A 56,181-nucleotide genomic window follows, 5' to 3' on the forward strand; every position below is an offset into this window, starting at 1 on the left:
GTCGGCACCGAGCTTGCGGCAGGCTTCGCACTTGTCGTCGCTGCCCGCGGTGACGATCACGGTGGCGCCGAGCGCCTTGCCGAGCTGGATCGCCGTCACGCCGATGCCGCTCGAGCCGCCCTGGATCAGCAGCGTCTCGCCCTTCTGCAGGCGGCCGCGTTCGAACACGTTGCTCCAGACGGTGAAGAAGGTCTCGGGCAGCGTGGCCGCATCGGCATCGCTCCATCCCTTGGGCACGGGCAGGCATTGCGCGACGGGCGCCGCGCACAGCTCGGCATAGCCGCCGCCGGCGACCAGCGCGCACACGTGGTCGCCGATCTTGAATCCCGCATCAGCCATTGCCTTCGCGTCGCCCGACACGATCTCGCCGGCCACCTCGAGGCCCGGCAGGTCGGAAGCGCCCGGCGGCACCGGATAGTTGCCGGTGCGCTGCAGCACGTCGGGCCGGTTCACGCCGCTCGCGGCCACGCGGATCAGCAATTCGCCCGCGCCCGCGACCGGCGCAGGACGTTCCACCACGCGCAGCACCTCGGGGGCACCGAACGATGTGATTTCAATGGCTTTCATGGTTTTTCCTGGCAGCGCCCGGCGGGCGGAAATCGCTGGTTCCACGACGCGCGGCGGCGTTGCAGCCGCCGCGCGCACCTCATCAGGATTGATGCTCGCCGCGATGGGCGTCCTGCGGCAACGGCTGTTGCTCGACCACCTGCTCGGCCTGTTCGCCGCCACGCTCGTTGTTGTTGTTCTCGAAGCGCGGTGCGCGCTCGGGACGCGGCGGACGATCGCCACGGTCGCCGCCGCGATCACCACGGTCGGAACGCTCGCGGCGCTCGCGGTCTTCGCGCGGCGGACGGTCGTTGAACTCCATGCCGGCCGGACGCTCGGTCAATGCCTTCATCGACAGCTTGACACGGCCCTTCTCGTCGGTCTCGAGCACCTTGACCTTGACGATCTGGCCTTCGCTCAGGTAGTCGGTCACCTTCTCGACACGTTCGTGCGCGATCTGGCTGATGTGCAGCAGACCGTCCTTGCCGGGCAGCAGGTTGATCAGGGCGCCGAAGTCGAGGATCTTGGTGACCGGGCCTTCGTAGACCTTGCCGATCTCGACTTCCGCCGTGATCTGCTCGATGCGCTTCTTGGCCATCTCGGCCTTCTCGGGATCGGTCGAGGCGATGGTGATGGTGCCGTCCTCGTCGATGTTGATCTGCGTGCCGGTTTCCTCGGTCAGCGCGCGGATCACCGAGCCGCCCTTGCCGATCACGTCGCGGATCTTCTCGGGGTTGATCTTCATCGTGAACAGGCGCGGCGCGAAGCTCGAGACCTCGGCCTTCGCCTCGCCCATCGCTTCCTGCATCTTGCCGAGGATGTGCATGCGCGCCTCCTTGGCCTGCGCCAGCGCGACCTGCATGATTTCCTTGGTGATGCCCTGGATCTTGATGTCCATCTGCAGCGCGGTGATACCGTTGGTCGTGCCGGCCACCTTGAAGTCCATGTCGCCCAGATGATCTTCGTCGCCCAGGATGTCGGTCAGCACCGCGAAGCGGTTGTCTTCCTTGATCAGACCCATCGCGATGCCGGCCACGTGCGCCTTCATCGGCACGCCGGCGTCCATCATCGAGAGACAGCCGCCGCAGACCGAGGCCATCGACGAGGAACCGTTCGACTCGGTGATCTCGGACACGACGCGGATGGTGTAGGGAAACTCGTCCTTGCTCGGCAGGCAGGCCACGAGCGCGCGCTTGGCCAGGCGGCCATGGCCGACTTCGCGGCGCTTGGTCGAGCCCATGCGGCCCACTTCGCCGGTGGCGAAGGGAGGCATGTTGTAGTGGAACAGGAAGCGGTCTTCGTATTCGCCCATCAGCGCGTCGATGCGCTGCGCGTCGCGTTCGGTGCCGAGCGTGGTCACGACCAGCGCCTGGGTTTCGCCGCGTGTGAAGAGCGCAGAGCCGTGGGTGCGCGGCAGCACGCTGTTGCGGATCTCGATCGGACGCACGGTGCGCGTGTCGCGGCCGTCGATGCGCGGCTCGCCGGCCAGGATCTGGCCGCGGACGATCTTCGACTCGATCGCGAACAGCAGGTCGTTGACCTTGCCGGCGTCGAAGGGCTCGCCGCTTTCCTTGAGCGCGGCCATCACGCCGGCGTTGGCTTCGCGCAGCGCTTGCGTGCGGGCCTGCTTGCTGCGGATCTGGTAGACCGCGCGCAGTTTCTCTTCGGCCAGGCCCTTGACCTTGGCGACGAAGGCTTCGTCTTCGGCCGGCGCCTTCCAGTCCCACACCGGCTTGCCGGCATCGCGCACGAGTTCGTGGATCGCATTGATCGCGATGTTGGCCTGCTCATGGCCGAACACCACGCCGCCGAGCATGATTTCTTCGCTCAGTTGCAGGGCTTCGGACTCGACCATCAGCACGGCGGCTTCGGTGCCGGCGACCACGAGATCCATCTGCGAATCCTTGCGCGCGGTCTGGCCGGGGTTGAGCACGTACTGGCCGTTGATGTAGCCCACGCGCGCGGCGCCGATCGGGCCGCTGAAGGGAATGCCGGAGACCGACAGCGCGGCGCTCACGCCGATCATGGCGGCGATGTCGGCATCGACCTCGGGGTTGAGCGACAGCGTGTGGATGACCACGTGCACTTCGTTCAGGAAGCCTTCGGGAAAGAGCGGGCGGATCGGGCGGTCGATCAAGCGCGAGGTCAGGGTCTCGTGCTCGCTGGGCTTGGCTTCGCGCTTGAAGAAGCTGCCGGGGATCTTGCCCGCGGCATAGGTCTTCTCGATGTAGTCGACGGTCAGCGGAAAGAAATCCTGGCCGGGCTTGGCGGTCTTGGAGGCGACCACGGTGGCCAGCACCACGGTTCCTTCGATGTCCACGACCACGGCGCCACTGGCCTGGCGGGCGATCTCGCCGGTTTCCAGCACGACGGTCTTGTCGCCCCATTGGAACGACTTGGTGACTTTGTTGAAGAGGCTCATGTTTAGCTCCTGTTTTGGATGGCGGCCAACCTGTGCGGATCACAGGCCCCGCGGGGGCTGGAGCGCTTTCCAGAACACGATGCCATTCCAGAGAAGCTCGGTTCGAACTTCGATGGAATGACACAGCTTCGCTCTGTCTGGCACTCCGGAAACGATTCGCGAAGTAAAAAACGCCTGAGCTAGCGGACTAACCCAGGCGTTCTTGCATGCGATTCGGCTTACTTGCGCAGACCCAGCTTGGCGATCAGCGCGGTGTAGCGGTCGGCGTCCTTGGACTTCAGGTAGTCCAGCAGCTTGCGACGGCGGCTCACCATGCGCAGCAGGCCGCGACGACCGTGGTGGTCCTTGGCGTGCGTCTTGAAATGCGGGGTGAGTTCGTTGATGCGGGCGGTCAGCAGCGCGACTTGCACTTCGGGACTGCCGGTATCGTTGGCGGCACGGGCGTTGTCCTTGACAACTTCGGCCTTGATGGAGGCTGCGATCATTGGTTTTTTCCTTGTTCCGGGATGTTTGACTTGCGGTGTGCGCTGGAACTGCACGCACCGTGCGCATTTGCGGATGCAAAGCTTTGGGATTATAGCCCGCCTCGGCTTCGCACACTGCGCTATGGCGCGGCCAGCCAGGTCCGGAGGCGTTCGAAGCCCTGCACGAGACGCTGCGGATCCTTGGACGCGAAGCACCAGCGCAGCCAGCCCTGGGCTTCGGGCGCGAAGGCGTTGCCGGGGGCGAGGCCGAGACCGGCCTCGGCGACCAGGCGCTTGGCAACGGCCAGCGAATCGCCGAAGCCTTCGAGTTCGAAGAACGCGTACATGCCGCCACGGGGCGGCTGCACGCGGATACGGGGCATGTCGGCCAGCAGCGGCACCAGAGTGTCGCGGCAGGCCTTGAGGTGCGCGACGACGCGCGGCGTGATGTCCTCGCTGTGGGCGAGCGCGGCGACGCCGGCGCGCTGGGTGAACACGCTTGCGCACGAGGTGTTGTATTCGATCAGCTTGCCCATGGCGTCGACCAGCGCCTGCGGCAGCACCAGCCAGCCGAGCCGCCAGCCGGTCATCAGGAAGCTCTTGGAGAAGCTGTGCGCGACGACGAGCCGGTCGTCGGCTGCGGCGACATCGAGGAAGCTCGGCGCGCATCCGTTGGCGGTCGACTCGAAGTACAACCGCTCGTAGACCTCGTCGGCCAGGATCCACGTGCCCGTGCGGCGGCAGTGCGCGAGGATCGCCTGCTGCTCGTCGCGCGTGAGCGTCCAGCCGGTCGGGTTGTTGGGCGCATTGACGATCAGCACCTTCGTCGCAGGGCCGATCGCGGAAAGCAGGGCCTCGAGATCGAGCATCCAGCGCCCCTCCCTCGGCACCAGCGGCACGCAGCGCACGCGCGCACCGAGGATCGCGGGCTGCGCGATCAGGTTCGGCCATACGGGCGTGACCGCCACCACCTCGTCGCCGGCGTCGATCAGCGCCTGCGCGGCGAGCATCAACGCGCTGACGCCCCCCGAGGTGACCGCGATGCGCGATGCATCGACCACCGGGTGATGCGCGCTCATGTACGTCGCGATCGCCTCGCGCAGTTCGGGCAGGCCGAGGTTGTGGGCATAGAAAGTCTCGCCGCGCTGCAGCGAATCGATTGCCGCCTGACGAATCACTTCGGGTGTCACTTCGTCGCTCTCGCCGAACCAGAAGGCCAGCACGTCGCTGCGCCCCAGGCCGGCATTGGCGACCTCGCGGATCTTGGAGGCTTCGAGGTTGTGAATCGCTTCACGCATCGGATCGGTTCCTTCCGGCCATCAAGGTCTTTGCATCTTGCAGGTGGTCGGCATCTCGGCCTGCCCGGCGGTGAGCGTCTTCACGACGCGAAAGCCGTACCCGGACCCTTCGACGTCGAACTTCACGCCGGGCGCGCCCTGCCTGTCCATCACGCCGACCACCAGCGGCTGCTGGAACTGATGGTCCACGGCCCGCATGCGGCCACGCTGTCCCGCGACGGTGACGTCGGCCTGTTCGAGCGCGCGCGCCACGGCCACGGTGTCGACGCTGCCCGCGCGCTCCATCGCCTGCACCAGCGCCTCGACCATCAGTCGCATGCGCATGTGGACATAGTCGTCGGCGGGCTTCGGGAAGCGTTCTCGGAACGCGCGATAGAACGCTTCGGATTCGGGTGTCGGCACGTTGGGCAACCAGTCGGCGACGGCCAGCACGCGGCCGATGCCGGCGTCGCCGATCGCCGCCGGCGCGCCGAGCGCATTGCCGTAGAAGGTATAGAAGGTGCCGTTGAAGCCGGCCTCGCGCGCCGCCTTGACGAGCAGCGTGAGGTCGTTGCCCCAGTTGCCAGTGATCACCGCCTGCGCGCCGCTCGCGAGGATCTTGCTCGCGTAGGGCGCGAAGTCCTTCACGCGGCCCATCGGATGCAGTTCGTCGCCGACGATCTGCACGTCGGGGCGCAGCACGCCGAGTTCGCGCCGCGCCTCGCGCAGCACGGCCTGGCCGAAGCTGTAGTCCTGGCCGATCAGGTAGACGCGCTTGAGCGCCGCATCGCCCTTCACCACGTCCATCAGCGCAGCCATGCGCATGTCGGCATGCGCGTCGAAGCGAAAGTGCCAGAAGCTGCAGCGCTCGTTGGTGAGTATCGGATCGACCGCCGCATAGTTGAGGAACAGCACGCGCCGCGACAGGTCGCGCTCGTTGTTCTTGTCGATGGCATCGAGCAGCGCGGCGGCGGTGGCCGACGAGTTGCCCTGCAGCACGACGCGCGCGCCGTCGTCCATCGCGGCGCGCAAGGCCGAGAGCGCTTCCTCGTTCTGCCCCTTGCTGTCGTAACGGTCCAGTTGCAGCGGCCGGGCGCCGCCGGGCAGCTTGACGCCGCCGCGCGCATTCACGCGTTCGACAGCCCACAGGATGTTGCGGAAGACGGCCTCCCCGGTGTTGGCGAAGGGCCCGCTCATGCTCTCGATCAGCGCCAGCCGGATGGGCGCCGCGGACTGGGCATGCACCTGCGCGATCGCCGGTGCGCATAGCGCCAGGGCGCCGATTTTCAAGGCCCTTCGGCGCCAAATAAAGCTGGAGTTCATTGTCTTGAAACGCGCGCCGCCATGCCTAGATGAAGTGGCAAGCGGCACTCAGGTTGAAACGCCGCGCAGTGTACGGGACACACATTCCTTGTCCCTCTCGTTGTGTTCATTCAGGAGTCTTCACCATGTTTTTCGCACCCGCCATTCGCACCTCCCGCTTCGTTCCGCGCACCTACGACCGCAGCTTCGAGCGCTTCGTGAACGATGCCTTCTCCACCGCCACCGCACGCCAGGCGCTCAATGTCGAGCAGGATGAAAAGACCTGGACCCTCACGCTCGACGTGCCGGGCCTCTCGCGCGAAGACCTGACGGTCGGCATCGAAGGCGCCGTCGTGCGCATCGAGAGCAAGGCCGACGCCAAGCGCCAGTTCAAGGCCGCCTACGAGTTGCCGCAGGACATCGACGTCGCCGCCAGCGAGGCCAAGCTCGAGAACGGCGTGCTGACGCTGAAACTGGGCAAACGGGTGCCGGTCAGCAACGCGGCGCAACTTGCGATCAACTGATCCGTCTGCGCCTTCAAATCAAAAAAACCACAATATCCGGGCCGGTAACTTTTTGTTGCCGGCCCGACTTCATTTGATCTGACAATAAGTGCGGATAACGTCACGTTTTGTGGCGGTTTTTTCAATGCTGTACTCAAAATCTGCGTTCGCTTACCAGGCCCCGAAAGCCGCGGGTGAGGAGCACAAGACGAAGCGCCATGAAAACGCACTTGAAATTCGCAAACGACGGTTCGCGCTCGGAAACCCTCCTGGTGTTCCTGCCGGGTGCATTCCTGAAGCCTGAAGAGTTCGAGCGCGAAGGATTCGTCAACGCCGTGCGGGAACGCGACCTGGCCGCCGACGCGCTGCTGGTCGACGCCGACGTGTCGTACTACTACGACCAGACCTTCATCGAGCGCCTGCAGCAGGACGTCATCCAGCCCCAGCGGGCGCTGGGCTACAAGGCGATCTGGCTGGTGGGCATTTCCATCGGCGGCTTCGGCGCATTGATCCATGAGCTCGCCAAGCCGGGCACCGTCGACGGCATCGTCGCGCTGGCGCCCTACCTGGGCCGGCGCCCGATCGGCGCCGAGATCCAGAAGGCCGGCGGCCTGCGCAGTTGGAAGGCGCCCGAGGGCCCGCCGCCGGACGAGGAAGTCGACCGCAAGCTCTGGCCGTGGCTGCAGCAATATGCCTCCCCCAAGCCCGCCAAGGGCCTGCCGCCGCTTTACCTGGGCTTCGGCCTGAGCGATCGCTTCGCGGCCAACCATCGCCTGCTGGCGGACGCATTGCCGGCCGGCCGCGTGTTCACCACCGAAGGCGGCCACGATTGGCCGCAGTGGTCGCGGCTCTGGCGCAAGATGCTGGACGTGCTGCCGTTGCCCGCGCACGGCAAGGACATCGCGCCGCAGCCTAGGCGGCCAGCGCTGGAGCGGCCAGCGACGCCAGCGGCCATCGCGGCTTGACGTCGAAGGCATAGCGCTCGGCTGCCGCCTCCACACCGGACTGCAGGCGCATGGCCGCGGCCATGGCGATCATGGCGCCGTTGTCGGTGCACAGGTGCAGCTCGGGGTAGTGCACACGCACGCCACGCGCCGCGCAGGCGCTGTTCAATTGCTCCCGCAGCGCGCGATTCGCACCCACGCCGCCGGCCACCACCAGCCGTCCCAGGCCGGTCTCTTCGAGCGCGGCCAGCGACTTCTTCAGTAACACCTCCACGATGGCGGCCTGCGTCGATGCGGCGAGATCGGCCTTGCGGGCTTCGAGCTCGCTGCCGAGCTTCTTCGCCTGCGTGAGCACGGCCGTCTTCAGGCCGGCGAAGGAAAAGTCGAGGTCGCCGCTGTGCAGCAGCGGCCGTGGCAGCTTGAACGCCGTGGCGTCGCCCTGCTCCGCCAGCTTGGCCAGCCACGGGCCGCCGGGATAAGGCAGGCCCATCAGCTTCGCGCTCTTGTCGAAGGCTTCGCCGGCCGCGTCGTCGATGCTTTCGCCGAGCAGCATGTAGCGGCCCACGCCATCGACGCGCATCAGTTGCGTGTGCCCGCCCGACACCAGCAGTGCGACGAAGGGAAATTCGGGCGGATCCGCGCTCAGGAACGGCGACAGCAGATGCCCTTCGAGGTGATGCACGCCGAGCACCGGCCGGCCCAGTGCAGCACCCAGCGCGCAGGCCACGCCGGCGCCCACCAGCAGCGCGCCCGCCAGGCCCGGCCCGCGCGTGTACGCGACCACGTCGACCTCGGCCAGCGTTCGGCCGGCTTCGTCGAACACCGCCTGCGCGAGCGGCAGCACGCGGCGGATGTGGTCGCGGCTGGCCAGTTCAGGCACCACGCCGCCATAGGCCTGGTGCATGGCGATCTGGCTGTGCAGCGCGTGCGCGGCCAGACGCGGCAGGCCGCTGGCACCGGCTTCCACCAGGGCCACGCCGGTTTCGTCGCACGACGATTCGATTCCCAGAACGAGCATGCGGCGAGTGTAGGGGGCGCCCGTTTTCGGGGCACGAATGTTGCTCCATGCCCCTATGCCCTCCTCCCGGACCCGCGATCCGCGCCCCTGCAGCGCCCGACGATGAAATCCGGCCCGAATTTCCTGATGGCCGCGCTGCGCTGCGAGATCGACGCGCTGGAGCAGCTCGCACGCACCAGCGAACTGGTCGGCGCCATCGGCCGGCTGGTCCATGCGCTGCAACGCGAGCGCGGGCTGTCGAACCTGCTGCTGGGTTCGCGCGGCCAGGGCTTCGCGGTCCAACGCAGTGCGCAAGTCGTCGAATGCGTGCGGATGGAGCGGGCGGTGCGCACCGGTTTCGATCGGCTCGAAACGGACGCCGGCCGCATCGGCAACGGCGCCCGCCTCTTCAGCCGCATCGCCTGGGTGCTGCCCGGCTTGGACGCCCTGCCCGCGCTGCGCGGCCGCATCGGTGCGACGGAGATCGATGCCGCGCAGGCCACCGCGGCTTTCGTCAAGCTGATCGCCGGGCTGCTCGCGGTCGTGTTCGAGGCGGCCGACGGCGCGACCTCGCCGGAGATCTCGCGCCTGCTGGTCGCGATGTTCAACTTCATGCAGGGCAAGGAATTCGCGGGCCAGGAACGCGCCTGCGGCGCCGCGGCCTTCGCCTCGGGCCACAACGACAGCGCGCGGCAGCAGCACTGGCTGCACCTGATCGAGTCGCAGGAACGCTGCTTCCAGGTTTTCGCCGAGTTCACGGCTTCGCACCCGGGCGAACTCCGGCCCACCGACCGGCCTGCCCTGCAGTTCGCCGAGCTGGAGCGCTTTCGCCGCATCGCCTGCGCGGCGCCCGCGGGCGTGGCGCTCGACACGGGCCTGAGCCAGGCCTGGTTCGACTGCTCGACGCACCGCATCGATGCGATGAAGGATGTCGAAGACCGCCTGGCCGCCGACCTGCGGCAGCTGTGCGCGCAGAAGACCGCGCAGGCGCGCGCGGACCTGCAGGTGCACGAGGCGCTGCTGGCCCGGCTGGTGGGCGACGCGGATGCGCCGGCCGACCTGTTCTTCGGCGATGCGGCCGCGTCGCCGCCGTCGGCGGGCACGACCGTCTACGGGCGGCAGCTCGAACGCTCGATCCTCGAGATCGTGCAGGAGCAATCGCATCGGCTGCAGGCGATGAGCGACGAGCTCGACACCGTGCGCGCCGCCCTCAACGAGCGCAAGCTGGTCGAGCGCGCCAAGGGACTGCTGATGGCGCACCGCCGCCTGAGCGAGGAAGAGGCGCACAAGATGCTGCGCCGGACCGCGATGAACCAGGGCCGTCGGCTGGTCGAAGTGGCGGAGTCCGTACTTTCAATGGCCGAATACCTGGAATGACTGAAATGGTGCACGAACGTGCGCTTCGGCTGGCACGCAGCTTGCAATCCCGAGAGCCATAGACCGACGAAGGTCTTCAGACAGGCGGCATCCAACGACGGGTGCGGCCCATCGACCGGACAAAGGCGTCCCCATCCCGCAAGGGCTCGTCATCGAGCGAGCCCCGGCGTGATGAGGACGCCTTTTCGTTTTGCGCTTTCGTGATGTGTCCCTTTCCTTTTCGGAGTTCGTCCCATGACCGATTCGTTGAAACCCGCACTGAGCCGCCGCCGCATCCTGCAAGCTGCGGCCGCGGGCGTCGCCGGCCTCGACCCCGCGCTGCGCGCAGCCGTCTGGGCCCAGGGCTCGGACAAGCCCGAGAAGGAAGAGGTGAAGATCGGCTTCATCCCGCTGACCGACTGCGCCAGCGTCGTGATGGCCTCCGTGCTGGGCTTCGACAGGAAGTACGGCGTCAAGATCGTGCCCAGCAAGGAAGCCAGCTGGGCCGGCGTGCGCGACAAGCTGGTCAATGGCGAGCTCGACATGTCGCATGTGCTCTACGGCCTCGTCTACGGCGTGCACGTGGGCGTGGGCGGGCCGAAGAAGGACATGGCCGTGCTGATGGGCCTGAACCGCAACGGCCAGGCGATCACGCTCTCGAAGGCGCTGGCCGACAAGGGCGCGGTCGATGCGCCGTCGCTGGCCAGGGTGATGGCGAAGGACAAGCGCGAATACACCTTCGCCGGCACCTTCCCGACCAGCACCCACACGATGTGGCTCAACTACTGGCTGGCCACGGCCGACATCAGCCCGGTGAAGGACGCCAAGGTGATCGTCGTGCCGCCGCCGCAGATGGTGGCCAACATGCGCGTCGGCAACATGGACGGCTTCTGCGTCGGCGAGCCCTGGGGCCAGCGCGCCATCATGGACAGGATCGGCGTCACCGCGATCACCACGCAGGACATCTGGAAGGACCATCCCGAGAAGGTGCTCGGCACGCGCGCCGAGTTCGTCAAGGCCAACCCGAACACCTGCCGAGCCGTGATGATGGCCGTGCTCGAAGCCGGCAGGTGGATCGACGCCAACCTGCAGAACAAGAACAGGATGGCCGACGTGGTGGCCGAGAAGTCGTACATCAACACCAGCGTCGATGCGATCAACCAGCGCATCCTCGGGCGCTACGACAACGGCATGGGCAAGACCTGGGACGACCCCAACCACATGAAGTTCTTCGACGACGGCGCGGTCAACTTTCCGTACCTGTCCGACGGCATGTGGTTCCTGACCCAGCACAAGCGCTGGGGCCTCCTGAAGGAGCACCCGGACTACCTCGCGGTGGCCAGGCAGATCAACCAGATCGACCTCTACAAGGAGGTCGCCGGCGCGATGAAGGTCGGCGTGCCGAAGGATCCGCTGCGCACCAGCAAGCTGTTCGACGGCGTGGTGTGGGACGGCAAGGATCCGAAGAAGTACGCCGATTCATTCAAGGTCCATGCCTGAGGAGCCCGCCATGGTCAGTGCCGTCTTCCATGCCCCGCCCCTCGATGCCGGCCAGCCCAGGCCGGTCGCGGCCAAGAGCGCCGTGCCGGTGCGCCCGATGATGTCCGCCGCGCCGCAGCAGGCCGCGAACGAAACCGTGGCGCGCACACCGCGCGACTTCAACCTGCTGTGGCAGCGCGTGCTGCCGCCGCTGCTCGGCTTCGCGCTGCTGGTCCTGGTCTGGGAACTGGTGGCGATGAAGAGCAGCAACGGCTTCCCGTCGCCGCTGCAGACCTGGAAGGAAGCGCTGGTCGTGTTCAGCGATCCGTTCTACAGCAACGGACCCAACGACCAGGGCGTGGGCTGGAACGTGCTCTCGTCATTGCGGCGTGTGGCGCTCGGCTTCGGCCTGGCGGCGGCGGTCGGCATCCCGGCCGGCTTCGCGATCGGGCGCTTCGACTTTCTCGGGCGCATGTTCAATCCGCTCATCAGCCTGCTGCGGCCGGTCTCGCCGCTGGCCTGGCTGCCGATCGGCCTGCTGGTCTTCAAGGGCGCGAATCCCGCGGCCATCTGGACCCTCTTCATCTGCTCGATCTGGCCGATGATCATCAACACGGCCGTCGGCGTGCAGCGCGTGCCCGGCGACTACATGAACGTCGCCCGCGTGCTGAATCTTTCCGAATGGAAGATCCTCACGCGCATCCTGTTTCCCGCCGTGCTGCCCTACATGCTGACCGGCGTGCGGCTGGCCGTCGGCACCGCGTGGCTGGTGATCGTCGCGGCCGAGATGCTGACCGGCGGCGTCGGCATCGGCTTCTGGGTCTGGGACGAGTGGAACAACCTCAACGTCGCCCACATCATCATCGCGATCTTCGTCATCGGCATCGTCGGGCTGGTGCTCGAGTTCGCGCTGATCAAGGTCGCCACCGCATTCACGTTCGAGGAGGTGAAGGCATGAACGACGACGGCAAGTACATCGCGATCCAGGGCGTCGAGCAGCGCTTCAGGACGCCCAAGGGCAGCTTCCTCGCGTTGCGCGACATCGACCTCGATGTCGCCAAGGGCGAGTTCGTCACGCTGATCGGCCACTCGGGTTGCGGCAAGTCGACGCTGCTGAACCTGATCGCCGGCCTCGGCACGCCGACCCGAGGCGTGCTGCTGTGCGCCAACCGGGAGATCAAGGGCCCCGGCCCCGAGCGCGCCGTGGTGTTCCAGAACCATTCGCTCTTGCCCTGGCTCAGCTGTTTCGAGAACGTGTACCTCGCGGTCGAGCGCGTGTTCGCGGCGACCGAGAGCAAGGCGCAGCTGCGCGCGCGCACCGACGCCGCGCTGGCGCTGGTCGGCCTCGCGCCGGCCGCGCAGAAACGCCCCGGCGAAATCTCCGGCGGCATGAAGCAACGCGTCGGCATCGCGCGCGCGCTGTCGATGGAGCCCCGGGTGCTGCTGATGGACGAGCCCTTCGGCGCCCTCGACGCGCTGACCCGCGCCCGGCTGCAGGACGAGCTGCTCGCGATCGTGCACAAGACGCGCAGCACGGTGGTGATGGTCACGCACGACGTCGACGAAGCGGTGCTGCTGTCGGACCGCATCGTGATGCTGACCAACGGCCCGGCGGCCACCATCGGCGAGGTGCTGAGCGTCGACCTTGCGCGCCCGCGCGATCGCGTCGAACTGGCCGAGGATGCAGCCTACCTTCGCGCCCGCAAGGCCGTGATCGATTTTCTCTACACGCGCCAGGCGCACGTGGAGCAGGCCGCGGCCTGAACGCCCGCACGCGCACCGCCCGACGCCGCGCGCACGACGGAGTCAGGACATGATGACCTGCAGGCTGTGCTCGTACGAAGCCGTGAGCTGCTCGAAGGTGGCGACCAGCGCATCGCTGGCGCGCACCAGCGCGGCGCGCCCTTCGGCGCTGTCGGCGCCGTGCACGCCGCGCACCAGCCGCAGCCATTCGTCGCGCGCCGCCGCCAGCTCGGCGCGGATCTCGGGCGAACTCAGCGGCGCGCGCTCGAGTTCGAGCAGCGCCGCCTCGAACGCATCCATGGTCGCCACGAGCCGATCGCGCGCGCCATGCGCGGGCGCCATCGATGCCAGCAGCGCATCCTTGGCCAGCCGTTGCACGCGCATGCGCTGGCGGCCGCAGATGTTGACGATGCGCAGCGCGCGCCGCCCGCCGGAGGCCTCCAGCACATCGGTCAAGGCCTCGGCAGCTGTCAGCAAGGCTTCGGCGCATGCGTCGATCCCGGCCAGCGCGGACGGCGCCATGCGGGCCGCGAGCGCCGTCGCCAGGGCTTGCCAGGCCTGCTGCGCATCGGCCAGCGCGCGTGTGCCGACCGCGTCGAGCGCGAGCGTTCCGAGATGATCGAGGTTGGCCTGCACCCGCTCGGCCGATTCGGTGCGCAGCGCCCTGCTGCGCCGCGCATCGATGCCGGCCATCGATTGCGCGGCCAGCCGCGCCAGGCGCTGCGAGAGCATGCGCAACTGGCCGGCGCGGTTGACCGCATCGGCCCATTGCGTCGCCTCGACCACCGAGCGCGAGACTTCGCCCAGGCGCAGATTGGCATGCATCGCGGCGCCGCGCAGCAAGCCGAAGGCCTCGTCCTCGCCGATGCCGCGCGCAGCCATCAGCAGACCTTTGGCGCGATCGATCCACTTGCGCTCGTCCAGACGGGTGCGCATCGCGCCGAGTTCGGTGCGCAGCGCGGCCTCGCGCTGCCACCGCGCCGCTGCCCGCGCGAGCAGCGCACGCAGCGCACCGGCATCGAGGGTGTCGATCGCTGTCCAGGCCTGCACGCCGAGTGTCACCAATGCCTCATGCAGCGCGCCATCGAGCGGCGCGCTGGCCAGGCTCAGCGCGCACGGCGGTGTACCGGACCAGGCCTGCAGTGCCTCGATCAGCGCGGGCATCGGCGCGGACCAATGGATCAGTACATGCTGCGGCGCCAACGCGCGGACCTGGCGCCCCATGTCGCCATGGCCGACGCAGCCGATCAGCACGAGCCCGGCCTGTGCAAGGATCGCGCGCAAGCCCTCGGGCAGTTGCGGGTCGACAGCTTCGTCCGGCAGGACAACAAGAAGGGAATTCATCGCGGGGCGTTGGACAGACACACGAGCATAGGACACGGGGGCCGGCGCAGGCAGGCATGCGTCTTGCGTGATGGGGACTGCGGTGTAACGAAGCACCGCTTTGGTGAAGACGCGGTCCCGCGTCCCTTCCGGCCGCACGCGCGCCGGACACCCTTCACGCCGACAGCGTCAGCAGCCGCCGGCACACCGCCCAACCCCGTCCGACGACACGGCCCGCCAACGGCCGCGCCGCGGCATTTCGCATCGAATGCCATGTCCAGATTCAAGACCTTCCTGCATGCCGGCCACGGGCCGACGCTGTTCTCGGCCTTCCTGTACTTCACGTTCTCGTGCTGCATCTGGGTGCTCAACGGCGCCATGGCGCCGTTCATCGGCGAGAGCTTCCATCTCTCGCCGGCGCAGAAGGGGCTGATGCTGTCGGTGCCGATCATCGCCGGCGCACTGATGCGCTTTCCGCTCGGCATCCTGTCGCAGTACATCGGCCGCAAGAACGCGACGCTGGTCGAGATGGGGATGATCGCCATCGCGATGCTGTACGGCTTCTTCATGGTGCACAGCTTCAACGACCTGCTCGCGATGGGCGTGCTGCTGGGCATCGCGGGCGCGAGTTTCGGCGTCGCGATGTCGCTCGGCTCGGGCTGGTTCCCCGCGCAGCACAAGGGCCTTGCGATGGGACTGGTGGGCGCGGGCAATGTCGGCACCGCGGTGTCGGTGCTGGTGGCGCCGCCGCTGGCGCAATGGCTGGGCTGGCAGAGCGTGTACGGCATCGCCGCGGCCGCGATCCTGATCCCGATGGTCGTCATGGTCGTGTTCGCCAAGGAGCCGCCCGATGTCGACAGCCACGCCAGCCTGCGCGCGCATGTGGCCTGCCTGTTCGAGAAGGACGGCTGGGCCTTCAGCCTGATCTACGGCATCACCTTCGGCGGCTTCATCGGCCTCACCACCTTCCTGCCTTCCTACTACTACGACCAGTTCGGCGTGAGCAAGGTGCAGGCCGGCGAGTTGACCATGCTGGCCGCGTTCATGGGCGCTGCGGTGCGGGTGGCCGGCGGATGGATTTCCGACCGCTGGGGCGGCGTCAACACGCTGACGCTGGTGCTGGTCGTCGTGGCCGCGGGCTTGGCGCTGGTCGGCGCCTCCTCGGCCTCGCTGGCGCTCACCACGCTGCTGCTGATCGTGTGCTTCGCGGCGCTCGGCGCGGGCAATGGTGCGCTGTTCCAACTGGTGCCGCTGCGCTGGCCCGCGAGCACCGCGGTGGCCGGCTCGATGATCGGCGAGATCGGCGCGCTGGGCGGCGGCCTGGTGCCCAACGCGATGGGTCTGTCGAAGCAGTACATGGGCAGCTACCTCTGGGGCTTCGCTTTCTTCGCCGCGCTGGCGCTGGTGATGCTGGGCGTCATGCGCGTGATGCAGGCGCGCTGGACCCGCACCTGGGCCGGCAAGGGCGGCCTGGCCCGGGTCGACGTGCATGCGGCACCGGCGCGCCATCGCAACGCCGGCGCATCGCTCAGTCCCGATCTCCGTCTGCTCGATTCCATGAAAGGTCCCACGCCATGAAGAAACTGAAACTCGTGATGGTCGGCAACGGCATGGCCGGCGTGCGCACGCTCGAAGAGCTGCTGAAGATCGAGCCCGATCTCTACGACATCACCGTCTTCGGCGCCGAGCCGCATCCCAACTACAACCGCATCCTGCTGTCGCCGGTGCTGGCCGGCGAGCAGACGGTCGACGAGATCGTGCTCAATACGCGCGAGTGGTATGCCGACCACCGCATCACGCTGCACACCGGCAAGAAGGTGGTCGAGGTCGACCGCGTGCGGCGCATCGTGCGCGCCGAGGACGGCACCGAGGCCGCCTACGACCGCCTCTTGCTGTGCACCGGCTCCAATCCCTTCATGCTGCCGGTGCCGGGCAAGGACTTGAAGGGCGTGATCGCCTACCGCGACATCGCCGACACTGACTACATGATCGAGACCGCGCGCACCCACAAGAACGCGGTGGTGATCGGCGGCGGCCTGCTGGGCCTGGAGGCGGCCAACGGCCTGATGCTGCGCGGCATGAAGGTGACGGTGGTGCACGTCATGCCCTGGCTGATGGAGCGCCAGCTCGACGACGTCGCCGGCAAGCTGCTGCAGAAGTCGCTGGAGGACCGTGGCCTGAACTTCCTGATCGGCGCACAGACGCAGGAACTGGTCGGCAACGAGGCCGGCCGCGTCACCGCCATCCGCTTCAAGGACGGCACCGAGGTCGCGGCCGACCTGGTGGTGATGGCCGTCGGCATCCGACCCAACACCGAGCTGGCCGAGAAGATGCGCCTGCACGTCAACCGCGGCATCGTCGTCACGGACACCATGCAGACGGTGACCGACGCGCGCATCTACTCGGTCGGCGAATGCGCGGCGCACCGCGGCATCGCCTATGGCCTGGTCGCGCCACTGTTCGAGCAGGCCAAGGTGGCGGCCAACCACCTGGCGCAGTTCGGCATCGGCCGCTACCTCGGCTCGCTGACCTCGACCAAACTCAAGGTCACCGGCATCGACCTGTTCTCGGCCGGCGAATTCATGGGCGGCGAAGGCACCGAGGAAATCGTCATGAGCGACCCGGTCGGCGGCGTCTACAAGAAGCTGGTGATCAAGGACGACAAGCTGGTCGGCGCCTGCCTCTACGGCGACACCGTCGACGGCAGCTGGTACTTCAAGCTGCTGCGCGACGGCCGCAGCGTGCAGGACATCCGCGACAAGCTGATGTTCGGCGAATCCAACATCGGCGACACCGGCCACGAGGGCCACAGCAAGGCCGCGTCGATGGCCGACGAGGCCGAGGTCTGCGGCTGCAACGGCGTGACCAAAGGCACCATCTGCAAGGCGATCAAGGACCGCGGCCTGTTCACGCTCGACGAGGTCAGGAAGCACACCAAGGCCAGCGCATCGTGCGGCTCGTGCACCGGGCTGGTCGAGCAGATCCTGATGTTCACCGCCGGTGGCGACTACTCGGCGACGCCGAAGAAGAAGGCCGTCTGCGCCTGCACCGACTTCAGCCACCAGGACGTGCGCGACGCGATCCGCAAGGCGCATTACCTCACGCACGAGGCGCTCTACCGCGGCCTCGGCTGGCGCACGCCCAACGGCTGCGCGACCTGCCGCCCGGCCGTCAACTACTACCTGATCAGCACCTGGCCGAAGGAGGCGAAGGACGATCCGCAGAGCCGCTTCGTCAACGAGCGCAGCCACGCCAACATCCAGAAAGACGGCACCTATTCGGTGATCCCGCGCATGTGGGGCGGCCATACCACGCCCGACGAGCTGCGACGCATCGCGGACGCGGCCGACAAGTACAAGATCCCGACCGTCAAGATCACCGGCGGCCAGCGCATCGACTTGCTGGGCGTGAAGAAGGAAGACCTGGAGAACGTCTGGAAGGACATCGGCATGCCCTCGGGCTTCGCCTACGCCAAGTCGCTGCGCACCGTGAAGACCTGCGTCGGCAGCGAGTGGTGCCGCTTCGGTACGCAGGACTCGACGCAGATGGGCAAGGACCTCGAACGCGCGCTGTGGGCGATGTACTCGCCGCACAAGGTCAAGCTCGCGGTCTCCGGCTGCCCGCGCAACTGCGCCGAGGCCGGCATCAAGGACGTCGGCGTGATCGGCGTCGACTCGGGCTGGGAGATCTATGTCGGCGGCAACGGCGGCATCAAGACCGAGGTCGCGCAGTTCCTGGTCAAGGTGAAGACTTCCGAGGAAGTGATGCAGTACGCGGGCGCCTTCCTGCAGCTCTACCGCGAAGAAGGCTGGTACCTCGAGCGCACGGTGCACTACATCGGCCGTGTCGGACTGGACTACGTGAAGAAGAAGATCCTCGAGGACGCCGAAGGCCGCCAGGCGCTGTGGGAGCGGCTGCAGTTCGCGCTCGACGGCGAGCCCGATCCGTGGTTCGCGTCGAGCCAGGCCTCGGTCGACGTGCGGCAGTTCACGCCCGTTGCCGTGGTGCCGGCCGCCGAACGCACCGCACAGCCGGCCTGAAAGGAAGACATCCATGAGCGAATGGAAAATGATCTGCCGCGTCGACGACATCCCGGTACTCGGCGCGCGGCGCGTGGCACGGCCCGTGGGCGTGGACGTGGCGGTGTTCCGCAATGCCGAGAACGAAGTGTTCGCGCTGCTCGACCGCTGCCCGCACAAGGGCGGCCCGCTGAGCCAGGGCATCGTGTTCGGCACCAGCGTGGCCTGCCCGCTGCACAACTGGGCCATCGGGCTCGACGACGGCTGCGCGAAGTCGCCGGACGAAGGCTGTACGCCGCGCTTCGCGGTGAAGGTGGTCGAGGGCGTGGTGCATCTCGACGCGGACGAGATCGCCACGCATGCGACCGATCTCGAACGCCCCGCGGCCGGACCGAAGCGCGTCCTGTCACCTCTCCCTCTGGGAGAGGGCTAGGGTGAGGGCAGCGATGTTCCCAGTGGCGACGCCGTCTGCCCTCACCCCGACCCTCTCCCAGGGGGAGAGGGAGAAGCATGAAACGCGTTCGACCTGTCCCTACTGCGGCGTGGGTTGCGGCGTGATCATCGAGGCCGAGGGGGCGCAGATCACCGGCGTGCGCGGCGACCCCGACCATCCGGCCAACTTCGGCCGCCTCTGCACCAAGGGGTCGACGCTGCACCTCACGGCGAGCGCGGCGATCACGCGCCAGACGCGGCTGCTGCAGCCCCTGCGCCGCAGCGCGCGCCGCGCCGCGCCCGAAGCCATCGGCTGGGACGCTGCGCTCGACCTCGCCGCCGACAAATTCACCCAGGTGATCCGCGACCATGGCCCCGGCGCGGTGGGCTTCTATGTCTCGGGCCAACTGCTCACCGAGGACTACTACGTCTTCAACAAACTGGCCAAGGGCCTGGTCGGCACCAACAACATCGACACCAACTCGCGCCTGTGCATGAGCAGCGCGGTGGCCGGCTACAAGAAGACGCTGGGCGCCGATGCACCGCCGGCCTGCTACGACGACCTGAAGCATGCCGAGTGCCTGTTCATCGTCGGCAGCAACACGGCCTGGGCACACCCGATCCTGTACCGGCGCATCGAGGACGCGAAGGCCGCCGACCCGGCCTTGAAGATCATCGTCGCCGACCCGCGCCGCACCGACACCTGCGAGATCGCCGACCTGCACCTCGCGCTGCAGCCGGGCACCGACGTGATGCTGTTCAACGGCATGCTGCACCTGATGCTGTGGGAAGGCTGGACCGACGCGCGCTACATCGCGGCGCACACCAGCGGCTTCGATGCGCTCAAGGCCACCGTGCGCGACTGCACGCCCGACCGCGTGGCCCAGGTCTGCGGCATCGCCAAGGAAGATCTGCTGCAGGCCGCGCGCCTGTTCGCCACCTCGGCCGCGACGCTGAGCCTCTATTGCCAGGGCCTGAATCAATCGTCCTCGGGCACGGCCAAGAATGCCGCGTTGATCAACCTGCACCTGGCCACCGCGCAGATCGGCAAGCCCGGCGCCGGCCCCTTCTCGCTGACCGGCCAGCCCAATGCGATGGGCGGGCGCGAAGTGGGCGGACTGGCCAACCTGCTGTCGGCGCACCGCGATCTCGCGAACCCGCAGCACCGCGCCGAGGTCGCGGCGCTGTGGGGTGTGCCCGAGGTGCCCTTCAAGCCCGGCAAGACCGCGGTCGAGATGTTCCAGGCCGCCGCCGACGGCGAGATCCGCGCGCTCTGGATCGCCTGCACCAACCCGGCGCAATCGATGCCCGACCAGGGCACCGTGCGGCGTGCACTCGAGCGCTGCGAGTTCGTCGTCGTGCAGGAAGCCTTCTCGACCACCGCCACCTGCGACTTCGCCGACCTGCTGCTGCCGGCCAGCACCTGGGGCGAAAAGCAAGGCACCGTCACCAACAGCGAGCGCCGCATCTCGCGCGTGCGTCCCGCAGTGCCGGCGCCGGGCGAAGCGCGCGACGACTGGGCGATCGGCGTGGCTTTCGCGCGCCGCCTCGAAAGCCGGCTCGGGCGCACGGCCACGCTGTTCCCGTATGCCAGCGCCGAATCGGTCTGGAACGAGCACCGCGAGTCGACGCGCGGGCGCGACCTCGACATCACCGGCATGAGCTACGCGATGCTCGAAGCCGCGCCGCAGCAATGGCCGCTGCGCGAAGGCGAAGCCACAGGCCGCGCGCGCCTCTACGAAGACGGCGTGTTCTCGACGCCCGATGGCCGCGCCCGCTTCGCCGACACGCCCTACGCACCGGTCGCGGAAGCCCGCGAGGCGCGCTATCCCTTCTCGCTCAACACCGGACGATTGCGCGACCAGTGGCACGGCATGAGCCGCACCGGCACGCTCGGCCGGCTGTTCGGCCATGCAGCCGAGCCGACGGTGCAGCTGCATCCGCAGGACATGGCGCGCCGCCAGCTGGCCGAAGGCGATCTGGTGCACGTGACCTCGCGCCGTGGCTCGATCGTGCTGCCCGTCGCGGCCAGCACCGAGCTCGGACTGAGCCAGGCCTTCATCGCGATGCACTGGGGCGGCGAGTACCTGAGCGGCTGCTCCAGCACCGGCGAGCGCCTCGCGGGCGTGAACGCGCTCACCACCTCGCGCTTCTGCCCCGATTCGAAACAGCCCGAGCTCAAGCATGCGGCCGTGAAGGTGCTCAAGGCCGAACTGCCCTGGTCGCTGCTTGCCGCGGCCTGGCTGCCGCAGGAGGCGTCGCTCGACGTCGCCGCCGCGCTGCGTGCGCTGATGCCCTCCTTTCCCTTCGCCAGCTGCGTGCCCTTCGGCGCCGGCGGCTCGCTGGCGGGCGGCGGGCCGGAGCGTGCGGGCATCCTCTTTCGCGCGGCGGCGTACGAGGTACCGCCGGACGCGGTCATGACGCAGATCGAGCGCCTGCTCGCGCTCGGCGGTCCCGACGCGCTGCGCTATGTCGATGCCCGGCGCGGGCAACGGCGCACGGTGCGGCTGGTGCGCGAGGGCGCGGAAGCGCGGCTCGACGGCTTCCTGCTCGGCGGCGACACCAGTGCCGAGGCCTGGATCAAGACGCTGCTGCAGGACCGCCTGCCCGCACAGGCCTATGGCCGCCAACTGCTGCGGCCCGGCGCCGCAGCGCCCGCCGGCGTGGCGACCCGCGGCAAGATCGTCTGCGGCTGCTTCGGCGTCACGCAGACCGCGATCACCGGCAAGCTCGCGGCCGTCGCGGGCTCGGCTGACGATCGCCTCGCCGCGCTGCAGGGTGCGCTGAAGTGCGGCACCAACTGCGGCTCCTGCCTGCCCGAACTCAAGCGCATGGTGCGCGCGGGGGCCGCGCCGGCACTCGCGCCAGTGTCATGACGACACGCGCCATGCGCTCCCTGCCGACAGCCCTTGCCGCGCGCAGGGGCATAAGGCGCCCCTCTTTGCGGCATAAGCCATGCAGGACAATTCGCGAACCCATGGGAATCAGCCAGTACATCAAGGAAATCGGCCGCGGCGCGCGCGGCGCCAGGCCGCTCGACCGCGCGCAGGCGGCCGACCTGTTCGGCCAGGTGCTCGACGGCACGGTGACCGATCTCGAGATCGGCGCCTTCTGCCTGGCGATGCGCATCAAGGGCGAGACGCCCGAGGAGCTGGCCGGCTTCCTGGATGCGACGCATGCGCGGCTCGCCCTCTTTCCCGCCACGGGCCAGCCGCTGGTCGTGCTGCCCAGCTACAACGGCGCGCGCAGGCTGCCGGTGCTCACGCCGCTGCTGGCGCTGCTGCTGGCGCGCGAAGGCCTGCCGGTGCTGGTGCACGGCGCGGCCACCGAATCGACCCGCGTGCTGGCCTCCGGCGTGCTGGCCGCGCTCGACCTGCCGCCGTTGACCGCCATTCGCGCCATTGCCGACGGCGAGGCCGTGTTCGCGCCGACCGAGCTGCTCAGCCCGGGGCTCAAGCGCCTGCTCGACGTGCGCCGCGTGGTCGGCCTGCGCAACCCGGGCCACAGCGTGGTCAAGCTGATGCAGCCGAGCCAGGGCCCCTGTGTGGTGATCGGCAGCTACACGCACCCCGAGTACGCGCAATCGATGGCCGCGACCTTCGAGCTGCTGGGCATGAACGCCCTGCTCTCGCGCGGTCTCGAAGGCGAGAGCGTGGCCGACCCGCGCCGCACCGCGCAGGTCGATGGTTTCGTGCGCGGACGGCGCATCGCGCTGCAGGCGCAACAACCCGGCACGCTGGCCGAGGTGCCCGGCCTTCCGATTGACATCGACATCCGGACCACGGCCGGCTACACACGGCGCGTGCTGGCCGGCGAAGCGGCCGTGCCGCAGGCGATCGCGCAGCAGGTGGCGCAGATCGTGCAACTGGCGCAGCTTGCGCAACAGGTGGAGCCTTCATGAACCTTCTTTCCCATCGCGGCAGCTGCACCCTCGTCGGCGCCGGACCCGGCGATCCGGAACTGCTCACGGTCAAGGCCGTCAAGGCCATCCAGGCGGCGACGGTGCTGCTGGTCGACGACCTCGTCGGCGACGGCGTCCTGGCCTATGCGCGCCCCGGCGCGCGCATCGTCCACGTCGGCAAGCGCGGCGGCTGCAAGAGCACGCCGCAGGCCTTCATCGAGCGGCTCATGATCACCGCGGTGCAGGAGGGCGAGACGGTCGTGCGCCTCAAGGGCGGCGACCCTTTCATCTTCGGCCGCGGCGGCGAGGAGGTCGAGCATCTGCGCGAGGCCGGCATCGACGTGCAGGTCGTCAACGGCATCACGGCCGGGCTGGCCGCCATCACCTCGCTGGGCGTGCCGCTCACGCACCGCGACCATGCGCAGGGCGTGGTGTTCGTCACCGGCCATGCCAAGACCGGCCATGCGGCCGCCGAGCATCCGACCGACTGGCGCCAGCTGGCCGCGACGGCGCGCGATGCACGGCTCACGCTGGTGATCTACATGGGCGTCTCGGGCGCGGCCCACATCCAGGACGAACTGCTGCACGGGCTGCCGGGCGAGACGCCGGTGGCGGTGATCCAGCATGCGAGCCTGCCGCAGCAGCGGCACATCGCGACCACGCTCGACCGGCTGCGCGAGGACATCGCCGCGGCCGGGCTGGCGAGCCCGGCCGTGATCGTGGTCGGCGACGTGCTGCGCGGTCTCGCCGCAGCCGGCCTTCCCGCCACGCGCTTCGGCACCTGAATCGGCCGTTCGGCCTGTCGGCGGATTCCGGCCGCCATCCTAGAATCGCCGAGCCCACGAACAACGGGCGGAGGACGGGATGCTGGAACTCGACAAACTCAACGAATTCACCGAAAGCCACGGCGAACTGCAGCGCGGCCGCGGCCTGGTCACAGGCACCATCGCGCTCGCGCTGGGCATCCTGTGCTTTCTGGGCGTGCTGGCCTTCCACTTCCCGCAGTACCTGACCACGCCCGAGCTGCGGCGCAGCTACAACGTCGACGTGATGCGCTATCTGCTGCTGGCCGCGATGGTGACCTCGGGCGGCCTGGCGCTGGTCAACATCGTCTTCGACCGTTCGCGCTGGCTGTCGTCCTTCGCCTTCCTGCTGGTGGCACTGTCGGCGCTGCTCGGCGGCCACAAGGTGCCGGTCAACGACTTCGCGGACAACACGCCCTACATCGGCCTGGACTGGTTCATCCTCGACCTGCTGGGCTCGTCGCTGATCTTCATCTTCATCGAGAAGCTGTTCGCGCACCGCAAGGACCAGCCGGTGTTCCGTGCCGAGTGGCAGACCGATTTCCATCACTTCGTCGTCAACCACATGATCGTCGGCTTCGTGCTGCTGGCGACCAACCTGCTGGTGCACAAGCTCTTCGGCTGGGCCGCCAACGACGGCATCCGCGGCTGGGTGGCGGGCCTGCCCTTCTGGGCCGGCGTGCTCTTGATCATCCTGGTGGCCGACTTCGTGCAGTACTGGACACACCGCGCCTACCACGAGGTGCCGCTGCTGTGGCGGCTGCATGCGGTGCACCACAGCGTGAAGAGCATGGACTGGATGGCCGGCTCGCGCCAGCACATCCTCGAGCTGCTGATCACGCGCACGCTGGTGCTGGCGCCGATCTACGTGCTGGGCTTCAGCAAGGAAGTGATCGATGCCTACATCGTGGTGGTCGGCTTCCAGGCGGTGTTCAACCACTGCAACGTGAGCGTGCGCCTCGGCCCGCTGCGCTACCTGATCGTGACGCCGAATTTCCACCACTGGCACCACAGCCAGGACGACGAGGCGATCGACCGCAACTACGCCGCGCACTATGCGTTTCTCGACTATCTCTTCGGCACCGCCGTCAAGAGCACGCGCCTGTGGCCCGAGCACTACGGCGTGGTCGGCGACTATGTGCCGAACGGCTTCTTCAAGCAGCTGAAGTTCCCGTTCGTGTGGAAGGGATGACGGCGCGGCGCATGCACATGGGCGAGCGGCGTTGAGTTCGTTCGATGCCGTCGTCGTCGGCGCGGGCGCCGCAGGCCTGTTCTGCGCCGCCGTGGCCGGCCAGCGCGGCCTGAAGGTGCTGCTGCTCGACCACGGCGAGCGTATCGCCGAGAAGATCCGCATCTCCGGCGGCGGCCGTGCCAACTTCACCAACCGCGACCTCGACGTGCGCGCGCCGCAGCGCCATTTCATCGGCGACAACCCGAACTTCTGCCGCTCGGCGCTGTCGCGCTACACGCCGCAGCAGTTCATCGCGCTGGTCGAGCGCCACGGCATCGCCTTCCACGAAAAGCACAAGGGCCAGCTGTTCTGCGACGGCCCTTCGCAGCAGATCATCGACATGCTGCTGGCCGAGTGCGCCGGCGGCAGCGTCACGCACTGGCAGCCCTGCGGCGTGCGCGACATCGCCTTCTCGGACGAAGGCGGCTACCGGATCGACACCGACCGTGGTGAAGTCCGTACGCCCAAGCTGGTGATCGCCACCGGCGGGCTGTCGATCCCGCAGATCGGCGCCAGCGATTTCGGCTACCGCATCGCGGCGCAATTCGGGCTGCGCGTGGTCGCGCCGCGCCCGGCCCTCGTGCCGCTGACCTTCGGCGGCGAAGGCTGGGTGCCCTACGCAGGCCTGGCCGGCCTCGCGCTGCCGGTGCAGATCGAGACCGGCAGCCGGAAGGAGCGCATGGCCTTCGTCGAAGACCTGCTCTTCACCCATCGCGGCCTGTCGGGCCCCGCGGTGCTGCAGATCTCGAGCTACTGGCGGCCGGGCATGCCGCTCACGATCGACTTCGCGCCCGGCGTGGAGGTCGCGTCCGCGCTGGCCGAGGCCAAGCGGCTGTCGCGCAAGCGCATTGCCAACGAGCTCGCCGCGCTGGTGCCGTCGCGGCTCGCCGACGCCTGGGTCGGCCAGGATGCCGCGCTCCAGCGCCCCATCAACGAGGCCGCCGACCGTGCCCTCCACGCGCTGGCCGAGCGCATCGCGCGCTGGCAGATCACGCCCAGCGGCACCGAGGGCTACCGCAAGGCCGAGGTCACGGCCGGCGGCGTCGATACCCGCGAGCTCTCGTCGCAGACCATGGAATCGAAGCAACCCGGCCTCTGCTTCATCGGCGAGGTGGTCGATGTCACCGGCTGGCTCGGCGGTTACAACTTCCAATGGGCCTGGGCCAGCGCGCATGCGTGCGCCTCCGCCCTTTGAAAGCCTCCAACTCCACCGTCTCCAAGACCTCTTTTCCAGGGATACCGCGGATCCGGCTCCGCCGGTCCGCCGGTATCGCCCCCTCGAAGGGGGTGGGCGGCTACGCGTAGCGAGCAAGCCTGGGGGTGGTATATAATTTTTGGCTAACTTTGGCCTCCCCTCAACGGCCACACATGCTTTCAGTTGAGGAACCCGGCCCGGGGCCCGATCTTCCCCAGGCCAAATTCAACCCAACGATTTTTAAATGACCACCATCCGCGTTAAAGAAAACGAGCCTTTCGACGTCGCACTGCGCCGCTTCAAGCGCACCATCGAAAAGCTCGGCCTGCTGACCGACCTGCGCGCCCGCGAGTTCTACGAAAAGCCGACCGCCGAGCGCAAGCGCAAGAAGGCCGCAGCCGTCAAGCGCCATTACAAGCGCGTGCGCAGCATGCAGCTTCCCAAGAAGCTGTACTGAGCATCCGCTGCGCTGGCCCGAGGCCAGCGCCCGGTTCGCAAGCCGCGCCAGGGACACCTGTCGCGGCTTTTCTCTTTTGTCGACCGAAGGAAATCCACCATGAGCCTCAAGGACCAGATCACCGAAGACATGAAGACCGCGATGCGCGCCAAGGACGCCGAGCGCCTGGGCACCATCCGCCTGCTGCTCGCGGCCCTCAAGCAGAAGGAAGTCGACGAGCGCATCGTGCTCGACGACGCGATGGTGGTGGTCATCGTCGACAAGCTGGTCAAGCAGCGCAAGGATTCGGTCGCCGCATTCACCCAGGGCGGCCGCATCGACCTGGCCGACAAGGAAGCCGCCGAGATCAAGGTGCTGGAGGTCTACCTGCCCCAACGCATGGGCGCCGACGAGATCGCTACCGAGGTCAAGGCGATCGTGGCCGAGCTCGGCGCCAAGGGCCCGGGCGACATGGGCAAGGTGATGGGCGCGGTCAAGACGCGCCTGGCCGGCAAGGCCGACATGGGCCTGGTCAGCAGCGCCGTGAAGGCCGCTCTTTCGGGCGGCTGACCATGACGACACGCATCGTCCACAAGGCCTGTGCCTGCCTGGTGGACGGGCGCGGCCGGCTGCTGGTGTTCCATCACCCGGACGACAGGAACATCCAGTTGCCCAAGGGCACGGTCGAGCCCGGCGAGGCGCCCGAGGACGCCGTGCGGCGCGAACTGCTGGAAGAGTCCGGCATCCGCTACGCCGGCCCGTTGCAATCCCTCGGCACGCTCGACCGCGACTGCGAAGCCGGCGTGGAGGGCAGCAAGCGCCGGCATCCGCAGCTCTGGCACCTGTACCTGATGCGCGCCGAAGGCCCGCTGCCCGAACGCTTCGACCACATCGCCACGGGCAGCCCCGACGAAGAGGGCCTGGTCTTCAGTTTCAGCTGGCTGGCGTCGGATGCGTCGCTCGACGGCTTCGCGACGCCCTACGCGAATGCGATCGCCAAAGTCCGTGCAGCACTGTCCGCGACTTAGCTACCGGCAATCTTCATGCGGTTGATGAGCAGCGACCCGGTGGTCTTGGCACCGTAGTTGTACGCATCGGCACCGACCGCCTCGATGCCGAGCAGCATGTCCTTGAGGTTGCCGGCGATCGTGATCTCCTGTACCGGGAACGCGATGCGCCCCTTCTCGACCCAGAAGCCGCTCGCGCCGCGCGAATAGTCGCCGGTCACGTAGTTGACGCCCTGCCCCATCAGCTCGATCACGAAGAGGCCGGTGCCCAGCTTGGCAAGCATCGCATCCAGGTCGTCGCCTGCCTTCGTCAATCGCGAGGTCAGCGTGAGGTTGTGCGAGCCGCCCGCATTGCCGGTGGTCTTCATGCCGAGCTTGCGTGCCGAATAGGTGCTGAGGAAATAGCCTTCGAGCCGCCCCGCATCGACCACCTTGCGCCGCCGGGTGATCACGCCTTCGTCGTCGAAGGGCGAGCTGCCCTTGCCGCGCAGGATGTGCGGGTCCTCGGCCACATCCAGGTGCTTGGGCAACACCTGCTTGCCCAGCGAATCGAGCAGGAAGGTGCTCTTGCGGTAGAGCGCACCGCCGCTGACGGCCTGCACCAGCCCGCCGAGCAGGCCCGCGGCCAGCGGCGATTCGAACAACACGGGGCACTGCGTCGTCTTGATCTTGCGGGACTTGAGCCGGCTCAGCGCGCGCTCGGCCGCATAGCGGCCCACCGCCTGCGGGCTTGCAAGCTCGTCGGCCGATCGCATCGAGCTGTACCAGGCGTCGCGCTGCATGCCGTCGCCCTTGCCGGCGATCGGTGCCACCGAGATCGAATGGCGCGAGCTCGCATAGCCGCCGCGAAAGCCGTGCGTATGGGCGCTGAAGAAGTGGCTCTGCTGCGCCGAGACACCGGCCCCTTCGCTGTTGGTGATGCGCTTGTCGGTCGAGAGCGCCGCGGCCTCGCATTCGAGCGCCAACGCAGCCGCCTGCTCGCTCGTCACGTCCCAGGGATGGAACAGATCGAGATCGGGCTGCTCGCGTGCGATGTCGTCCGCGTCGGGCAGGCCGCTGACCGGGTCTTCGGCCGTGAAGCGCGCGATGTCGTAGGCCGCCTGGACGGTCTGCGCGACCGCCGCGTCGGAAAAGTCCGAGGTGCTGGCATTGCCGCGCCGCTTGCCCACATAGACCGTGATGCCCAGCGACTTGTCGCGGTTGCGCTCGACATTCTCGAGTTCACCCTTGCGCACCGAGACGCTCAGGCCGCAGCCCTCGGACGCCTCGGCGCCGGCGTCGGTGGCGCCCAGCCTTTTGGCGTGCGCCAGCGCCGAATCGACCAGGTTTTCGAAGAAGGAACGGCTGTAGGCGAAGCCGGAGTCGGCGCGCGAGGAAGATGTGCTCATGTGTTGGCTATGATACTTGCGCCCCTGTCCCCGACGGGGAGTCAACGATTTCCCCACATGTCCCGCAAACCCAAAAAAGGCTATTTCGTCCGCGGCCAGTTCGTGGCGGAAGGCAGTGAGCTCGATCTGGAGCTCAAGCGCGAGCTCAAGGGCACCGATGCCGCCAGCAAGACCGATCTCAAGCGCGAGAGCACGGAGCTGCAGGCGCTGGGCGAAGCCCTGCTCGGGCTGCGCGCCGGCCTGTTCGACAAGCTCGACCTCGGCGAGAAGCTGCGCGACGCCATCGAAGAGGCCCGGCGCATCACCAATTTCGAAGGCAAACGCCGCCAGATGCAGTTCGTCGGCAAGCTGATGCGCGGGCTCGACGCGGCCACGCTCGATGCGGTGCGCGCTGCGCTCGACGAGCAGAACCGCGGCCCGGCCCAGGAAACCGCCGCGCTGCACGATGCCGAGCGCTGGCGCGACCGCATCATCGCCGACGACGACGCGCTCGGCGGCTGGATCGAAACCCATCCCGACACCGACGCCCAGCAGCTGCGCGCGCTGGTGCGCCAGGCGCGCAAGGACATCAAGGCCGGCCCGCCCGGCGAGGCGCCGCGGCAGGCCAAGGCCTACCGCGAGGTGTTCCGGATCGTGCGCGCGCAGCTAAGCGTGCACGGCACGGATGACCATGCCGCAGAAGCCGCCGAGCAATCGCGCGAGGAGGACGCATGATCAAGCTCACCCCCAGGCTTGCCCACTTCGTGTGGCCGCCAACCCCCGCTGGGGGCAACACCAGCGGCCTGGCGAAGCCAGTTCCGCGGTGTTCCTGGTCTTGGCCGCGCCAGTCTTGTCCGCAGCGCACCGGGAGTCTCTGACATGGACCCCGTGCATATCGGCATCGTCTCGGTCAGCGACCGCGCATCGAGCGGCGTCTACGAGGACAAGGGCCTGCCCGCCCTGCAGGAATGGCTGCAGCGCGCACTGCGCAATCCGATCACCTTCGCGTCGCGGCTGATTCCCGACGACCAGGCCGCCATCAGCGTCGCGCTGATCGAGCTGGTCGACGCCGGCTGCGCGCTGGTGCTGACCACCGGCGGCACCGGGCCGGCACTGCGCGACGTAACGCCCGAGGCCACGCTGGCCGTCGCGCACAAGACCATGCCCGGCTTCGGCGAGCAGATGCGCCAGATCAGCCTGCACTTCGTGCCGACCGCGATCCTGTCGCGCCAGGTCGCGGTGATCCGCGACAAGAGCCTGATCATCAACCTGCCCGGCCAGCCGAAATCCATCGCCGAGACGCTCGAAGGCCTGAAGAACGCCGACGGCTCGCAAGCCGTGCCCGGCATCTTCGCCGCCGTGCCCTACTGCATCGACCTGATCGGCGGCCCCTACCTCGAGACCGACGACACGGTGTGCAAGGCCTTCCGGCCCAAGTCGGCGATCAGGGCAGCAGCTCGAACTTGAGGTCCGCAAGCGGCATGACCTTCTCTTCGCGCACCATCTTGTATTCGGTGTTCGGGCCGAGCCACTTCGCCCACAGCCGGTCGAGCTCGCCCGACTTCTCCAGCGCGTAGAGCGCCGCATTGACCTTGGCGAGCAGCACCGGCTCGTCCTTCTTCATGCCGATGCCGATCGGCTGCAGCACCATCGGATCCTTGATCATCTTCAGCGGCACGCCGTCGGTCTTCGACTGATTGACCAGCTTGGTGATGGTCATGGTGTTGGCGACCATGCCGACCGACTTGTTCTGCTGCACCGCCATGAAGGCCGAGCCCGTGTCCTGGAAGGTCACCGGCTCCGAGCCGTTCATCTTGATCGACAGCTCCGAGGTCGAGCCCTTGGTCGAGCTCAGCCGCTTGCCCTTGTAGTCGGCCTTGGTGGTGCCCGGGTCGGAGGCCTTCACCGCGAGCATTTCCTTGGCGACGTAGTACGGATCGCTGAACTGGATCTGCTCGCCGCGGCTCTTGGTGTAGGCCAGGTTGGCGATGGTCACGTCGACGCGGCCGAGCTTGACCTCGGGCACGCGCGCTTCCACCGAGAGCGGCGTGACCTTGGCAGTGACGCCGAGCTGCTTGGCCAGCGCATTGCAAAGATCGACGTCGTGGCCGACCATCTCGCGCGTCTTCGGATCCGGCGCGGCGAAGGGCGGCACGTCGGCGAAGGTGCCGCATCGCAGCTCCTTGCGCTGGCTGATCTCGTCCCACTGGTCGGCATGGGCCAGCAAGGACAGCACGGAAAGGCTGCAACCGATGGCGGCGAGACGAAAGACGGTCTTCATGGTGATGGACTCCTGGTTGAAGATGAAACGAGAAACGGGAAACACCGCGGATCCGGCTTCGCCGGTCCGCCGGTGTTGCCCCCTGCAAGGGGGTTGGCGAAGCGACACGAAGTGCGCGAAGACTGGGGGTGTGCCATCAATGCGCTCGCAGATCGGACAAGAAGCGCTTGGCACGCGGATGCTGAGGGCTGTTGAAGAAGGTCTCCGGATCCGCCTCTTCAAGAATCCGCCCCGCGTCCATGAACCACACGCGATCGGCCACGTCGCGCGCGAAATTCATCTCGTGCGTGACGCACATCATGGTCATGCCTTCGTCGGCGAGGCTGCGCATCACCGAGAGCACCTCGCCCACCATCTCGGGGTCGAGCGCGCTCGTGGGTTCGTCGAACAGCATCGCCGGCGGCTCCATCGCGAGCGCACGCGCGATCGCCACGCGCTGCTGCTGGCCGCCCGAAAGCTGCGCCGGATAGGCGCCCGCCTTGTTCGAGAGGCCGACACGCTCCAGCAGCTGCGCGGCCTTGGCCTTGGCATCCGCGCGCTTCACGCCGAGCACGCGCATCGGCGACAGCATGATGTTCTCCAGCACCGACAGATGCGGGAACAGGTTGAAGCTCTGGAACACGAAGCCGATGCGGCTGCGCAGCCGGTTGAGCGCAGCGCTTCGCATCGGCGCGTGAATGTCGTGGCCGTCGAACAGCAGTTGCCCCTTGCCGATCTCTTCCAGCCGGTTGACGGTGCGGATCAAGGTCGACTTGCCCGAGCCCGAAGGCCCGCACACGACCACCACCTCGCCCTTCTTCACCTCGGCGTTGATGTCGGCCAGCGCCTGGTAGTCGCCGTACCACTTGTCGATGTGGGAGAACAGGATCATGGCATCGGTACCGGAAGCGGAAGTCATGCAAAGTCTCCTCAGGGATTCGCGACGATGGGCGGCGGCAGGGACACGTCGCCGCCGGGCAGCGCCGCCGTCTTCGCGCCGAGCCGCTTGTGGGCGATGCGCCGCTCCACCCACTGCGCGAGTTGCGTGAGGCTGAAGCAGACGACGTAGTAGGTCATCGCCAGGATGAAGAAGACCTGGAACGGCTTGGTCAGCAGCTGGTTGTTGATCTGGTTGGCCGCGAAGGTGAGTTCCTGCACGTTGATCACGTAGCCCAGCGTGGTTTCCTTGATGGTCGAGATGAACTGGCTCAGCATGCTCGGCAGCATGTTGTAGAGCGCCTGCGGCAGGATCACCGACCACATCGTGCCGAGATGGCTGTGGCCGAGCGCGCGCGCGGCTTCGGTCTGGCCCTTGGGCAGCGCCAGGATGCCGGCGCGCACCACCTCGGACAGGTAGGCGCCCTCGTAGATCACCAGCGTGCACAGCATGGTGGTGAAGCCCGAGACCTCGCGCCCGACCAGGATCGGCACCAGGAAGTAGACCCACAGGATCACCATCAGGAGCGGCACGCCGCGCACCACGTACACCAGCACCGCCGCGGGCCAGCGCAGCGCGCGCCAGGGCGACAGCCGCGCCAGCGCCAGCAGCACCGACAGCGGGAAGGCCAGCACGATGCCCAGCACCGACAGGATCAGCGTGGCGACGATGCCGCCGAGCGGGCCGCTCGGATACTGCCCGACCAGCAGCAGCAGCCAGTTGTCGCGAAGGATTTCGTAGACGCTGTACATCGCTCACCTCGCTCCGACGATGCGATAGCGCCGGGCCAGCCACGCGCCGCCGGCCATGATCAGCAGCGAGAAGAACAGGTAGAGGAGGGTCGCCACGCTGTAGGCCTCGAAGGCGCGGAAGCTCTGGCTCTCGATTTCCTTCACCGCATGCGTCAACTCGGCGACGCCGATCGCCATCGCGAGGCTGCTGTTCTTGAACAGCGACACGCTGTGATTGACCAGCGCCGGCACCGCGTTGCGGATCGCCTGCGGCAGCAGCACATGGCGCATCGCGCCGATGTAGCCGTGGCCCAGCGCACGCGCCGCCTCGGACTGCCCGGGCGGAATGGAACGCAGACCGGAGCGCATGTCCTCGCTGAAGTACGCGGCCTGGCAGAGGCCGAGCGCGACGATCGACAGCAGCAGCTCGGCGTTGTGCGCCGAAAGCCAGCCTTGCAGCGCATCGGGCAGCAGGCTGAAGATGCCGAAGTACCAGAACATCAGCTGCACCAGCGTCGGCACGTTGCGGTGGTAGGAGACATAGGCCGCGACCACGCGCTCGGCCACCGGATTGGTGGTCAGCCGCACCACCAGCAGCACCAGCGCGATGGCCATCGCGAGCAGCCACGAGCCGGCTGCGATCTCCAGCGTTGCCTCCACGCCGTGCAGCAGCATGGCGCCGAATTCCGGCTTCATCAAGACGGCGATCAGGTCGAAGTCCTTCATGCGCGTTCCCGGTTGCGTGGTGGTTGCGGGAGGACCGTGCCGCTCAGGCCTGCGGCGCCTCGGGCCGCGCGGTGGACAGGCCGCCCGGCACCTGCAGCGTGGGCGTGATTTCCATGTGGCCGACGTTGACCGCGATCGGCGCCGCGATCGCGAAGGCGATCGCATCGGCGATGTCCGCGGCCTGCGGCAGCTCGAAGCCGTCGATGAAGCGCGCGCGGATCTCGTCCGAATCGCCATGCACGTGCGCGAAGATGTCGGTGGCCACGCGGCCCGGGCAGATCTCGGTCACGCGCACGCGCTTGCCGTAGGCATCGATGCGCAATTGGCGCGACAGCATGCTGACCGCGGCCTTGGTTGCGTGGTAGGTGCTGTTGCCGCCGAAGTTGTAGGCCGCCGCGATGGAGCTGATGTTGACCACGTGGCCGCGGTCGCGCGCCACCATGCCCGGCAGCACCAGCCGGCACAGGTGCAGCACGGCGCGCAGGTTGACGTCGATCAGCAGGTCGATGCCCTCGGCATCCGCCTTCAGGATCGAGCCCGGCCGGTCGACGCCGGCGCTGTTGACCAGCACGTCGAACTCGACCTTCTTCGTCAGCGCGGTGATGCCCGCGAGATCGCTGACGTCGATGGCCTGCGGGATGCAGCCGGTGCGTTCGGCCAGCTCGGCCAGCTTGCCGGCACTGCGCGCCAGCGCGTGGACCGTGAGGCCTTCCTTGCACAGGCGCTCGACCACCGCGGCCCCGATGCCCGAGGAGGCGCCGGTCACCAGTGCGGTCTTGTAATCGGAAAAAGGCATCTTCGGTTCCTTGTCTGTCTGTGCTGTTGAATTCACTGTATCGAGCGGCTTCGCGACACGCCAAGACGGATTGGCTGTGGAGCAATAAGACACCCTTATGTCATGCAAGCTGGCGCGAGATCGGCACGATGCGCCCGGCCTGTTCGACCACCTCGCGCACCGCGCGCGCGAGTGCCACCGCGCCCGGCGTATCGCCATGCAGCAGGATCGAGTTCGCCTTCATCGGAATCGTCTGGCCGTCGTAGGCGGTGACGGTGCCCTGGGCCAGCAGCTGGCGCACGCGGGCCAGCACGATGTCGCGGTCATGGATCACCGAATCGGGCAGCTTGCGCGGCACCAGGAGACCGTCGGCATGGCAGGCGCGGTCGGCCAGGAAGGTGATCGCGACGCGCAGGCCGCAATCGCGCGCCGCATCCTCGATCGCGCGGCTGGCCGAGGTGCTGACGATCAGCGCGGGGTCGAAGTCCGCGACCGCGCGCACCAGCGGCCCGGCCAGCGCGGCGTCGGCCGCGGCCATGTTGCCGAGCGCGCCGTGGAAGCTCATGTGCGTCATGCGGTGTCCCGCGGTGCGCGCCATGCCGGCCAGCGCACCGAGCTGGTAGAGCACGTAGCTCGCGAGCTCCTTCACGTCGATCTGCATCGGCCGCCGCCCGAATCCGAGCAGGTCGGGAAAACCCACATGCGCGCCGACATCGACGTCGCGCGCCTTCGCCATGCGCACCGTGCGCTCCATGATGACCGGATCGCCGGCATGGAAGCCGCAGGCCACGTTGGCGGAGGAGACGATCTCCAGCAGCGACTCGTCCTCCCCCATGCGCCAGGGGCCGAAACCCTCGCCGAGATCGGCGTTCAGATCGATGTCCATGGTGTAGCTGTCCTTCGTTGGTGCTTCAGGGCGCTTGCAGTTCGACCAGTGCCGTGCCGTAGCCGACCAGCGTGCCATCAGCCGCGCGCATGGCCGCGACCACGCCGTCGCGCGGCGCGGCGACCGGCAGCAGCAGCGGGCCGATGCGCAGCAGGCCCACGGGCTGTCCTGCACGCACGCATTCGCCCGCGCGCACGAGGGGCCCTTCGGCGAGCGGATGGCCGTGCAGGAACACGCCGACCGAGGGCGCGGCGATCGCCGTGCCCGGCGCCGTCGCGCGCGCGGCGGGGCGCGGGTTGTCCAGCCGCACCGTGCCGCCCGGCATGCGCAGCTCCAGCAGGCCGATGTCGGTCTGCGCGAGCCAGGCCGTGAGCTGTTCCAGCTCGGCGGGCGTCTTCATGATGCGACCGCCGGCGATCCGCGATGCAGGCCGACCATCCGGCCCACCTTGCACAGCCAGGCCTCGGTTTCTTCCAGCGCGGCGACGGCCTCGTCCCAGTTCGTCTCGACGAAACGGATCCGGCTGCCGATCGGCGCCTGGCCGAGGCGCCACAGATCGGCCTCGATCACCGTGCCGAACTTCGGATAGCCGCCCGAAGGCTGCGCGTCGCGCATCTGGATGATCGGCTGCCCGCTGTGCGGCACCTGGATCACGCCCGGCACGATGCCGTGCGAGCGCATCTCCATCGGCGCCACCGGCCGCAGCGCCTCGCCTTCGAGGCGATAGCCGTAGCGGTCGCTCTGCGCGGTGATCTTCCATGGCTTCGACCAGAACGCGGCGCGCGAGGCCTCCTCGAAGCGCAGGTATTCGGCCGCCGGCAGCACGCGCACCGCGGGCACGCCATCGACATCGAGCGGCAGCGCCAGCGCCGGCGGGACCAGCCCGAAGCCGGTGACGCCATCCGCGCCGGCGCGCGCGGCGCGCAGCACGTCGCCGCGGCGCAGCGCGCGGCCCTCGTGGCCGCCGAAGGCGCCGCGCAATTGCGTGCTGCGCGAGCCGAGCACCTCGGGCACGTCGATGCCGCCGGCCACGCACACCATCGCGCGGCTGCCGCGCCGCGCGCCGCCCTGCGGCAGCCCCAGCGTGAGCACCTGGCCGGCCCGTGCGCGATGCGCCCACCAGGGCAGCAAGGCCTCGTCGTCGAGCCGCGCGGCGCAGTCGGCGCCGGTCAGCGCGAAGGCGCAGTCTTCATCGAAGCGCAGCTTGAACGGGAACACCGGCACCTCGATGCCGGCCGCGTTCGCGTCGTTGCCGAGCATCAGGTTGCCGGCCGCGAGCGCAAGCTTGTCCATGGCGCCGGAGCTGCCGACGCCCCATCGCAGGCTGCCGTTGCGGCCCAGGTCCTGCACGGTGGCGAGCGCGGTGGCGGAAAGGATCTCGATCATCGAAGCACCTTCTGCACGCGAAAGCGGATCATGTCGCCGGGCTGCAGCATCGCGGGCGGGTCCTGCGCGGGATCGAAGAAGCACATCGAGGTGCTGCCGATGGTGTTCCAGCCGCTCGGCCCGGCCGAGGCCGACACGCCGGTCTGCGCGCCGCCGATCGACACCGCGCCACCCGGGATGCTCAGCACCGGCACCTTGCGCCGCGGCGTGGCGATGCGTGCGTCCATGCCGCCCAGATAGCAGTAGCCCGGGTGGCTGCCGAGCGCATACACCGGGTACAGCGGCGCGCTGTGCAGCTCGACGATCTCGTCCACGCCGAGTCCAGTGTGCGCGACCACGTCCGCCATGTGCGGGCCGCCTTCGCCGCCATAGACCACCGGCAGCTCGACCACGCGGCCTTCGCGCGACAGCGCGTGCACCGCGTCCCATGCCGCGATCAGTCGCGCCTCGAGTGCCGCCACGTCGCGCGGCGGCCGCACGAAGCTGAGCATCAGGTTGTTCATGCCGGGCACCGCTTCACGCACCTCGGGCCAGCCCTCGGCCTCGTGCGCCAGCGCCCAGATGCGTTGCTGCGAATTCAATGTGAGTTCGCCCGGCGCCTCGAACAGCATCGCGCTGGTGCCAAGCAGACTGGTGGCCGCATGCGATGCATTCATGCGGCACTCCCCGCGGCGAGCCAGCGTTCGAGATGATGGATGTCGACGCCGCCGGCATCGAAGCCCGCGTCGCGCAGGATGCGCCGATGCAGCGGCACGTTGGTCGCGATGCCCTCGACGCGCATCTCCGACAGCGCGAGGCGCATGCGGTCCAGCGCATCGGCGCGCGTCGTGCCCTGCACGATCAGCTTGGCGATCATCGAGTCGTAGTACGGCGGCACGCGGTAGCCGGCGTTGGCATGCGAATCGACGCGCACGCCGAAGCCGCCGGGCATCTGCCAGCCGGTGATGCGGCCGGGCGAGGGCGCGAAGGTGTCGGGGTCTTCGGCATTGATGCGGCATTCGATCGCATGGCCGTGGCAGCGCACGTCGGCCTGCGTGAAGCCGAGCAGCTCGCCGCGCGCCATGCGCAGCTGCTGCTGCACGATGTCGATGCCGCTGGTCATCTCGGTCACCGGATGCTCGACCTGCAGCCGCGTGTTCATCTCGATGAAATAGAAGGCGCCCTTCTCGTAGAGGAATTCGAAGGTGCCGACGCCGGCATAGCCGAGCTGCCGGCAGGCCGCCGCGCAGCGCTCGCCGACCTCGGCGATCAGCGCCTCGTCGATGCCGGGCGCGGGTGCCTCCTCGATCACCTTCTGGTGGCGCCGCTGCAGCGAACAGTCGCGGCTGCCGAGCCACACCGCGTGCCCGTGCTTGTCGGCCAGCACCTGGATCTCGACATGGCGCGGATGCACCAGAAACTTCTCGATGTACACCTCGGGATTGCCGAAGGCGCGCCGTGCTTCTTCGCGCGTCAGCGCCAGCGCGTCGAGCAGCCCTGCCTCGTCGTGCACCACGCGCATGCCACGTCCGCCGCCGCCGCCGGCGGCCTTCACGATCACCGGGTAGCCGACCTCGCGCGCCAGCGTCTTGATGGCGGTGGGATCTTCAGGCAGGCCTTCGTCCGGCCCGGGCACGCAAGGCACGCCCGCACGCCGCATCGCACGCTTGGCCGCGACCTTGTCGCCCAGCGTGCGGATGCAGGCCGCACTCGGCCCGACGAACACCAGGCCCGCTTGCTCGATGCGCTCGGCAAAGCCCGCGTTCTCCGACAGGAAGCCGTAGCCCGGATGGATCGCCTGCGCACCGCTGACCTCGGCCGCGAACAGGATCGCGCTCTGGTTCAGATAGCTTTGCCCCGGCGCCGCCGGCCCGATGCACAGCGCCTCGTCGGCCTGCGCGACATAGTCCGCCTCGCGATCGGCCTGCGAATACGCGACCACGGTGCGCAAGCCGAGCCCGCGGCAGGCGCGCAGGATGCGCAAGGCGATCTCGCCGCGGTTGGCAATCAGGACGGTGTCGAACATGGCATCCATTCCTCAGGCGAAGCGGAACAGCGGCTGGCCGGCCTCGACCTCGTCGCCCGAGGCCACCAGCACCGACTGCAGCACGCCGTCGCGCTCGGCGCGGACTTCGTTGAACACCTTCATCGCCTCGATCACGCACAGCGTCTGGCCGGCCGCGACCGCCTGCCCGGCTTCGACAAAGGGCGGATCGCCGGGCGTGCCCTGCAGATGCACCACGCCGTACAGCGGCGCCAGGCATTCGGCGGACGTTGCAGCCCGCAGCGCGGACGCCGGCGCGTCGATGCCCGGCGCGATCGCAGCCGGCGCCGCATGCTTCGCAAGCCGCAGCGTCCAGCCGTTCTCGCTGAATTCCAGCTCCGACAGCGCCGACGCGGCGAGCGCATCGATGAAGGTCTTGATCTGTTCCTGGTTCATGCCGGACCCGTCGCTGCGACGGAAGCTCCTTGGTGGCCGACGCATTCCGCGAACGCGTGACGGCAGGCATGAAAGGTAGCCCGTCTGGCGCCCGAGGCCAAAGACGGATTGGCTGTGCCGGGATAAGGGTGCCTTATGACAAGGCGCTGAGGGCCGGTTCGGGCGCCGAGGGCACGGTGGCGGCAAGGTCGGTGACCAGCTCGAGCAGGATGTCCTTCACCGCCTGCGCCGGCTCCGACAGCGGCAGGTGGTCCGACTGGCACAGCGCGAGCGGCGCCTCGATCACCGGATCGACGATGCGGAACTGCCAGGCGCCGCAGGCCGCCACCACCTCGCGCGCCATCGAGGCCGGCAGGATGGTGGCGCCGAGCCCGTCGGCAATGGCCGCGGTGAGCGTGAAGGCCGACTCGATCTCGGCCACCACGCGCGGCGCCATGCCGAGGCGCCCGAAGGCCTCGCTCACCAGCTTGCGCACCACGTTGTAGGGCCGCGGCAGGAACAGCTCGATCTCGCCGAGGTCGGCCAGCCTCACCGGCTGCGCCGGCACCGGCATGGAGGCCGGGCCGACCAGGAACAGCGGCTCTTTCAGCAGCGGCAGGAAGGACAGCCCATGGATCGCCTTGTCGCCGTAGAGCACGGCCAGGTCCATGCGGCCATTCATGATCAGCTCGCTCAGCGTGGTGCCGTAGTTCTCGTTGAGGTAGAGCAGGATGCCGGGATGGCGCGCGCGCACCGTGCGCAGCAGGGGCAGCGACAGCGCCGAGGCCGCCGTGCCCGGCGCCAGGCCCACCGACACCTGCCCCGACACGCCCTGCCCGGCCGCTTCCATGTCGACGCTGGCCTGCTCGCACTGGCGCAGGATGATCTGCGCATGGCGGTACAGCACCTTGCCGGCCTCGGTCGGCGTGACACCGCGCTTGGTGCGCACCAGCAGTTGCTGGCGCACCTCGCCCTCGAGCGTGGCCAGCTGCTGGCTCAGCGCAGGCTGGGCAATGTAAAGAACCTCGGCCGCCTGCGTCAGGCTGCCGATGTCCACGATCTTCACGAAGTATTTGAGGCGCCGCAGGTTCACGCCGTGTCCCCATGCAAAAGCCGAGCCTAGCACCGGCCCGCGGGGGCGCCTACCCGGGCTCACCATAAGCACTGCCTATAGAACCAGAGCGATCTTGTCTTGGCCTTGGACGCGCGATGACCGTACCGTGGAGCCTGTCCACCCCGCCGCATCCCAAGGAAGACCATGACCGCCTTACGCATCGCTGCCCGCGTGCGCCGCATCAAGCCCTCGCCCAGCACCTCCGCCGCCGACCGCGCCAACGAGCTGCGCCGCCAGGGCCAATCGATCGTCAACCTCGTCGTCGGCGAGCCCGATTTCGACACGCCGCCCCACATCCGCCAGGCCGCCGCAGCCGCGATCGAGAAAGGCGCGACGCGCTACACGCTGATGGCGGGCACGGTCGAACTGCGCCAGGCCATCGCCGCCAAGCTCGAACGCGAGAACGGCCTCGCCTACGCGCTGAACGAGATCATCGCCACCAGCGGCGCCAAGAGCGCGATCTACAGCGCCTTCGCGATCACGCTGGAGCCGGGCGACGAGGTCATCATCCCCGCCCCCTACTGGGTGTCGTACCCCGACATGGTGCTGGCCTGCGACGGCACGCCGGTCACCATCGCCTGCCCCGAGTCGCAGGGCTTCAAGCTCGCGCCGGCGCAGCTCGAAGCGGCCATCACGCCGCGCACGCGCTGGCTCCTGATCAACTCGCCGAGCAATCCCACCGGTGCCAGCTACACGGCCGACGAATACCGCGCGCTGGCCGAGGTGCTGGCGCGGCATCCGCACGTGATGGTGATGACCGACGACATCTACGAGCACATCCGCTTCGACGGCCGGTCGACGCCGCACATCCTCGCGGTCGCGCCCGTGCTGCGCGATCGCACGCTGGTGGTCAACGGCGTCTCCAAGACCTATGCGATGACGGGTTGGCGCATCGGCTATGCGGCCGGGCCGGCCGTGCTGATCCAGGCGCTGGACACGCTGCTGTCGCAATCGACCGGCAACTGCTGCTCGGTGAGCCAGGCCGCCGCAGCCGCCGCGCTGAACGGCGACCAGGGCTTCGTGGCCGAGAGCGTCGCGATCTACAAGCAGCGCCGCGACCGCACGCTGTCCTTGATCAATGCGATCCCCGGCCTGAGCTGCGCGACGCCGCCCGGCGCCTTCTACCTCTACGTCCGCTGCAGCGGCCTGATCGGCAAGACCACGCCGCAAGGCAAGGTGCTGAACGAGGACGGCGACGTCGTGATGTACCTGCTCGAAAGCCAGGGCGTGGCCACGGTCGCCGGCACGGCCTACGGCCTGTCTCCTTACTTCCGGTTGTCGATCGCAACCTCCATCGAGATCCTCGAGGAAGGCTGCGCGCGCATCGCCCGCGCCGTCGCCGAGCTGCGCTGAGCGCCCGCACCCCACGCTTGACCAAGGACACCCCATGCAATTCAAAGGCATCCGCAAGAACCCGTCGGCCCCGCAGGTCGACGCCAAGATCATCGCCGCGCTGCGCGACATTCCCGTCGCCGCCTTGAGCGACAACATGCACCGCAACATCGGCAGCGTCGGCCTGCAGCCCTACCACCGTCCCGGGCCGGCAACGATGGCCGGCACGGCAGTGACGCTGAAATCGCGCGGCGGCGACAACCTCACGCTGCTGCGCGCCTTCGAGTTCTGCCGGCCCGGCGACGTGATCGTGATCGATGCCGACGGCGACGTGACCAATGCGGTGATCGGCGGCATCCTGTCCTTCTATGCCGCGACGATCGGCACCGTCGGCGTGGTGCTCGACGGCGCGATCCGCGACCTGGCCGAGATCCGCGAGCGCGACTTCCCGGTCTATGCGCGCGGCGTCAACCACCGCGGCCCGTACAAGGACGGACCCGGCGAGATCAACGTGCCCGTGTCGGTCGGCGGCATGCTGGTGCGTCCCGGCGACATCGTGGTCGGCGACCAGGACGGCCTGATGGCCTTCGCGCCCGAAGAGGCCGAGCTGCTGATCGAGAAGGCGCGCGCGCATCTCAAGGCCGAAGCGGAAACCATGCGCGCGATGAAAGAAGGCCGCTGGGACCGCTCCTTCATCGACGCGCTCGAAGCGCGCTGCGCCAACTAGGACGAGCGCCGCACGCAGCTTCAGTGCAGCGCGTGCAGGCCGGCCTCGCGTTCGAGCCGGTCCACGAGTTCCAGCAGAATGGCCTTGACCGCCTGCGCCGGCTCCGACAGCGGCAGGTGGTCGGACGCGCACAGCGACAGCGGCACCTCGATCGTCGGCGACACGATGCGGCGCAGCTCGACCGCCGCCATGGCGGCCACGCCGCGCGCCATCGAGACCGGCAGAATCGTCGCGCCCACGCCCGAGGCGATGGCCGCGGCCAGCGTGTTCGACGACTCCATCTCCGCCACCACGTGCGGCACGATGCGCGCCGACGCGAAGGCCTGGTCGACGTGCTTGCGCAGCTGGTTGCTCGAACGCGGCAGCAGCAGGTCGACGTCGCGCAGTTCGGCCAGCGCCACCTCGTCCTCTTGGCCCAGCATGCCTTCGGGCGCCACGACGAACAGGTCTTCGGTCAGCAGCGCGTCGAAGGACAGGCCCTGCATGACGCGCTCGCCGCCGTACAGCACGGCCATGTCCATGCGGCCGTCGCGCACCACGTCGCACAGCGTGGTGCCGAAGTTCTCGTTGATGTGCAGCACGATCTGCGGGTAGCGGCCCTGCACCGTCTGCAGCAGCGGCAGCGCGAGCGCCGACGCCGCCGTGCCCGGCGCCAGTCCGACCGAGACCTGGCCCGACAGCGCGCGCCCGGCGTGGAGCACGTCGGACTGCGCCTGCTCGAACTGGCGCAGGATGATCTGGGCATGGCGGTAGAGCGCACGGCCGGCCTCGGTCGGGACCACGCCCTTCTGCGTGCGCAGCAGCAGCTGCTGCCTGAACTCGCCTTCGAGCGTCGCGAGCTGCTGGCTGAGCGCCGGCTGCGCGACGTGCAGCACCTCGGAGGCCTGCGTCAGGCTGCCGACATCGACGATCTTCACGAAATACTTCAGACGCCTGAGATTCAAAGCGAGGCCTCGTGCTTGCTTCTTGGGGTGTGTTTCAAGCAAGCATCGAGCCATCGCTCGGAGGCGTCAACCGGGGTTACGATCAGCGCGATGACGGTGAATTTCAAGACCTTGAAGAGCTTCGTCACCGCCGTGGATGCAAGAAGCCTTTCTGCCGCGGCGCATCAGTTGGGCGTGGCGCAGTCTGCATTGAGCCAGCACATCGCATCGCTCGAGGACCACTTCAGGCACAAGCTGCTGAACCGCTCGAATGCGGGCGTCACGCCGACGCGCGCGGGCAGCGAACTGTATCGGCATGCGCAGCTGATCCTGAGCCATCTCGAGCAGGCGGAGCGCGACCTTGCCGAGCGCAGCGATGCGAGCTTCATCGCGGGCGCGGTCTCGGTGGGCCTGGCAACCTACAGCACGGCCTCGATCCTGTCGATGCCGCTGCTGCAGGCGGTGCGGCGCGAATATCCGCAGGTCAACCTGTTCATCAACGACAACTTCGGCCTGGTGCTGAGCGAGATGGTGATGACGGGTCGCATGGACATGGCGATCATCTATGCGGGCAGCCCGATCAAGGGGGTGACGCTGCAGCCGCTGCTGACCGAGGAGCTGTTCCTGATCGCGCCGGCGGGCATGCCATTGCCCGCGTCCGACGACCAGACGATCCCTCTGCGCGCGCTGGCCGGCATCGACATGCTGCTGCCGAGCCGCATGCATTTCCTGCGGCGGCTGCTGGACGACGAGTTCGCGCGCATCGGCATCGCGCCGCGCATCATTGCCGAGATCGAGTCGGCCTCCACGCTGCACCAGGCGATCGATGCGGGGCTCGGCGCGACGGTGCTGCCTTCTGCCTTGGCCGATATGTCATCGGGCAACAGGCAGCCGGTGATCCGGCGCATCGTCGAGCCGGACCTGCAGGCGACGATCTCGCTGTGCGTGACCGATCATCTGCCGATGTCGGATCAGGCGGATGCGGTGTTGCGTATCTTGCGCAAGCAGATCGACGATCTGTTCGTCGAGGGGCGGTTTATCGGGATACGGGCTGCTGACTAGTTTTGCGGTTCTTGCCCTGTGGAAGGAGCGCCCGGTCAGCGGCGCGGGCTTCGTTGGTGTGCGAGCGCTGCTGCGCCTTCGGCGCCGGGGTCTTGCTCCCTCTCCCTCCGGGAGAGGGCTGGGGTGAGGGCACCGGGCGATGGATGGGGTCGCACCGTTTCCAAGGCCCGCGCCCTCACCCTAACCCTCTCCCGAAGGGAGAGGGGACAAGAAAGAGGAAAGCAAGCTGCGACGGTATTCAACGCGGCGCGGAAAGCCCCCGCATCGCCGCCACACCCTCGACCACGAACGGATCCGCATGGTAGTAAAGCAGCTGCGCCCCCATCGACACCAGATGCTCCACATCGTGCCGAACAACGAGCGTGCCCGCGACCTTGCCCGCCGCACGAATACGCCGCAGCGTCTCGTCGACCAGGTCCAGCGCCGGCTGCGGACGCCGCTTGCCGGCCGCGACCGAAGGCGAATAGCCCATCGACTGCGACAGATCCCCAGGCCCGACGAAGAACACGTCGATGCCCTCCACCGCCAGAATCTCGTCGAGGTTGCCCACCGCCTCCACCGTCTCGACCATCGCGATCAGCAGCTTGCTCGCATGGTCGTCCGGCACCGCATAGCGGAAGGTGTGCACCACCTGGCGCGCGATCTCGGCCGTGTGGATCAGCGGCACCATCACGCCGTCGGCGCCCGCGTTGAGGCAGCGCGTGAGGGTCGAGCGCTCCTGGTTCTGCGGCCGCACGATTCCGAAGCCGCCCGCATAGCGCGCGGCCTTGGCCATGTGGTGGATATCCTCGAAGCTCGCGAGGCCGTGCTCGCAGTCGATGAAGACCGAGTCCGCGCCCGAGCGCACCAGCTTCTCGCACAGCGTCGGCGAGATGTGGTTGGGGTTGACCATCAGCACGCTGTCGCCGCGCGCCAGCCGCTCGTGAAGTGATTTGCCGTTCATCGTGTCGTCTCTCATTCGTTCAGGGTTTGCCGGCCGTGCCTTCGGGCGCGCCGAGCCAGCGGCTGATCTCGATGTCGGGCCCCTGGTCGCGCGCCAGCGTCGGGCTGATCACCAGTTGCTCGATCGTCGTGCCCTGCGGCAGCGTGCAGGCCAGCAGGATCGCACGCGCCACATCGTCGGGCGCGACCATCGCGGCGCGCTCCGATGCCGTCGGCGGGCGCACGCGCGTGTCCATGATCGGCGTGTCGACTTCGCCCGGCAGGATCGTCGTCGAGCGGATGTTGTGGTTGCGGAAGGTGCCGTGCATGAAGCCCATCAGGTTGAGCACCGCCGCCTTGGCCGCGCCATACGGTGCGCCGCCCAGCAGGTTGGGCCGCACCGCGGCCAGCGACGAGACGGTGACGATCGTCCCCGCGCCCGCGGCCAGCATGCCGGGCAACACCGCCTGCATCAGCACGTAGACGGCCGTGAGGTTGACCGAGATGGCCGACTCCCAATCGTCCGGCTCGATCCAGCGGATGTTGCGCACGCGGCTGGTCAGGCCCGCGTTGTTGACGAGGATGCCGACGGCGCCGATCTCGGCCTCGATCCATCGGACCAGATCCTGGAGTTGCTCGCGCTGCTGCAGGTCCGCCTGCCGCGCCCAGGCCTGGCCGCCGGCGGCGTGGATCTCGGCCACCACCGCGTCGAGCGGTTCCTTGCGCCGGCCCATCACCACCACGCGCGCGCCCTCGGCCGCGAGCCTCCGCGCGGTCGAGCGGCCGATGCCGGAGCCGCCGCCGGTGACCAGCGCGACCTGGCCCTTCAGTGCCGTGCCGGCGCTCATGCCGCCACCTTGACAGGCTTCGCGGGCACGGCCGCTTCGTAGCCGTAGTCGGCCAGCGCGCCTGCCGTGCTGATCAGGCCCTGCCGCAGATCGTCTTCGATCTGCAAGCGCGAACGCTGCCCCGCATCGCCCCAGCCGCCGCCGCCCGGCAGCTCGATCGTGAGGCGCTCGCCGGGGGCGAGCACCAGCCGGCCTTTCGCAAACACCGGCTGGCCGTCATGCATCACGGCGCCGTTGCGGCCCGCCTGTCCGCCGAGCACGCCGAGGCACGGGTACTTCACGTGCTCGGTGCTCAGGTAGATGTTCATCTCGCGGTCCGACAGGTTGCGGATCACGCCGCGCTGGCCGAGCCCACCGCGGAATTTGCCGGGGCCGCCCGAGTCGGGAATCAGCTCCTTGCATTCGGTCAGCACCGGCACCGCGAGCTCGTACATCTCGATCGGCGTCACGCGACAGTTGGACGGAAAGCTCAGCGTGTCGAGCCCGTCCATCGACGACCGGCCGCCCTGCCCGCCATGGAAATTCTGCGCGCTGCCGTAGGCCGTCCCATCCGAGCGCTGGCCCTGGCAGTTGATGCCCCAGATCGGCGCGCCGCCGCTGTCGCCCATCGCGCCATCGGGCACCACGTCCTGCAGCGCCTTGAAGATCAGGCTCGGGATGCAATGGCCCACCAGGTTGCGCGCCGCGCCGGCCGCATGCGGGCGCGGGTTGAGGATCGAGCCCGCAGGCGCCGAGTCGGTGAGCGCGACCATGCAGCCCTCGTTGTTGGGCGTGTCCGGATCGAGCAGACACTTGAGCGCATACACGCTGTGCGCGACGCGGTAGTGCGGCACGACGTTGATGCCGCGCGCGACCTCGGGCGAAGTGCCGGTGTAGTCGACGTGGATCGAGTCGTCGCGCACCTCCACGCTGACGCACAGCTTGACCTCGGTCTCGAAGCCGTCGATCGTCATGTCGGCCTTGTAGCTGCCGTTGGGCCAGGCCGCGATCGCCTTGCGCATGTGGCGCTCGGAGCGGCTGAAGATGGCCTCGCCGAGTTCGTCGCAGTCGTCGAGGCCGTATTCGTCCATGAAGCGGGTCAGCTCGCGGCACATCACCTCGTTGGCCGCCACCATGCTCTGGATGTCGCCGCGCACCTCGTGCGGCAGCCGCACGCTGGCCTCGATGACCGAGAACACGTCGGTGTTGGGCTGGCCGGCCTTGAACAGCTTCAGCATCGGGATGCGGATGCCTTCCTCGAACATGTCGGTCGAATCGGGCGACTGCGGCCGGCCGCCGATGTCGGGCAGGTGGGCGATGCTGCCCGCGTAGGCGACGATCTTGCCGTGGCGGAAGATCGGCGTGAGCATGACCATGTCCGGCAGGTGGCCGGTGCCGATCACCGGGTCGTTGGTGGCGAGCACGTCGCCGGGCTCCAGCGACTCGGGTGGAAAGGCCGGCAGGAAATAGTTCTGCGCCGCCATCGGCAGCGTGGTGATGAACACCGGGATCGACCAGGTGCACTGCGCCAGCGCGCGGCCCTTGGCATCGAGCAGCACGTTCACGTAGTCGTGGTTCTCGCGCACGATGGGCGAGAAGGCGGTGCGGCCGAGTGCGCTGTCGGCCTGGTCGGCGATGAAGACCAGGCGGTCCCACATCACCTGCAGCGTGATCGGATCGTTGAAGTCGGGTCGGAGGATGGGCATGGCATGGGCCTTCAGGACAGAAGCATGATCAGGTTGTGCTGGGCATCGAGCGAGGCGCTGGCGTTCGGGCCCATCACCACGGTCGACTCGCGCTGCTCGATGATGGCCGGCCCTTCGACCGGCACGCCGGGCACCAGCGCGTAGTGGTCGTAGACCGGCACATCGACGAACTTGCCGAGCTCGGAGAAGAACACCGGCCGCGTGCCCTTGCGCGGATCACGCACGGCACCGGCCTCGCCGCGCAGGCCGGCGAGGGACACCTCGCCCTTGGGGCCGCTGGCGCGGATGCGCCAGGTGATGATCTCGGCATCGGTGCCGGTGACGGCGCGCCCGTACAACGCGACGTAGTTGGCATGGAAGCGCGCCGTGAGCTCGGCGAGGAAGGCCGGATCGGCCGGATCGAGATCGGGCAATGCGACCGAGATCTCGTAGCCCTGCCCCACATGGCGCATGTCCACCGTGTAGCTGAAGCCGATGCGGTCGGCCGGCACCTTGCTCGCCAGCACCACCTCGCGGCCCTGCGCCGCGAGGCTGGCCTTGACCACGTTCACCGCGCTCGGGTTCCAGGCCGACAGCCGCATCGGCAGGCTGGTCGACAGGTCGGCCGCGACCGGCGCGCCGAGCAGGCCGATGGCCGAGGTCACGCCCGCGCCCAGCGGGCAGATCACCTTGCGGATGCCGAGCTTGCGCGCCACGCCATAGGCATGCACCGGGCCGGCGCCGCCGAAGGCGATCAGCGGCAATGCGCGCGGATCGACGCCGCTGTCGGTGGCCTGCATCGAGGCCGCCTCGGCCATGCTCTCGTTGACCATGTCGTGGATGCCCCAGGCGCAGCGCTCGGTGCTGATGCCGAGGTCATCGGCCAGCCGCGCCATCGCAGCCTTGGCCGCCGGCCGGTCGAGCGCGAAATCGCCGCCGAGGAAGGATTTCTCGTCGAGGTAGCCGAGCAGCAGGTCGGCATCGGTGACGGTAGGCTCGGTGCCGCCGCGGCCATAGCAGGCCGGGCCCGGCGCCGCCGCGGCACTGCGCGGGCCGACGCCCAGGAGCCCCAGCTTGTTGCGCGCCGCGATGCTGCCGCCGCCGGCGCCGATCTCGATCATGTGGATCGACTGGATCTTGAGCGGGAAGCCGCTGCCCTTGCGGAAGCGCTCGTGCCGCGCCACCTCGAGGTCGTTGGCCACCATCGGCTGGCCGTTCGGGATCAGGCACAGCTTGGCGGTGGTGCCGCCCATGTCGAAGGACAGCACGCTCTGCTCGCCGGCCTGGCGCGCATAGTCGGCCGCGGCCACGGCGCCGGCGGCCGGGCCGGATTCGATGAGGCGCACCGGCGTGCGCGAGGCCGAGGAGCTCGGCACCACGCCGCCGCTGGAGGTCATCCACAGCAGTTGGCCTTCGACGCCGCGCTGCGACAGCTCGCGCTCGAGGTGGTTCACGTGGCCCACCATCATCGGCCGCGTGTAGGCATTGACCACGGTGGTCGAGGCGCGGTCGTACTCGCGCACCTCGGGGCACACGGTCGACGACAGCGACACCGAGATGCCGGGCGCCACCTCGGCCAGCAGCTCGGCGACGCGGCGCTCGTGCTGCGCGTACTTGTAGGCATGCAAGAGGCACACGGCGACCGACTCGACATTCTTCTCGAGCAGCGTGCGGCCGATGGCGCGCACGCCCTCCTCGTCCAGCGCCTTGATCACCGTGCCGTCGGCCGCGATGCGTTCGTCGACGCCGAAGCACAGCTCGCGCGACACCAGCGGCTCGGGGTACTGGATGCGCAGGTCGTAGAGGTCGTAGCGGCCTTCGGTGCGGATGCGCAGCATGTCCTGGAAGCCGTCGGTGGTGATGAAGGCGGTGTGCACGCCGCGGCGTTCGAGCACCGCGTTGGTCACCACCGTGGTCGCGCCGAGGATCTGCAGCGTGCCGGCGCCGGCCGCCTTGCCGGCGTGCCTGGCGCGCACCTTGGCGAGCAGCTCGTCCACGCCCTGCAGCACGGCGCGCGCCGGCGCATCGGGCGTGCTCAGCACCTTGTGCAGCAGGATGCTGCCGTCGTCCTCGGTCATCGCGAAGTCGGTGAACGTGCCACCCGTGTCGAATGCCAGTTTCATGCCTTTCAGCTCCTTCAGTGTTCGGTTGGATTGCGTCGGTGTCAGGCCGTGGCCGCGTCGGCTGCGCGCCGGCCCGTCATGAAGAGTTCGCCCAGGTCGGTGCTGCTGAGTTCGCGGGTGGGGCTGTCCCAGATCACCTTGCCCAGGCGCAGCACCACGGCGCGCTCGGCCGCCTCCATCGCCTTGCGGGTGTTCTGCTCGACCAGCAGGATCGTGCGGCCGCCCTGGTGCAGGCGCTTGAGTTCGTTGAAGACCAGCGTGATCGCCTGCGGCGACAGGCCGACCGAGGGCTCGTCCACCAGCAGGATCTCGGGCCGGCGCAGCACCGCCATCGCCATCTCGAGCAGCTGCTGTTCGCCGCCGGACATGTTGCCGGCGAACTCGTTGCGGCGCGTGCGCAGGATCGGGAACAGGTCGTAGACGTACTCGCGCTCGCCCTTCAGGTCGCCGTCCTTCAGCGTGTAGGCGGCCATCTCGAGGTTCTCGTCGATGGTCATCAGCTGGAAGTTGCAGCGGCCCTGCGGCACGTAGGCGATGCCGTGCGCCAGCATCGATTGCGGGCGCAGGCCGGCGATGTCCTTGCCCTTCCAGCGGATCGAGCCGCCCTTGTGGGTGGTCATGCCGAACAGCGATTTCAGGAGCGTCGACTTGCCGGCCCCGTTGGGACCGAGCAGCGTGACGAACTCGCCGTGGCGGATCTTCAGGTCCACGCCGTGCAGGATGTCGAGGTGGCCGTAGCCGGCGCGCAGGTTGTCGATTTCGAGTTCCACGATTTCAGTTCTCCAGATCAAGAAGGGCCAAACTCCAGGAACACCGCGGAACCGGCTTTGCCGGGCCGCTGGTGTTGCCCCCTGCAAGGGGGTGGGCGGCCACACGAAGTGGGCAAGCCTGGGGGTGTTTCATATTTCAACCGCCGAGGTAGGCTTCGATCACTTCGGGGTTCTTCACGACCGCTTCCGGCGTGTCGTCCGCCAGCTTGCTGCCCTGGTGCAGCACCACCACGCGATGGCTCAGGTTCATCAGCACGTCGGTGTTGTGCTCGATGACGACGAAGGTCACACCCAGTTCGCGGTTCGCGTGCTCGATGCTCTGGATCACCTTCTCGATCAGCACCGGATTGATGCCGGCCAGCGGCTCGTCGAGCAGGATCAGCTCGGGCTCGGGCATCAGCATCGAGGCGAACTGCAGCAGCTTCTGCTGGCCGCCCGACATGTGGCCGGCCGGCAGGTGCGCGACGCGCGCGAGGCCCGCGATCTCGATCAGCTCGCGCGCCCGCTCGCGCAGCGCCTTCACGCGCCGCCTTGCGGCCGGGCCGATCCAGAAGGTGGACAGCACGTTCGGAAAGCGCGACATCTGGCCCGCGAGCACCAGGTTCTCTTCGCAGTCGAGCGTCGGGAAGACCACCGTCTTCTGGAAGCTGCGCAGGAACCGGCCTTCGCGCGCGATGCGGTTCATCGGCCAGCCGGTGATGTCGATGCCCTTGAGCAGCACGCGCCCGGCATCGCTCTTCTGCAGCCCGGTGCAGCAGTCGAACAGCGTCGACTTGCCCGAGCCGTTGGGCCCGATCAGGCCCATCACCTCGCCGCGCCGGACCTCGATGTCGACGCCCTGCAGCGCGGCGACCGCGCCGTAGTTCTTGCGCAGGCCTTCGATGCGCAGCATGGAGCTTTCAGCGGCCATCGTGCTTCTCCGCCCGGCCGATGCCGGCGATGCGTTCGGCGAAGCGCTCGAACAGCGGCGCCAGCCCCTTCGGGAACAGGAACACCAGGCCGAGCAGCACGAAGCCGTAGATCACCATGCGCAGCTCGGGCGTGATGCGCAGCGCCTCCGACACGGCGACGAAGACGAAGCTGCCGATGATCGCGCCCGGCACCCGGCCGACGCCACCGCCCAGCACGATGATCAGGATGGTGTTGGAGTAGTAGGACTGGAACACCAGCGGGCTCACCACCGTCGAGAAGTGCGCGTAGAGGCTGCCGCCGAGCCCGGCGAAGACTGCGCTCAGCATGAAGACGATGAGCTTGTAGGTCCAGGTCGGCACGCCGAGCGACTCGGCCAGCATCTCGTTGTCGCGGATCGCCACCATGCAGCGGCCGGCCGGCGAGCGGATCAGCGCGACGAAGGCCGCCACCGCGATCGCCGCCAGCACCAGCACGAGGTAGAAGTAGTCGGGCGCCTTGATCACGGTGAAGGCCATGTCGCCGAAGCCCAGCCGCGGACGCGGCACGCCCGACAGGCCCATGTCGCCGCGGGTGAGATCGATCCAGTTCTTCGACACCATCTGCGCGATCACCACCAGCCCCAGTGTGCACATGACGAAGGAGGTGTCGCGCAGCCGCAGCGCCGGGATGCCGAGCGGCAGCGCGATCAGCCCCGCGACCGCGCCGGCGATCAGGAAGTTGAGGAAGAAGGGCGTGCCGAAGTGCAGCGACATCAGCGCCGACGCATAGGCGCCGATGCCGAAGAAGACGCCCTGCGCGAGCGAGAGCATGCCGGTGTAGCCGAGGATCAGGTTCAGCCCCAGCGCGGGCAAGAGGAAGATCATCGCCAGCACCATGGCGTGCAGGTAGTAGTCGCCGAGGAAGAGCGGCGCCGCCAGCAGCGCGGCCAGGGCGAGCGCGCAGGCGCTCCAGTTCACCGTGGCCAGCCGTGCGGCCGGCAGGCGGGGGGTGTCCAGCGTGGTGGTTGTCATGAGGGCCCGTTGCATGGAGGGGGTTTCAGAACCGGGCCTTGCTGCTGAACAGGCCGTGCGGCCGGAACATCAGCATCAGCAGGAGCGCGATGAAGCCGACCGAGTCGCGGTACTGCAGGCCGATGTAGCCGGCGACCAGGCTCTCGACGATGCCCAGCAGGCAGCCGGCGATCAGCGTGCCGCGCACGTTGCCCATGCCGCCCATCACGATCACGGCGAAGGTCTTGAGCGTGATCGACTCGCCCATGCCGCCGTAGATGCTGACGTTGATCGGCCCGGTCAGGATGCCGGAGAGCGCCGCGATGGCGACGCCGATCAGGAAGGTGCGCCGCACCACCTGCTCGACGTCGATGCCGTTGACCTGGCAGCACTCGATGTTCTGCGACACCGCGCGGATCGAGCGGCCCAGCCGCGTGCTGCGCACCATCCATTCGAGCCCGGCGAACACCGCGATGGTGACCACGACGAGGATCACGCGCTGCTGCGACATGCCGAAGTCGCCGAGCTCGATCGGCTCGATCCAGCCTCCGTTGAACACCTTGTAGCCGCCGCCGAAGGCGAGGATGACGACGTTCTGCAGGATCAGCGACAGCCCCAGCGTGGCCAGCACGCCGGCCTGGAAGGGCTGGCCGATCAGGCGCTGCATCACGAAGCGGCCGATCAGCACCGCGATCACGCAGACGATCGCGACGCCGCCGATGATCGCGAAGCTGTAGTCGGCCGCCAGCTGCGTCATGACCCACCAGGCGGCGAAGGTGCCGAGCATGTAGTACTCGCCATGCGCGAAGTTGATGGCGCGCAGCACGCCGAAGATCATCGTCATGCCGGCGGCGACCAGCGCGTACATCGATCCGGTGATGATGCCGTTGACGATCTGCTCGAAGATGAAGGAGCTCACGGGATGTTCCTGCGCCCTACTTCGCGGCCGTCCCGTAGTCGACCTTGGTGGTGATCGTGCCCTTGATCACGGGCTTGCCGTCGACGATCTCCAAGAGCACCATCGGCTGCACCGCCTGGTTGTGGTCGTCGAAGGTGACCACGCCCATCGGGCTGTCGTACTTGATCACGGCGAGCGCATTGCGCACGTCCTCGCCCTTGGCGCTCTTGGCGTTGCGGATCGCCTGCGCGACCAGCTGCAGCGTGTCGTAGTGGGTGTAGGCGTGGTTGTTGGGCATCTCGCCGCCGTAGGCCTTCTTGTAGTCCTCGACGAACTTCAGGCTGCGCGGCGCCGGCACCTCGGGCAGCCAGGCGGCGGCCTCGACGGCGCCGTTCATGACCTTGGGCGCGGCGGCGATGGTTTCCTTGGTGTTGAACTCGCCGTTGCCGACCAGCGCCACCTTGCCGGCCAGGCCCAGCTCCAGCATCTGGCGCGCGATGATCGGCGTGGTGTCGGCCTGGCCGTAGAGGATGATGGCCTGCGCGCCCGAACGGCGGATCTTGCTCAGCACCGAGCGGAAATCGGTCTCGGAGTCCTTGTAGTAGTCCTCGCTGAGGATCTCGGCGCCCTCGTACTTCGGCAGGTAGCGCTTGGTGAACTTGATGGCGCCGCGGCCGTAGTCGCTGTCGACCGAGAGCACCGCGAACTTCTTGAAGCCCTTGGTCTTGACCGCGTACTCGAGCACGGTGGCCGCGCGGACTTCGTCGGTCGGGTAGTTGCGGAAGGTCCACTTGAAGCCGCCGACGCCGGCCTTGTAGGTGATGTCGGGGTTCGACGAGGCCGCATTGACCAGCAGCACCTTCGATTCCTCCACCAGCGGCTCCATCGCCAGCGTGACGGAGCTGCAGACGTCGCCGATGATGATCGGGGTCTTGTCGAGGCTGATCATGCGCTGCGTCGCGGCCACGCCCTCGGCCGGCACGCACTGGCTGTCGCCGCTCACCAGCTCGAGCTTGCGCCCGAGCAGCCCGCCGGCGTCGTTGATCTCCTTGGCCGCCAGCGCGGCGCCCTTGTTGGCGAAGGCGCCGTAGCGCGCATTCGGCCCGCTCATCGGCGCGATGATGCCGATCTTGATCGGCTCGGCGGCCTCGGCCGCGGCCAGCGTGAAGGCGCCCGCGCCGGCCATCGCCACGAGGACGCATCGTGCAGCGGCACGGAGGGAAGGAATCCCGGGAAAACAGCTCATCGCATCTCTCCAATGATGGGGGTGAAGTGAATGGTAGGAAGCATGGGGCGGCACGGCGTGCTCATGCCAGCAGCGCGACGGCCCGCGCGATGCGCGCGCAGCCTTCCTCGATCTGCGCGAGGCTGGTCGCGGTCGACATGCGGAAGTACGGCGACACGCCATAGGGCGTGCCGGCCAGCACCATCACGCCGGCGGCTTCGAGGAAGAAGAGCACCACGTCGTTGTCGGTCTCCAGCGTCTTGCCTTCGGGCGTGCGCTTGCCGATCAGGCCGCCGCAATGCGGATAGAGGTAGAAGGCGCCGCCCGGCGTCCGCGCGCGGATGCCGGGGATCGCATTGAGCAGCCGCGTGGCCGCGTCGCGCCGCTCGCGGTAGGTCGCGACCCATTGCGGCAGGAAGTCCGGCGGCGTGTTCAGCGCGACCACGGCCGCGGCCTGGCTGATCGAGCAGACGCCGCTGGTCGACTGCGACTGCAGCATGTCCAGCGCGGCGATGATGTCGGCGGGCCCGGCCGCATAGCCGATGCGCCAGCCCGTCATCGCATAGGTCTTCGACACGCCGTTGACCAGCAGCGTGCGTTCGCGCAGCGCGGGCTCGATGGCCAGCAGATGCGCGCGCGCCGCGTCGTCGTCGAAGCGGATGTGCTCGTAGATGTCGTCGGTCAGCACCATCACCTGGGGATGGCGCAGCAGCACGTCGGCCAGCGCGCGCAGTTGAGCCGTCGTGTAAGTGGTGCCGGTCGGATTGGTCGGCGAATTGAAGACCAGCCAGCGCGTGGACGGCGTGATCGCCGCTTCGAGCGCCTCGGGCGTGAGGCGGAAGTCGTCCTCCTCGCGGCAGGCGACGATGACCGGCCTGCCGTCGCAGGCCAGCACCATGTCGGGATAGGACACCCAGAACGGCGCCGGGATGATGACCTCGTGGCCCTCTTCCACCGTGACCGCGAGCGCATTGAAGAGCGCATGCTTGGCGCCGCAGGTGACGATGATGTCGCGCGGCGCGTAGTCCAGCCCGTTCTCGCGCTGCAGCTTGGCCGCGATCGCCTGGCGCAGCGCCAGGGTGCCGGCGACCGGCGTGTAGCGCGTCTCGCCGCGCTCGATCGCCGCGCAGCCGGCCTCGCGGATGTGCGGCGGCGTGTCGAAGTCGGGCTCGCCGATCGCGAGGTTGACGATGTCCTTGCCCTGCCGGCGCAGCTCGGCGAAGCGTTCTGCGGCGGCGGCGCTGGCCGAGGGCTTGATGCGGCGGATGCGTGACGAGATCCGGGAGGGGCTCACTGGGGTTCCTGTGGCGTTGGCGACAGGACGAACGGTAGGCCTTCCGGGCCGGGCACGCCAAGACGGCTTCGTTCTGCGGCGATCGCATACCCAGATGGCCGCCGGGCCGGCATAAGCGTTCCGGATGGGACCAGAGCGAACTTGTCTTGGCGCCCGGGCGCGGATTGCGTAACGTGGCGTCCTCGCACCGCGAGCATCGAACCACCCGGAGACACCGTGCGCCCATCCGTCCTGGCGACCCGCGCCACCTTTGCCGACATCGCCGACCGCCTGCGCGAGCATTTCGATGTCGAGGACAACCCGTCCGACACCGTCTGGAGCCCGGAAGAACTGCGGCGCCGCCTGCAGGGCAAGCAGGGCGTGATGAGCACCGGCACCGAGCGCATCGACGCCGCGCTGCTGGACGCCTGCCCCTCGCTCAAGGCCGTGTGCAACGTCGGCGTGGGCTACAACAACGTCGACGTCGCGGCCTGCACCGCGCGCGGCGTGCTGGTCACCAACACGCCCGACGTGCTGACCGAGACCACGGCCGA

General features: G+C 68.3%; 54 protein-coding genes (2 of these 54 only partly in view). 23 read left to right on the forward strand and 31 right to left on the reverse strand.

Translation table 11 applies throughout. The features are described 5' to 3' along the window. The 5 genes from E5P2_RS16240 to E5P2_RS16260 all read right to left on the reverse strand — a co-directional run. Positions 1-567 carry the 5' portion of an NAD(P)H-quinone oxidoreductase gene (locus tag E5P2_RS16240; RefSeq protein ID WP_162568160.1) on the reverse strand. Its footprint begins 432 nt before the window's first position, so the window shows 567 of its 999 coding nt (coding positions 1-567); it begins with the start codon at positions 565-567; its stop codon lies off the left edge, out of view. Between the two features lie 82 nt (positions 568-649). Then, positions 650-2,968, reverse strand: a complete 2,319-nt coding sequence (gene pnp, locus E5P2_RS16245; RefSeq protein WP_232080719.1) for a polyribonucleotide nucleotidyltransferase — start codon at positions 2,966-2,968, stop codon at positions 650-652. A 218-nt stretch (positions 2,969-3,186) separates the two neighbouring features. Continuing rightward, a complete protein-coding gene (gene rpsO / locus E5P2_RS16250) occupies positions 3,187-3,453 on the reverse strand; it encodes a 30S ribosomal protein S15 (RefSeq protein ID WP_007837783.1) in 267 nt (88 codons plus the stop codon). A 119-nt stretch (positions 3,454-3,572) separates the two neighbouring features. Next, a complete protein-coding gene (locus E5P2_RS16255) occupies positions 3,573-4,730 on the reverse strand; it encodes a pyridoxal phosphate-dependent aminotransferase (protein WP_162568161.1) in 1,158 nt (385 codons plus the stop codon). 21 nt (positions 4,731-4,751) lie between these two features. Then, complete coding sequence (locus E5P2_RS16260) at positions 4,752-6,032, reverse strand: branched-chain amino acid ABC transporter substrate-binding protein (RefSeq protein WP_162568162.1); 1,281 nt, start codon at positions 6,030-6,032, stop codon at positions 4,752-4,754. 125 nt (positions 6,033-6,157) lie between these two features. On the opposite strand from E5P2_RS16260, the gene E5P2_RS16265 reads away from it, so the two are divergent. Together E5P2_RS16265 and E5P2_RS16270 are read left to right on the forward strand one after the other, a co-directional pair. Beyond that, a complete protein-coding gene (locus E5P2_RS16265) occupies positions 6,158-6,535 on the forward strand; it encodes an Hsp20/alpha crystallin family protein (protein WP_162568163.1) in 378 nt (125 codons plus the stop codon). Positions 6,536-6,744: 209 nt separating this feature from the next. Then, on the forward strand, positions 6,745-7,479 hold the full coding sequence (locus E5P2_RS16270) for an esterase family protein (RefSeq protein WP_232080720.1): 735 nt from the start codon (positions 6,745-6,747) through the stop codon (positions 7,477-7,479). Here E5P2_RS16270 and tsaD read toward each other — a convergent pair. Continuing rightward, a complete protein-coding gene (gene tsaD / locus E5P2_RS16275; protein WP_162568164.1) occupies positions 7,427-8,476 on the reverse strand; it encodes a tRNA (adenosine(37)-N6)-threonylcarbamoyltransferase complex transferase subunit TsaD in 1,050 nt (349 codons plus the stop codon). The two genes, E5P2_RS16270 and tsaD, sit on opposite strands and share 53 nt — an antisense overlap. A 102-nt stretch (positions 8,477-8,578) precedes the next feature. Between tsaD and E5P2_RS16280 the strand changes: the two genes are divergently transcribed. The 4 genes from E5P2_RS16280 (at position 8,579) to E5P2_RS16295 (ending at position 13,054) form a co-directional block, all read left to right on the forward strand. Then, positions 8,579-9,832, forward strand: a complete 1,254-nt coding sequence (locus tag E5P2_RS16280; protein ID WP_162568165.1) for a nitrate regulatory protein — start codon at positions 8,579-8,581, stop codon at positions 9,830-9,832. A 234-nt stretch (positions 9,833-10,066) separates the two neighbouring features. Further along, positions 10,067-11,311, forward strand: coding sequence for a CmpA/NrtA family ABC transporter substrate-binding protein (locus tag E5P2_RS16285; RefSeq protein WP_162568166.1), 1,245 nt, complete (start codon positions 10,067-10,069; stop codon positions 11,309-11,311). A gap of 10 nt (positions 11,312-11,321) precedes the next feature. Next, entirely contained in the window at positions 11,322-12,248 is a 927-nt protein-coding gene (gene ntrB / locus E5P2_RS16290; protein WP_162568167.1) for a nitrate ABC transporter permease, read from the forward strand. Beyond that, entirely contained in the window at positions 12,245-13,054 is an 810-nt protein-coding gene (locus tag E5P2_RS16295; protein ID WP_162568168.1) for an ABC transporter ATP-binding protein, read from the forward strand. The genes ntrB and E5P2_RS16295 overlap by 4 nt, the downstream gene beginning before the upstream one ends. A 42-nt stretch (positions 13,055-13,096) precedes the next feature. On the opposite strand, the gene E5P2_RS16300 is transcribed toward E5P2_RS16295, so the two are convergent. Further along, entirely contained in the window at positions 13,097-14,377 is a 1,281-nt protein-coding gene (locus tag E5P2_RS16300) for an ANTAR domain-containing protein (RefSeq protein ID WP_162568169.1), read from the reverse strand. Between the two features lie 252 nt (positions 14,378-14,629). Here E5P2_RS16300 and E5P2_RS16305 point away from each other — a divergent pair, with 252 nt between their 5' ends. From E5P2_RS16305 to E5P2_RS16355, 11 genes are all read left to right on the forward strand, one after another. Further along, positions 14,630-15,934 (forward strand): MFS transporter, encoded by a 1,305-nt coding sequence (locus tag E5P2_RS16305; RefSeq protein ID WP_162568170.1) that lies wholly within the window; start codon positions 14,630-14,632, stop codon positions 15,932-15,934. Further along, entirely contained in the window at positions 15,931-18,396 is a 2,466-nt protein-coding gene (gene nirB / locus E5P2_RS16310) for a nitrite reductase large subunit NirB (protein ID WP_162568171.1), read from the forward strand. The genes E5P2_RS16305 and nirB overlap by 4 nt, the downstream gene beginning before the upstream one ends. Before the next feature lie 13 nt (positions 18,397-18,409). Next, on the forward strand, positions 18,410-18,808 hold the full coding sequence (nirD, locus tag E5P2_RS16315; protein WP_162568172.1) for a nitrite reductase small subunit NirD: 399 nt from the start codon (positions 18,410-18,412) through the stop codon (positions 18,806-18,808). 13 nt (positions 18,809-18,821) lie between these two features. Then, the gene (locus E5P2_RS16320; RefSeq protein ID WP_162568173.1) at positions 18,822-21,683 is read left to right on the forward strand and encodes a nitrate reductase; all 2,862 of its coding nucleotides are present in this window, start codon (positions 18,822-18,824) and stop codon (positions 21,681-21,683) included. A gap of 101 nt (positions 21,684-21,784) precedes the next feature. Then, entirely contained in the window at positions 21,785-22,708 is a 924-nt protein-coding gene (ybiB, locus tag E5P2_RS16325) for a DNA-binding protein YbiB (protein ID WP_162568174.1), read from the forward strand. Continuing rightward, positions 22,705-23,493, forward strand: coding sequence for a uroporphyrinogen-III C-methyltransferase (cobA, locus tag E5P2_RS16330; RefSeq protein ID WP_162568175.1), 789 nt, complete (start codon positions 22,705-22,707; stop codon positions 23,491-23,493). The genes ybiB and cobA overlap by 4 nt, the downstream gene beginning before the upstream one ends. A gap of 79 nt (positions 23,494-23,572) precedes the next feature. Continuing rightward, positions 23,573-24,703 carry a sterol desaturase family protein gene (locus E5P2_RS16335; RefSeq protein WP_162568176.1) on the forward strand — a complete coding sequence of 377 codons (1,131 nt, stop codon included), beginning with the start codon at positions 23,573-23,575 and terminating at the stop codon, positions 24,701-24,703. 31 nt (positions 24,704-24,734) lie between these two features. Further along, the gene (locus tag E5P2_RS16340) at positions 24,735-25,937 is read left to right on the forward strand and encodes an NAD(P)/FAD-dependent oxidoreductase (RefSeq protein WP_162568177.1); all 1,203 of its coding nucleotides are present in this window, start codon (positions 24,735-24,737) and stop codon (positions 25,935-25,937) included. Positions 25,938-26,181: 244 nt separating this feature from the next. After that, on the forward strand, positions 26,182-26,394 hold the full coding sequence (gene rpsU, locus E5P2_RS16345) for a 30S ribosomal protein S21 (RefSeq protein ID WP_007833691.1): 213 nt from the start codon (positions 26,182-26,184) through the stop codon (positions 26,392-26,394). A gap of 99 nt (positions 26,395-26,493) precedes the next feature. After that, positions 26,494-26,943: a GatB/YqeY domain-containing protein gene (locus E5P2_RS16350; RefSeq protein WP_162568178.1), complete on the forward strand. Its 450-nt coding sequence runs from the start codon at positions 26,494-26,496 to the stop codon at positions 26,941-26,943. Positions 26,944-26,945: 2 nt separating this feature from the next. Continuing rightward, entirely contained in the window at positions 26,946-27,401 is a 456-nt protein-coding gene (locus E5P2_RS16355; protein ID WP_162568179.1) for an NUDIX domain-containing protein, read from the forward strand. On the opposite strand, the gene pmbA is transcribed toward E5P2_RS16355, so the two are convergent. Further along, the gene (gene pmbA / locus E5P2_RS16360; RefSeq protein WP_162568180.1) at positions 27,398-28,768 is read right to left on the reverse strand and encodes a metalloprotease PmbA; all 1,371 of its coding nucleotides are present in this window, start codon (positions 28,766-28,768) and stop codon (positions 27,398-27,400) included. The two genes, E5P2_RS16355 and pmbA, sit on opposite strands and share 4 nt — an antisense overlap. Before the next feature lie 57 nt (positions 28,769-28,825). Between pmbA and yjgA the strand changes: the two genes are divergently transcribed. After that, positions 28,826-29,482, forward strand: a complete 657-nt coding sequence (gene yjgA / locus E5P2_RS16365) for a ribosome biogenesis factor YjgA (RefSeq protein ID WP_162568181.1) — start codon at positions 28,826-28,828, stop codon at positions 29,480-29,482. Between the two features lie 144 nt (positions 29,483-29,626). Next, the gene (gene mog, locus E5P2_RS16370) at positions 29,627-30,214 is read left to right on the forward strand and encodes a molybdopterin adenylyltransferase (protein ID WP_162568182.1); all 588 of its coding nucleotides are present in this window, start codon (positions 29,627-29,629) and stop codon (positions 30,212-30,214) included. Here the strand turns inward: mog and E5P2_RS16375 are convergent. The 12 genes from E5P2_RS16375 to nac (E5P2_RS16430) form a co-directional block, all read right to left on the reverse strand. Beyond that, a complete protein-coding gene (locus E5P2_RS16375) occupies positions 30,192-31,028 on the reverse strand; it encodes an ABC transporter substrate-binding protein (protein ID WP_232077086.1) in 837 nt (278 codons plus the stop codon). The two genes, mog and E5P2_RS16375, sit on opposite strands and share 23 nt — an antisense overlap. 136 nt (positions 31,029-31,164) lie before the next feature. Continuing rightward, complete coding sequence (locus tag E5P2_RS16380) at positions 31,165-31,899, reverse strand: amino acid ABC transporter ATP-binding protein (RefSeq protein WP_162570514.1); 735 nt, start codon at positions 31,897-31,899, stop codon at positions 31,165-31,167. A gap of 38 nt (positions 31,900-31,937) precedes the next feature. Further along, positions 31,938-32,696 (reverse strand): amino acid ABC transporter permease, encoded by a 759-nt coding sequence (locus E5P2_RS16385; RefSeq protein ID WP_162568183.1) that lies wholly within the window; start codon positions 32,694-32,696, stop codon positions 31,938-31,940. A gap of 3 nt (positions 32,697-32,699) precedes the next feature. Then, entirely contained in the window at positions 32,700-33,401 is a 702-nt protein-coding gene (locus tag E5P2_RS16390) for an amino acid ABC transporter permease (protein WP_162568184.1), read from the reverse strand. A 43-nt stretch (positions 33,402-33,444) separates the two neighbouring features. Beyond that, positions 33,445-34,197: an SDR family oxidoreductase gene (locus E5P2_RS16395; RefSeq protein ID WP_162568185.1), complete on the reverse strand. Its 753-nt coding sequence runs from the start codon at positions 34,195-34,197 to the stop codon at positions 33,445-33,447. Between the two features lie 100 nt (positions 34,198-34,297). Then, positions 34,298-35,062 (reverse strand): LamB/YcsF family protein, encoded by a 765-nt coding sequence (locus tag E5P2_RS16400; protein ID WP_162568186.1) that lies wholly within the window; start codon positions 35,060-35,062, stop codon positions 34,298-34,300. Between the two features lie 25 nt (positions 35,063-35,087). Further along, positions 35,088-35,462 (reverse strand): acetyl-CoA carboxylase biotin carboxyl carrier protein, encoded by a 375-nt coding sequence (locus tag E5P2_RS16405; RefSeq protein WP_162568187.1) that lies wholly within the window; start codon positions 35,460-35,462, stop codon positions 35,088-35,090. Further along, on the reverse strand, positions 35,459-36,448 hold the full coding sequence (locus tag E5P2_RS16410) for a biotin-dependent carboxyltransferase family protein (protein ID WP_162568188.1): 990 nt from the start codon (positions 36,446-36,448) through the stop codon (positions 35,459-35,461). Before E5P2_RS16410 ends, E5P2_RS16405 begins: the two co-directional genes overlap by 4 nt. Next, positions 36,445-37,104 (reverse strand): 5-oxoprolinase subunit PxpB, encoded by a 660-nt coding sequence (gene pxpB, locus E5P2_RS16415; protein WP_162568189.1) that lies wholly within the window; start codon positions 37,102-37,104, stop codon positions 36,445-36,447. Before pxpB ends, E5P2_RS16410 begins: the two co-directional genes overlap by 4 nt. Next, on the reverse strand, positions 37,101-38,453 hold the full coding sequence (gene accC / locus E5P2_RS16420; RefSeq protein ID WP_162568190.1) for an acetyl-CoA carboxylase biotin carboxylase subunit: 1,353 nt from the start codon (positions 38,451-38,453) through the stop codon (positions 37,101-37,103). The genes pxpB and accC overlap by 4 nt, the downstream gene beginning before the upstream one ends. A gap of 12 nt (positions 38,454-38,465) precedes the next feature. Continuing rightward, positions 38,466-38,867 (reverse strand): acetyl-CoA carboxylase biotin carboxyl carrier protein, encoded by a 402-nt coding sequence (locus tag E5P2_RS16425; RefSeq protein WP_162568191.1) that lies wholly within the window; start codon positions 38,865-38,867, stop codon positions 38,466-38,468. A 133-nt stretch (positions 38,868-39,000) separates the two neighbouring features. Further along, positions 39,001-39,939 carry a nitrogen assimilation transcriptional regulator NAC gene (nac, locus tag E5P2_RS16430; RefSeq protein ID WP_162568192.1) on the reverse strand — a complete coding sequence of 313 codons (939 nt, stop codon included), beginning with the start codon at positions 39,937-39,939 and terminating at the stop codon, positions 39,001-39,003. A gap of 165 nt (positions 39,940-40,104) precedes the next feature. Here nac (E5P2_RS16430) and E5P2_RS16435 point away from each other — a divergent pair, with 165 nt between their 5' ends. Together E5P2_RS16435 and E5P2_RS16440 are read left to right on the forward strand one after the other, a co-directional pair. Further along, the gene (locus tag E5P2_RS16435) at positions 40,105-41,313 is read left to right on the forward strand and encodes an aspartate transaminase (protein WP_162568193.1); all 1,209 of its coding nucleotides are present in this window, start codon (positions 40,105-40,107) and stop codon (positions 41,311-41,313) included. Between the two features lie 34 nt (positions 41,314-41,347). Then, entirely contained in the window at positions 41,348-42,019 is a 672-nt protein-coding gene (locus E5P2_RS16440; protein ID WP_162568194.1) for an RraA family protein, read from the forward strand. 20 nt (positions 42,020-42,039) lie between these two features. Here E5P2_RS16440 and nac (E5P2_RS16445) read toward each other — a convergent pair whose 3' ends face one another. After that, positions 42,040-42,963: a nitrogen assimilation transcriptional regulator NAC gene (nac, locus tag E5P2_RS16445; protein ID WP_162568195.1), complete on the reverse strand. Its 924-nt coding sequence runs from the start codon at positions 42,961-42,963 to the stop codon at positions 42,040-42,042. Positions 42,964-43,053: 90 nt separating this feature from the next. Between nac (E5P2_RS16445) and E5P2_RS16450 the strand changes: the two genes are divergently transcribed. After that, positions 43,054-44,004, forward strand: coding sequence for a LysR substrate-binding domain-containing protein (locus tag E5P2_RS16450; protein ID WP_162568196.1), 951 nt, complete (start codon positions 43,054-43,056; stop codon positions 44,002-44,004). Positions 44,005-44,242: 238 nt separating this feature from the next. Here the strand turns inward: E5P2_RS16450 and E5P2_RS16455 are convergent, their stop codons facing one another. The 10 genes from E5P2_RS16455 to E5P2_RS16500 form a co-directional block, all read right to left on the reverse strand. Continuing rightward, positions 44,243-44,947 (reverse strand): HpcH/HpaI aldolase family protein, encoded by a 705-nt coding sequence (locus E5P2_RS16455; RefSeq protein ID WP_162568197.1) that lies wholly within the window; start codon positions 44,945-44,947, stop codon positions 44,243-44,245. A gap of 19 nt (positions 44,948-44,966) precedes the next feature. Beyond that, positions 44,967-45,773, reverse strand: a complete 807-nt coding sequence (locus E5P2_RS16460) for an SDR family oxidoreductase (protein WP_162568198.1) — start codon at positions 45,771-45,773, stop codon at positions 44,967-44,969. Continuing rightward, positions 45,770-47,458 carry a hydantoinase B/oxoprolinase family protein gene (locus tag E5P2_RS16465; RefSeq protein WP_162568199.1) on the reverse strand — a complete coding sequence of 563 codons (1,689 nt, stop codon included), beginning with the start codon at positions 47,456-47,458 and terminating at the stop codon, positions 45,770-45,772. The genes E5P2_RS16460 and E5P2_RS16465 overlap by 4 nt, the downstream gene beginning before the upstream one ends. An 11-nt stretch (positions 47,459-47,469) precedes the next feature. After that, positions 47,470-49,560: a hydantoinase/oxoprolinase family protein gene (locus tag E5P2_RS16470; protein ID WP_162568200.1), complete on the reverse strand. Its 2,091-nt coding sequence runs from the start codon at positions 49,558-49,560 to the stop codon at positions 47,470-47,472. 41 nt (positions 49,561-49,601) lie between these two features. After that, positions 49,602-50,330 carry a branched-chain amino acid ABC transporter ATP-binding protein gene (locus E5P2_RS16475; RefSeq protein WP_162568201.1) on the reverse strand — a complete coding sequence of 243 codons (729 nt, stop codon included), beginning with the start codon at positions 50,328-50,330 and terminating at the stop codon, positions 49,602-49,604. Positions 50,331-50,466: 136 nt separating this feature from the next. Then, positions 50,467-51,240: an ABC transporter ATP-binding protein gene (locus E5P2_RS16480; RefSeq protein ID WP_162568202.1), complete on the reverse strand. Its 774-nt coding sequence runs from the start codon at positions 51,238-51,240 to the stop codon at positions 50,467-50,469. After that, complete coding sequence (locus E5P2_RS16485) at positions 51,230-52,252, reverse strand: branched-chain amino acid ABC transporter permease (RefSeq protein WP_232077087.1); 1,023 nt, start codon at positions 52,250-52,252, stop codon at positions 51,230-51,232. Before E5P2_RS16485 ends, E5P2_RS16480 begins: the two co-directional genes overlap by 11 nt. 25 nt (positions 52,253-52,277) lie before the next feature. After that, a complete protein-coding gene (locus tag E5P2_RS16490; RefSeq protein WP_162568204.1) occupies positions 52,278-53,150 on the reverse strand; it encodes a branched-chain amino acid ABC transporter permease in 873 nt (290 codons plus the stop codon). 16 nt (positions 53,151-53,166) lie between these two features. Further along, entirely contained in the window at positions 53,167-54,375 is a 1,209-nt protein-coding gene (locus E5P2_RS16495; protein ID WP_174262676.1) for an ABC transporter substrate-binding protein, read from the reverse strand. A gap of 61 nt (positions 54,376-54,436) precedes the next feature. Further along, on the reverse strand, positions 54,437-55,648 hold the full coding sequence (locus E5P2_RS16500; RefSeq protein WP_162568205.1) for an aspartate transaminase: 1,212 nt from the start codon (positions 55,646-55,648) through the stop codon (positions 54,437-54,439). Positions 55,649-55,864: 216 nt separating this feature from the next. Between E5P2_RS16500 and E5P2_RS16505 the strand changes: the two genes are divergently transcribed. Beyond that, positions 55,865-56,181, forward strand: the 5' portion of a protein-coding gene (locus E5P2_RS16505) for a 2-hydroxyacid dehydrogenase (RefSeq protein ID WP_162568206.1). 679 nt of this gene lie beyond the right edge of the window; the window shows 317 of its 996 coding nt (coding positions 1-317); it begins with the start codon at positions 55,865-55,867; the stop codon falls past the right edge of the window.

Source organism: Variovorax sp. SRS16 (genome assembly GCF_901827165.1).
In the GTDB taxonomy this organism is placed as follows: domain Bacteria; phylum Pseudomonadota; class Gammaproteobacteria; order Burkholderiales; family Burkholderiaceae_C; genus Variovorax.

Excerpts from the sequence above, each read along its gene's own strand:
- E5P2_RS16355 (WP_162568179.1), top strand. The coding sequence starts at position 26,946 with ATGACGACACGCATCGTCCACAAGGCCTGTGCCTGCCTGGTGGACGGG.
- E5P2_RS16485 (WP_232077087.1), bottom strand. The coding sequence starts at position 52,252 with ATGACAACCACCACGCTGGACACCCCCCGCCTGCCGGCCGCACGGCTG.
- E5P2_RS16300 (WP_162568169.1), bottom strand. The coding sequence starts at position 14,377 with ATGAATTCCCTTCTTGTTGTCCTGCCGGACGAAGCTGTCGACCCGCAA.
- E5P2_RS16265 (WP_162568163.1), top strand. The coding sequence starts at position 6,158 with ATGTTTTTCGCACCCGCCATTCGCACCTCCCGCTTCGTTCCGCGCACC.
- E5P2_RS16425 (WP_162568191.1), bottom strand. The coding sequence starts at position 38,867 with ATGAACCAGGAACAGATCAAGACCTTCATCGATGCGCTCGCCGCGTCG.
- E5P2_RS16320 (WP_162568173.1), top strand. The coding sequence starts at position 18,822 with ATGTTCCCAGTGGCGACGCCGTCTGCCCTCACCCCGACCCTCTCCCAG.
- E5P2_RS16455 (WP_162568197.1), bottom strand. The coding sequence starts at position 44,947 with ATGAACGGCAAATCACTTCACGAGCGGCTGGCGCGCGGCGACAGCGTG.
- pnp (WP_232080719.1), bottom strand. The coding sequence starts at position 2,968 with ATGAGCCTCTTCAACAAAGTCACCAAGTCGTTCCAATGGGGCGACAAG.
- mog (WP_162568182.1), top strand. The coding sequence starts at position 29,627 with ATGGACCCCGTGCATATCGGCATCGTCTCGGTCAGCGACCGCGCATCG.
- E5P2_RS16285 (WP_162568166.1), top strand. The coding sequence starts at position 10,067 with ATGACCGATTCGTTGAAACCCGCACTGAGCCGCCGCCGCATCCTGCAA.
- tsaD (WP_162568164.1), bottom strand. The coding sequence starts at position 8,476 with ATGCTCGTTCTGGGAATCGAATCGTCGTGCGACGAAACCGGCGTGGCC.
- E5P2_RS16435 (WP_162568193.1), top strand. The coding sequence starts at position 40,105 with ATGACCGCCTTACGCATCGCTGCCCGCGTGCGCCGCATCAAGCCCTCG.
- rpsU (WP_007833691.1), top strand. The coding sequence starts at position 26,182 with ATGACCACCATCCGCGTTAAAGAAAACGAGCCTTTCGACGTCGCACTG.
- E5P2_RS16390 (WP_162568184.1), bottom strand. The coding sequence starts at position 33,401 with ATGAAGGACTTCGACCTGATCGCCGTCTTGATGAAGCCGGAATTCGGC.
- E5P2_RS16460 (WP_162568198.1), bottom strand. The coding sequence starts at position 45,773 with ATGAGCGCCGGCACGGCACTGAAGGGCCAGGTCGCGCTGGTCACCGGC.
- E5P2_RS16255 (WP_162568161.1), bottom strand. The coding sequence starts at position 4,730 with ATGCGTGAAGCGATTCACAACCTCGAAGCCTCCAAGATCCGCGAGGTC.
- E5P2_RS16480 (WP_162568202.1), bottom strand. The coding sequence starts at position 51,240 with ATGGCCGCTGAAAGCTCCATGCTGCGCATCGAAGGCCTGCGCAAGAAC.
- cobA (WP_162568175.1), top strand. The coding sequence starts at position 22,705 with ATGAACCTTCTTTCCCATCGCGGCAGCTGCACCCTCGTCGGCGCCGGA.
- ntrB (WP_162568167.1), top strand. The coding sequence starts at position 11,322 with ATGGTCAGTGCCGTCTTCCATGCCCCGCCCCTCGATGCCGGCCAGCCC.
- E5P2_RS16400 (WP_162568186.1), bottom strand. The coding sequence starts at position 35,062 with ATGGACATCGATCTGAACGCCGATCTCGGCGAGGGTTTCGGCCCCTGG.
- E5P2_RS16470 (WP_162568200.1), bottom strand. The coding sequence starts at position 49,560 with ATGAAACTGGCATTCGACACGGGTGGCACGTTCACCGACTTCGCGATG.
- E5P2_RS16295 (WP_162568168.1), top strand. The coding sequence starts at position 12,245 with ATGAACGACGACGGCAAGTACATCGCGATCCAGGGCGTCGAGCAGCGC.
- rpsO (WP_007837783.1), bottom strand. The coding sequence starts at position 3,453 with ATGATCGCAGCCTCCATCAAGGCCGAAGTTGTCAAGGACAACGCCCGT.
- E5P2_RS16380 (WP_162570514.1), bottom strand. The coding sequence starts at position 31,899 with ATGATCCTGTTCTCCCACATCGACAAGTGGTACGGCGACTACCAGGCG.
- ybiB (WP_162568174.1), top strand. The coding sequence starts at position 21,785 with ATGGGAATCAGCCAGTACATCAAGGAAATCGGCCGCGGCGCGCGCGGC.
- nirB (WP_162568171.1), top strand. The coding sequence starts at position 15,931 with ATGAAGAAACTGAAACTCGTGATGGTCGGCAACGGCATGGCCGGCGTG.
- E5P2_RS16375 (WP_232077086.1), bottom strand. The coding sequence starts at position 31,028 with ATGAAGACCGTCTTTCGTCTCGCCGCCATCGGTTGCAGCCTTTCCGTG.
- accC (WP_162568190.1), bottom strand. The coding sequence starts at position 38,453 with ATGTTCGACACCGTCCTGATTGCCAACCGCGGCGAGATCGCCTTGCGC.
- E5P2_RS16395 (WP_162568185.1), bottom strand. The coding sequence starts at position 34,197 with ATGCCTTTTTCCGATTACAAGACCGCACTGGTGACCGGCGCCTCCTCG.
- pmbA (WP_162568180.1), bottom strand. The coding sequence starts at position 28,768 with ATGAGCACATCTTCCTCGCGCGCCGACTCCGGCTTCGCCTACAGCCGT.
- E5P2_RS16260 (WP_162568162.1), bottom strand. The coding sequence starts at position 6,032 with ATGAACTCCAGCTTTATTTGGCGCCGAAGGGCCTTGAAAATCGGCGCC.
- E5P2_RS16410 (WP_162568188.1), bottom strand. The coding sequence starts at position 36,448 with ATGATCGAGATCCTTTCCGCCACCGCGCTCGCCACCGTGCAGGACCTG.
- E5P2_RS16465 (WP_162568199.1), bottom strand. The coding sequence starts at position 47,458 with ATGCCCATCCTCCGACCCGACTTCAACGATCCGATCACGCTGCAGGTG.
- E5P2_RS16450 (WP_162568196.1), top strand. The coding sequence starts at position 43,054 with ATGACGGTGAATTTCAAGACCTTGAAGAGCTTCGTCACCGCCGTGGAT.
- nirD (WP_162568172.1), top strand. The coding sequence starts at position 18,410 with ATGAGCGAATGGAAAATGATCTGCCGCGTCGACGACATCCCGGTACTC.
- E5P2_RS16405 (WP_162568187.1), bottom strand. The coding sequence starts at position 35,462 with ATGAAGACGCCCGCCGAGCTGGAACAGCTCACGGCCTGGCTCGCGCAG.
- E5P2_RS16440 (WP_162568194.1), top strand. The coding sequence starts at position 41,348 with ATGCAATTCAAAGGCATCCGCAAGAACCCGTCGGCCCCGCAGGTCGAC.
- yjgA (WP_162568181.1), top strand. The coding sequence starts at position 28,826 with ATGTCCCGCAAACCCAAAAAAGGCTATTTCGTCCGCGGCCAGTTCGTG.
- E5P2_RS16280 (WP_162568165.1), top strand. The coding sequence starts at position 8,579 with ATGAAATCCGGCCCGAATTTCCTGATGGCCGCGCTGCGCTGCGAGATC.
- E5P2_RS16495 (WP_174262676.1), bottom strand. The coding sequence starts at position 54,375 with ATGAGCTGTTTTCCCGGGATTCCTTCCCTCCGTGCCGCTGCACGATGC.
- E5P2_RS16335 (WP_162568176.1), top strand. The coding sequence starts at position 23,573 with ATGCTGGAACTCGACAAACTCAACGAATTCACCGAAAGCCACGGCGAA.
- pxpB (WP_162568189.1), bottom strand. The coding sequence starts at position 37,104 with ATGAATGCATCGCATGCGGCCACCAGTCTGCTTGGCACCAGCGCGATG.
- E5P2_RS16305 (WP_162568170.1), top strand. The coding sequence starts at position 14,630 with ATGTCCAGATTCAAGACCTTCCTGCATGCCGGCCACGGGCCGACGCTG.
- E5P2_RS16385 (WP_162568183.1), bottom strand. The coding sequence starts at position 32,696 with ATGTACAGCGTCTACGAAATCCTTCGCGACAACTGGCTGCTGCTGCTG.
- E5P2_RS16350 (WP_162568178.1), top strand. The coding sequence starts at position 26,494 with ATGAGCCTCAAGGACCAGATCACCGAAGACATGAAGACCGCGATGCGC.